Source organism: Paenibacillus sp. Soil766 (assembly GCF_001428105.1).
In the GTDB taxonomy this organism is placed as follows: domain Bacteria; phylum Bacillota; class Bacilli; order Paenibacillales; family NBRC-103111; genus Paenibacillus_E.
Map to the genome: position 1 here is coordinate 1 of NZ_LMSJ01000001.1, position 57,671 is coordinate 57,671.

36 protein-coding genes and 1 pseudogene (1 of these 37 running past the window's edge) are annotated in these 57,671 nt (G+C 48.9%); 4 read left to right on the plus strand and 33 right to left on the minus strand.

Annotation, left to right across the window (positions count from 1 at the left end):
* From ASG89_RS00005 to ASG89_RS00030, 6 genes are all read right to left on the minus strand, one after another.
* On the minus strand, positions 1-813 hold an 813-nt coding region (locus ASG89_RS00005), incomplete at its 3' end, for an enolase C-terminal domain-like protein (protein WP_057308267.1).
* 111 nt (positions 814-924) lie between these two features.
* Positions 925-2,202 (minus strand): enolase C-terminal domain-like protein, encoded by a 1,278-nt coding sequence (locus tag ASG89_RS00010; protein ID WP_057308268.1) that lies wholly within the window; start codon positions 2,200-2,202, stop codon positions 925-927.
* Between the two features lies 1 nt (position 2,203).
* Complete coding sequence (locus tag ASG89_RS00015) at positions 2,204-3,127, minus strand: Gfo/Idh/MocA family protein (RefSeq protein ID WP_057308269.1); 924 nt, start codon at positions 3,125-3,127, stop codon at positions 2,204-2,206.
* A gap of 69 nt (positions 3,128-3,196) precedes the next feature.
* Positions 3,197-4,162 (minus strand): PLP-dependent cysteine synthase family protein, encoded by a 966-nt coding sequence (locus tag ASG89_RS00020; protein WP_057308270.1) that lies wholly within the window; start codon positions 4,160-4,162, stop codon positions 3,197-3,199.
* A gap of 28 nt (positions 4,163-4,190) precedes the next feature.
* A complete protein-coding gene (locus ASG89_RS00025; RefSeq protein ID WP_057308271.1) occupies positions 4,191-5,141 on the minus strand; it encodes a carbon-nitrogen hydrolase family protein in 951 nt (316 codons plus the stop codon).
* A 108-nt stretch (positions 5,142-5,249) separates the two neighbouring features.
* The gene (locus tag ASG89_RS00030; protein WP_162259657.1) at positions 5,250-7,133 is read right to left on the minus strand and encodes a glycoside hydrolase family 36 protein; all 1,884 of its coding nucleotides are present in this window, start codon (positions 7,131-7,133) and stop codon (positions 5,250-5,252) included.
* 259 nt (positions 7,134-7,392) lie between these two features.
* Between ASG89_RS00030 and ASG89_RS00035 the strand changes: the two genes are divergently transcribed.
* Complete coding sequence (locus tag ASG89_RS00035) at positions 7,393-11,508, plus strand: OmpL47-type beta-barrel domain-containing protein (RefSeq protein ID WP_057308273.1); 4,116 nt, start codon at positions 7,393-7,395, stop codon at positions 11,506-11,508.
* A 403-nt stretch (positions 11,509-11,911) separates the two neighbouring features.
* Here the strand turns inward: ASG89_RS00035 and ASG89_RS00040 are convergent, their stop codons facing one another.
* The 8 genes from ASG89_RS00040 to ASG89_RS00075 all read right to left on the minus strand — a co-directional run bounded on the left by ASG89_RS00040 (position 11,912) and on the right by ASG89_RS00075 (position 23,970).
* A complete protein-coding gene (locus tag ASG89_RS00040; protein WP_057308274.1) occupies positions 11,912-13,213 on the minus strand; it encodes a Gfo/Idh/MocA family protein in 1,302 nt (433 codons plus the stop codon).
* Positions 13,203-14,891 (minus strand): DUF4091 domain-containing protein, encoded by a 1,689-nt coding sequence (locus ASG89_RS00045; RefSeq protein WP_057308275.1) that lies wholly within the window; start codon positions 14,889-14,891, stop codon positions 13,203-13,205. The genes ASG89_RS00040 and ASG89_RS00045 overlap by 11 nt, the downstream gene beginning before the upstream one ends.
* Positions 14,892-15,033: 142 nt before the next feature.
* A complete protein-coding gene (locus ASG89_RS00050) occupies positions 15,034-17,385 on the minus strand; it encodes an AraC family transcriptional regulator (protein WP_057308276.1) in 2,352 nt (783 codons plus the stop codon).
* 201 nt (positions 17,386-17,586) lie between these two features.
* Positions 17,587-18,573 (minus strand): hydroxyacid dehydrogenase, encoded by a 987-nt coding sequence (locus ASG89_RS00055; protein ID WP_162259658.1) that lies wholly within the window; start codon positions 18,571-18,573, stop codon positions 17,587-17,589.
* 151 nt (positions 18,574-18,724) lie between these two features.
* The gene (locus ASG89_RS00060) at positions 18,725-20,248 is read right to left on the minus strand and encodes an ABC transporter substrate-binding protein (RefSeq protein ID WP_057308278.1); all 1,524 of its coding nucleotides are present in this window, start codon (positions 20,246-20,248) and stop codon (positions 18,725-18,727) included.
* 118 nt (positions 20,249-20,366) lie between these two features.
* Complete coding sequence (locus ASG89_RS00065; protein WP_321166453.1) at positions 20,367-21,269, minus strand: carbohydrate ABC transporter permease; 903 nt, start codon at positions 21,267-21,269, stop codon at positions 20,367-20,369.
* Positions 21,270-21,283: 14 nt separating this feature from the next.
* Positions 21,284-22,201, minus strand: coding sequence for an ABC transporter permease (locus tag ASG89_RS00070; RefSeq protein ID WP_057308279.1), 918 nt, complete (start codon positions 22,199-22,201; stop codon positions 21,284-21,286).
* Between the two features lie 272 nt (positions 22,202-22,473).
* Complete coding sequence (locus ASG89_RS00075; protein ID WP_057308280.1) at positions 22,474-23,970, minus strand: ABC transporter substrate-binding protein; 1,497 nt, start codon at positions 23,968-23,970, stop codon at positions 22,474-22,476.
* A gap of 305 nt (positions 23,971-24,275) precedes the next feature.
* Here ASG89_RS00075 and ASG89_RS00080 point away from each other — a divergent pair, with 305 nt between their 5' ends.
* From ASG89_RS00080 to ASG89_RS00090, 3 genes are read left to right on the plus strand one after another with little or no spacing between them, the layout of a single operon-like run.
* Positions 24,276-24,704 carry a chemotaxis protein CheW gene (locus tag ASG89_RS00080; RefSeq protein WP_057308281.1) on the plus strand — a complete coding sequence of 143 codons (429 nt, stop codon included), beginning with the start codon at positions 24,276-24,278 and terminating at the stop codon, positions 24,702-24,704.
* A gap of 16 nt (positions 24,705-24,720) precedes the next feature.
* Positions 24,721-26,733, plus strand: a complete 2,013-nt coding sequence (locus ASG89_RS00085) for a chemotaxis protein CheA (RefSeq protein ID WP_063867609.1) — start codon at positions 24,721-24,723, stop codon at positions 26,731-26,733.
* A 31-nt stretch (positions 26,734-26,764) separates the two neighbouring features.
* A complete protein-coding gene (locus ASG89_RS00090) occupies positions 26,765-28,351 on the plus strand; it encodes a methyl-accepting chemotaxis protein (protein ID WP_057308283.1) in 1,587 nt (528 codons plus the stop codon).
* A gap of 148 nt (positions 28,352-28,499) precedes the next feature.
* On the opposite strand, the gene ASG89_RS00095 is transcribed toward ASG89_RS00090, so the two are convergent.
* The 19 genes and pseudogenes from ASG89_RS00095 to ASG89_RS00185 all read right to left on the minus strand — a co-directional run.
* Positions 28,500-29,924, minus strand: coding sequence for a four-carbon acid sugar kinase family protein (locus ASG89_RS00095; protein ID WP_235549525.1), 1,425 nt, complete (start codon positions 29,922-29,924; stop codon positions 28,500-28,502).
* A complete protein-coding gene (locus ASG89_RS00100) occupies positions 29,924-31,219 on the minus strand; it encodes a ribulose-bisphosphate carboxylase large subunit family protein (RefSeq protein WP_321166454.1) in 1,296 nt (431 codons plus the stop codon). Before ASG89_RS00100 ends, ASG89_RS00095 begins: the two co-directional genes overlap by 1 nt.
* A 1-nt stretch (position 31,220) precedes the next feature.
* Positions 31,221-31,901: an aspartate/glutamate racemase family protein gene (locus ASG89_RS00105; protein WP_057308284.1), complete on the minus strand. Its 681-nt coding sequence runs from the start codon at positions 31,899-31,901 to the stop codon at positions 31,221-31,223.
* 56 nt (positions 31,902-31,957) lie between these two features.
* Positions 31,958-33,682, minus strand: a complete 1,725-nt coding sequence (locus ASG89_RS00110) for a hypothetical protein (RefSeq protein WP_057308285.1) — start codon at positions 33,680-33,682, stop codon at positions 31,958-31,960.
* Positions 33,667-35,265 (minus strand): response regulator, encoded by a 1,599-nt coding sequence (locus ASG89_RS00115; RefSeq protein ID WP_057308286.1) that lies wholly within the window; start codon positions 35,263-35,265, stop codon positions 33,667-33,669. Before ASG89_RS00115 ends, ASG89_RS00110 begins: the two co-directional genes overlap by 16 nt.
* A 37-nt stretch (positions 35,266-35,302) precedes the next feature.
* Complete coding sequence (locus ASG89_RS00120) at positions 35,303-36,121, minus strand: carbohydrate ABC transporter permease (protein ID WP_057308287.1); 819 nt, start codon at positions 36,119-36,121, stop codon at positions 35,303-35,305.
* A complete protein-coding gene (locus ASG89_RS00125) occupies positions 36,121-36,990 on the minus strand; it encodes a carbohydrate ABC transporter permease (protein WP_057308288.1) in 870 nt (289 codons plus the stop codon). The genes ASG89_RS00120 and ASG89_RS00125 overlap by 1 nt, the downstream gene beginning before the upstream one ends.
* Before the next feature lie 78 nt (positions 36,991-37,068).
* Entirely contained in the window at positions 37,069-38,430 is a 1,362-nt protein-coding gene (locus ASG89_RS00130) for an ABC transporter substrate-binding protein (RefSeq protein WP_057308289.1), read from the minus strand.
* 114 nt (positions 38,431-38,544) lie between these two features.
* Entirely contained in the window at positions 38,545-40,359 is a 1,815-nt protein-coding gene (locus ASG89_RS00135; protein ID WP_057308290.1) for a sensor histidine kinase, read from the minus strand.
* A 108-nt stretch (positions 40,360-40,467) separates the two neighbouring features.
* On the minus strand, positions 40,468-43,074 hold the full coding sequence (locus ASG89_RS00140; RefSeq protein ID WP_057308291.1) for a glycoside hydrolase family 78 protein: 2,607 nt from the start codon (positions 43,072-43,074) through the stop codon (positions 40,468-40,470).
* Between the two features lie 198 nt (positions 43,075-43,272).
* A complete protein-coding gene (locus ASG89_RS00145) occupies positions 43,273-45,672 on the minus strand; it encodes a glycosyl hydrolase family 95 catalytic domain-containing protein (protein WP_057308292.1) in 2,400 nt (799 codons plus the stop codon).
* A 45-nt stretch (positions 45,673-45,717) separates the two neighbouring features.
* Complete coding sequence (locus tag ASG89_RS00150) at positions 45,718-47,766, minus strand: beta-galactosidase (RefSeq protein ID WP_057308293.1); 2,049 nt, start codon at positions 47,764-47,766, stop codon at positions 45,718-45,720.
* A gap of 160 nt (positions 47,767-47,926) precedes the next feature.
* Positions 47,927-48,580: an SGNH/GDSL hydrolase family protein gene (locus ASG89_RS00155; protein WP_082592581.1), complete on the minus strand. Its 654-nt coding sequence runs from the start codon at positions 48,578-48,580 to the stop codon at positions 47,927-47,929.
* A 197-nt stretch (positions 48,581-48,777) separates the two neighbouring features.
* On the minus strand, positions 48,778-49,149 hold the full coding sequence (locus ASG89_RS38495; RefSeq protein ID WP_414813232.1) for a putative collagen-binding domain-containing protein: 372 nt from the start codon (positions 49,147-49,149) through the stop codon (positions 48,778-48,780).
* Positions 49,123-50,145 (minus strand): annotated as a pseudogene (locus tag ASG89_RS35995) (DUF4038 domain-containing protein); the annotation flags it as partial. The gene ASG89_RS38495 and the pseudogene ASG89_RS35995, both read right to left, overlap by 27 nt.
* A gap of 168 nt (positions 50,146-50,313) precedes the next feature.
* On the minus strand, positions 50,314-51,090 hold the full coding sequence (locus ASG89_RS00170) for a response regulator transcription factor (protein ID WP_057308296.1): 777 nt from the start codon (positions 51,088-51,090) through the stop codon (positions 50,314-50,316).
* A gap of 123 nt (positions 51,091-51,213) precedes the next feature.
* Positions 51,214-55,068 carry a hypothetical protein gene (locus tag ASG89_RS00175; RefSeq protein WP_057308297.1) on the minus strand — a complete coding sequence of 1,285 codons (3,855 nt, stop codon included), beginning with the start codon at positions 55,066-55,068 and terminating at the stop codon, positions 51,214-51,216.
* A gap of 171 nt (positions 55,069-55,239) precedes the next feature.
* On the minus strand, positions 55,240-56,802 hold the full coding sequence (locus ASG89_RS00180; protein WP_057308298.1) for an extracellular solute-binding protein: 1,563 nt from the start codon (positions 56,800-56,802) through the stop codon (positions 55,240-55,242).
* A 118-nt stretch (positions 56,803-56,920) separates the two neighbouring features.
* Positions 56,921-57,671, minus strand: partial view of a carbohydrate ABC transporter permease gene (locus tag ASG89_RS00185; protein WP_057308299.1) — the 3' portion only. Its footprint extends 131 nt past the window's final position; 751 of the gene's 882 nt are visible here — the last part of the coding sequence; its start codon lies beyond the right edge, outside the window; the stop codon is at positions 56,921-56,923.

The window sequence follows — 57,671 nt, forward strand, 5'->3', positions numbered from 1 at the left end:
TTTGGCCCAGTCCATCAGCCTTGGATCGGCCTGTCCTTCACCGTCGGCAATTTTGACGGACAACCCGTTCTTCTGCATCCATTCCTTCAGATTTTCGTACAGCACGTTGTCTTCATGGAATACTTCTTCAATCCAGTACAGCCGGCTTTCCGCCGTTGCGAGCAGCACTTCCTTAGTCAGATTCAGGTTGTAACCGTTATTGGCGTCAATCATAATGCGCCCTTCCGGTCCTGCTACCTCTCTGACCGCTTTAATAATGGCGATATCGCGGCTCATGCCTTCCCGCAGCTCCATCCAGCGAGCCCCACGGCCTGTCTTGATCTTGAAATTGCGGTGTCCCCTCTCGTAGCCTTCTTCAGCCTCCTGCTTGATGAATGCGACGGCTTCCGCTTCGCTGCGAATAGGCAGATCATCGAAATATAGCGTCGTATCGTAGCAAGGTACTTGAAGACTACCTGCTGCAGCCGCTTCATCTGTGGCAAACAACCGGTAGACTGGTTTTCCTGCGACTTTACCTAGCCAATCAAGAAGTGGGAACTCCAGACCGCGAAATTTCGGTGCTACAGCTCCGGACGGCTCGAATATATCCGCTACCGAAGCTCCCAGCAGCTCACCCGCCAGTTCCTTGCCGATTCTGCTGATGCCGAATCCGGTAATACCACCGATCTCCACCTTCGCGATTCGAACCTCAGGAAATTTGCCGTGCACCCCTAAGCGTGCGTTGCATCCTGCTTCACGCGGACGTTCGCCTGGCAGCATCGCCCATTCGATTCGATCGATCAACCAATCCTTTTGTAAGAAATTCAAGTTCATCGCCATTTCCTCCTAAACATNACGCGGACGTTCGCCTGGCAGCATCGCCCATTCGATTCGATCGATCAACCAATCCTTTTGTAAGAAATTCAAGTTCATCGCCATTTCCTCCTAAACATGATAACCACTCCGACTGAATACGCCACCACTATGCTCATAGAATTCAGGGAGCAGTTGGAATTGCCCATCAATGGTCTGTATCCAGCTACCTTTAGGCATTGGATGCTTTCCTTGCATAACTTCCCAGTTGGTATAGTTTTGCTTGCCATTGGATTCGATCAAGCCCATGGAGAGTCCCGGCACAGGCAGCAGATGCGCTGCAAGATTCTTATTCCAATCAACCATAATCGGATTCGCAGTCAAGTCAGCACAGAAGCAAGGAATGCCATGTTCACCAGCTAGCTTCGCCACTCGCAAGCTCATGCTCATCGTCTTGGCTACCGGCTTTAGGGCAAAGGCCCCGTACCCCATTTGGATTCTCTCCAAAGCATCCTTTTCATCATGTACACTTTCATCGCCTGTCACCCTTACTGGAATATCGGAAACATCCACATGAATATGCTCCGGAAACGGCTCTTCCACCAATAAAATGTGATCTAGTGCCCCTATTCGCTCTGCAGCGTCCAGTAATCTCCAAAGAAGCTCCTTGCTTTCATACCGCCCGTTGATGTCTAAGTAATAAGCAATTTTTCCGTTTGCTGTGTGATGGCAGACACGGTTCCCTGCAATACGGTGTATCTCTTTCAACCTTTGTATATCCCATTCTAACATTTTTTGGGGATCTCCGTCCTGGTTTGGATCCGAGCCCAATTTAATTTTCAGTACAAAATAACCTTCGTCAAGCAACGCGACAACATCCGCCTCTGTCATCCCATAAGAAACGACCGGTGTACATGCAAGCCGTTCATGCCGAGTCGCCACCATAGAACTGTACTCTTCTGGAATCAGCTCTGTAAAACGGGCTCCTGGTTTTTTATGGCTCAGCAGCATCCAAGCTGCATGATCGACAGGAACTAATGCATTCAGCGCAAAGGTAACTCTGAGCGGGTTCCCATTCCAAACGCGGGAGGCATGTTCATAGGCCTGCTCCACCAGAGGATCCAGAATATCCATTGGGGTTTCGAATGTTGTATGCTGAGCGGCTAACAACACATGTTTGGTGATCTCATTCATGAATACATTGCCTCGTTCATTGCCCCACCCCGTATAGACCTGTGGATCAGACCAAAGAATGCTCTGAACACCGAGTCCCACACCGATATCCCCCTCCGAATCCTCCAAGGAAACGAGAGACTGCCAGAGCTCACTCACATAGCCGCCTTTGAAGCCGAATGGAGCGAGTAACGGTTCACGTTCAACAATCAGATTCGTTTTTTTAATCTTTATCATCCTAGTGTCCCTTCACTTTCAATCGATATTGTGCAGCGAAAGCGGCCCCTTCGTAACCTTGATCTTCGTCTGATAATTGCTTTAAGGCTATGTGTTGGCCACCCGACAAGAACGATTTTCTAGCGGCCAGCGCAGCGAGTTCCGCCTCAAGCAATTGACTTAATGGAGCGAAAGTTTCCGACTCCCCAGCTAAGTAAGGCAAGCTCGCTTCCAAGAAAGAACGATATAATCGGCTGCTATCCACCTGCAAATGCTTAACGGTCTTCTCGGTTACAATCGTCGCATAAAAGGGTAAATATCCTTGTGTCGCTCCGACACTTAGAAACCCCTTGCGCCCATCCTGCCAGATGAGTTCCATTTGATGCTGTAGATGTAGACCAGTGGAACGTACGCTTTCGATTCCCGGTCCCATGATGGCTTGCAGCAAATAAAAAGCATGTATGCCGTAATTAAAATCATCAACAGAACAGCCCGCCAACATAGTCACAATTGGGTCGTTCAGATCATGCTGCTGATGCCATTCTTTGGCCTCTACGCACACACTTAACGAAGAACCGCCTGTCATGCGAATACCAGTTCGTTCCCACTCCAAGAGTTGCCGGATGTCACGCATGTTCCCTGCCATTGGCTTATCAATGAATATAGCTTTACCCGCATGGATAAAAGGACGTGCACGCTCAACATGCAAGTCCCAGTTCACACTGTGGATAATTACCGCATCTACGAGGTGCACCATGTCTTCTAACGATTCACAAACAGTCTTGATTTCGTGTCTCTCGGCAAATTGTGAGGCATATCCTTCCTCATGGACGGTTCCCCCATCGAATACGGCAACAACCTGATGTCCTAATTCCTTGATGATAGGCACCCAATTGCCCGGATGTGATGTGTCTAAATCTACAATTCCAATTCGTAGCGTTTGCATTCTTAATGCCTCCTATATAAAGCTCTATTCCCCAAGCGTCGCTCATATGTTTGTACCGACGTTATTCGTTTACGGGTACAGATCGGTGCTTAAATATTTCAATCCTGAATCGTTAATGGTCAATACGATCCGTGCACCCTTCTCTCGAGACTTCAGCAGTTGCAAGGCTGCAGCAATGTTAGCCCCAGAAGAAAAACCCGCAAATATTCCCTCTTCGCGCGCTAATCTTCTACAAGCTTCAATCGCTTCTTCATCGGTAACCGTCAAGAAATCAGAGATCAAGCTTCGATCAACCAATGGCAGCGCCATACGATAACCGCCGCCTTGCAGCCTGTGGTTCGGATTGGTCTGCGCTCCACCGGCCAGATAAGGTGCCCCTTCCGGCTCGACCAAATAACTGCGAATGTCAAGATTATAGGCATTCAACTTTTTGGCACAGCCAGCAAACGTTCCACCACTTCCTGCAAAGTCAAGAAACACATCGAATTCGCCACTCGTTTGCTCCCATATCTCTTCTGCTGTATGTAACTCATGAGCGAGTAAACTCCCTCGATGATGGAATTGATCCGCACGGAATGCGCCTCGCTCTTGCACGATTTGGAGAGTTTCGGCATCTACCAGCGCAAGATCCTCGCCAGACACTTGTCCGGGCATGGAGCCAGCTGCTTGTTCGACCAGTACGACCTCAGCGCCCAGCGCACGCATCATTCGCGCTCTCTCCATCGAATTCCCTTTCGACATAACCGCAACAAACGGGTACCCTTTCACCGCGCAGACGATAGCAAGCCCAGTTCCGGTATTGCCGCTAGTCAGCTCCACGACGGTCTGACCTGGCGTAAGCGCGCCATCCAGCTCTGCTTCTTCAATGATTTGAAGCGCAATGCGATCTTTCTTGCTAAAACCAGGATTGAAGTATTCGAGCTTGGCATAAATTTCTCCGTCTAATTCCTTGGTTAACCGGCTCAATCTAACCATTGGTGTGTTTCCAATCGCTTGATGAGCGCCATCCAGAATGGTTCTACGATAGTCGACCATTTGCCCCACTCCTTCTAACAATCCCAATTCAAGGTTCTATTCGCCCAGGCATGCACCTGGACTCTCCAGCACGACGGAAATAATCATCCATCAGCTCTAGACCAAACTCTGCAATAATATCTTTCACAGTCAAGTCCTCAGTTTCGCAAGTCAACAGTACACAGCCTAGAAAACCAGGGTCATGAATCTTGACTTTCGTCCCATATTTCTGTTTGATTTTAAGAAAATGTGCCCCATTCTCATCAATATGAATGACGGCGTAATCCAAATTAATCTTGGTTGTAATAAATGAATAGTAATTCGTGCTCTGTGCAGCCACCTCTCCCAATGGCGTTACAACTGTACAAGGCAATCCCGATATCGAGCCGGCAAAATAAGATCTGCAGGAATAAGCCCAATAGTTTTGCATAATCCCTCCATGATACATGGAAGGAAATACGATCAAATCGGGCTTTGCTTTCGCATACTGCTGCCGAAGCTCATCAAAGTTCAAATCAAAGCATATCGCTGCTGCAACTCTCCCGAAATCACATTCAAAGATGGGGGCTTCCTTCCCATAAAGAATCTGATTCTTGTTATATTCATCGGGAACCAGATGGTTTTTATGGTATGCCCCCATCACTTGACCATCGCGATCAATTAACTGCATCGCATTGCGCCAGCTGCCGTCCTCCGCTTCTATATGTGCTGGATACGTGATATAACAACGGTTCATCTTGGCAACGCCTGCCAGAAAATCGCGGATTTGATTCTTTCGAACCCGATAATAAGCTAGTTTTTGTTCTTGCGGGTATTTCCTTTGATCCGGCCTGTCACAGGCTTCATGCAGGACAATCAAATCTGGACGATCCGGCAGCACCTGGTCCAGCTGACTCTGCCAATGCTGGATCATCAGCTCAACCGCCTCTTGAGCTGGGATATGTGCATCGATCACCAACGGTCTAGGACCCAAACAACTTATCGTTACATAATTTGCCATGGATGTTCTCCACCTTAAATGAAATGTACGCTCATTGAATTGAATATATCTAACACGTTCTCACCTCTGGTTCTCATGTTCCGAATATCTCTTCCGGTTCTATGAGAGTTATGCCTCGGAAACCCACCAAGCCTGCGCTGTATGAGGTTCCATAATGATTTCTTCAGCTGCTAAAATAGTGATTGGTTTCCGGCTCCAAAATTCTTCGTGTGGTCCCTTCAAGCCAGCAAATGGCTGAGGCAGCTTCCTCGGCCTATAATCATCGCTAAGATTGAATATAGCCAGAAGTTTGCGCCCCTCCCCCTGTGCAACGACAATCGGCAAATCATCTCCATCATAATCGAAAAGATTGATCGGCACTCCGCGTTTAATCGGTTCCTGAAGAACTGTGGAAAGGATAGCCAAACCAGCTTCATTTAAATGTTGCAGCGCATCCCCGAGAACCATATCTCCGCCGGTTAAATAGCAAGCAAGCAGCAGTGTCTGCGCTTCAGCCAGATTCATCTCTCGTCCGGCATACCAGTTGGCACCCGAATGCCAAGGCTTTTTGGGCAAGCGCCGACTCAAAAGGACATCATCCGTGGTGCGATCACACCTGACAATAGCGAAATCAGGATCAGTGTTTCCTACCGTACCTTGCATCCACCAACGTGCAAACATAGACCTTATATTTTGCCGGATATGGCTCCAGTAATGGTGAATATCTCCCGTCGTTCTGTGTGAATCGGCAAATCCGATAACCGCCTCGTAAGGGGCGCCGCATGCAAGCAAGTAGGCATCCTCCCCAATAGATTCGCGTATAAGACTGAATAGTTCACGAAGCATGCTAGCTGGTGTTATATCATCACGCGAGAAGCGGGAAGCGCCTAGCAGCATCTGCGTAAAATCGCATTTAAAATATGTAAATCCTGCCTGCCGTAACTGGGTGTATACCGTACATAGATGCTCCCGCACTTCAGGATGAGTGATGTCGAGTTGAGCCATGGAGCCGTATCCTATACTTACATGGTAGGGATTACCGGCTTTATCGTCGACAAACCAATCCGGATGCTCCCTATATAAGGAGGTAGAACAATTCACCATGAGCGGTGCCGTCCAAATCCCTGGCTCGAAGCCGTCCGCACGAATCGTTTCACAAAGCGCCTTAAGCCCGTTGGGAAATTTCCAACCCGCTTCCCAAATCCCCCACTGGGATTGATATCCTTCGTCGATCACGATATAGCGAATCGAGTCTGCAAATTGTTCTTGTGATGTGCGAGTATTTTCAACAATATCGCGTTCTGAAACAGCCCCAGCATAATAATCCCATGAATTCCAGCCGGTTACACGCTTACTCTGCAAAGATTGAGGAAGACGATTTCGAATGAGCTCCGCATATTGTTCTAACAATAGATTCCCTTCCTTGCCGTGAAGAATGATCAAGTGGGCCAGCACCTCCTCTGAATTCGAACTCATCCGGCGAGGCGAGGCTAATTGAACGCTTAAGCCGAAAGCGCCGTCTCGATGCGCACTTTCGTGCAGAATTGGGAAGCTAACGAAACAATCTTCATATGGCGGCAAAGCGCCTAACAGCAACGCTTCGCCAGGCAGTCTGCGAGATATCACGGTAACCATGGAAGAGGCTTCAGCCGGATCCGACCAATCGTTAGGACGATGAACAGGACGTACACCTGCAAGTTTTTCGAAACATTGGGAATGATGAAGCTGCACATAGCTTCTAGCATCCAAATACGGAGAAACATCCATCGGTTTCCATTCCAAGCCGATATTGCGCATGTGAATATCATGAACGCCATGATTATGAAACGTAATACTTCTGACGGCCTGATCTTGACTACAGCTAATAGAGACAGCCAAAACATCCCATCGCCATGTCCGTTGGCCGCTGTCCACATCTTCCTCAATAAGCGCGTCGCCGCATTCGAATGTTCGATCGGAGCACTCGATCCGCAAAGAAGCCCGATCCCATTGAAACTGATTGAATAACTGCAATTCCATGCCCCCCATTCATACACTCATCCAACATAAACTGGAATACAAACAAAAGAAAAGTGCAAGATCTGTACTTTTCTCTCTTATGAAACTGCACGTTTTATATTTTTAAGGTTGAATTGCCGTGGTTCACAAAAATATAAATGTTTCAACTTGATTCAGGAGAAAAGTACGGATATTTGACTTTTTATTATTTGGCCAATTGGTAAGTTAGAAGTATGGATATTATCCATAACAACTTATCAAGGAGGACTGTATAATGCGAAAAAAAACAATGCTTGGTTATGGCTTGGCGTTAACGATGACGCTAGGTTTTGTCGGCGGGTTACTGCCCGTACCAAGCGCATTTGCGGCTGCAACGACCTACTACGTGGCTCCGAACGGAAATGACGCCGCAGCTGTGAACACAGAGGCGACCCCCTTCAAAACCATCAATAAATGTGCGCAAGTAATGCTGGCCGGGGACACTTGCATCATCGCATCAGGTACGTATCGTGAGACGGTTACTCCAACTGCGTCTGGAACTAGCGGCCAGCCCATTACCTTTAAGCCAGCCCCAGGCGCAACCGTAATTGTAAGCGGTACCGAGCCGATCAGTGGCTGGACACAACACACAGGACAGATTTATAAAGCCGATCTGACTTGGAGCTTAGGGAAAGAAAATCAGCTTTTTGTAAATAACGGCTCGGCTGTTGCTCCTCTTTGGGAAGCGCGTTGGCCAAATATAAGCGAATACACTCTGCCAGGCTTAAAAGCGGGTGTTGCGACTGCAGATGCTGGGTCAGCGACGTCAATTGTTGATTCGGATCTGACGCAGCCTACTGACTTTTGGAAGAACGCGTTGGTTTGGGAAAGAGGTGGGAACGCCTACCAAGGCATGACCAGCAAGGTAACAGGTTACAATAGTGCGACCCACACCCTGACGTACGAACCGATTACGGGTGACTATCTGGAACTGTATCCTCGGCTCGGCAGCACGTATTTCCTCAGCGGGGTTTTAGGCGCATTGGACGCTCCAAACGAATGGTATGTGGATGAGGCTGCTCAAAAGGTATACTTATGGGCGCCTGATGGGGGGGTACCTTCCAACGTTGAGGTTAAAAAACGCAAGACCGCATTCAATTTGAACGGAAAATCCTTCATCCAAATGAAGGGGATTCGCACCTTCGCTGCCAACATCACGATGAACGGTTCCAGCAATAATGTTTTAGATAGCATACAGGCTGATTATGTGTATTTCTCGAACTTTTCACAGAATACGACGAATGCCGATCAGCTTAATGGCGGAATCAGCATTGTTGGAGACAACAACGAAATTAAAAACAGTAAGATAGCCTACTCCTCGGGAACGTTGATTAATATTGAGGGGAACAGTAACCGCATTGTGAACAACGTTATTCGTGATGGCAGTTATATGGCCTCCTACGATCCTCTCGTCAAGCTTTCAAGCGGGACCAGCAACCTGATCAATCACAACGATATTCGGAATTCGGGAAGATTCAATATCTATTGGAGATCGGGCAGCGGAGAAATCTCTTATAACGACATTTCGAATGGGATGTGGCTATCCCGAGACGGCGCACTGCTCTATAGTTGGGGAGCCGATATGGGCAACAGCAACATTCACCACAATCTGATTCACGACAGCAAAGGCTCTGATATGAGCGTCGGCCTCTACTTTGACAATTATGCTAACAATGTCGTGGCGCATCATAATGTTATCTACAACAACGACGTGGGGATTCAGCTTAATACGCCGGGCAATTACCGACTCATCTATAACAACACGGTCGTGAATAATAAAACGAGCAGCGTCGGCTTTTGGGGATCTCCACCATATAACCAGGAGTTATTTGGATCGAGGGTGTATAACAACATTTTTACGAACAGTGTCTCCTTAACGACTGATACGGCAAACGGTTATAATACAACGTCGAGCACCGGCGTGAATTTTGTTAATCCCTCTTCAAACGACTACCGGTTAAACCCGGGTTCAACAGCCATTAACGCAGGTGCGGTTATTAAGGGGATCACGGAAGGTTACGTAGGTCCAGCCCCAGATGCAGGTGCTTTCGAGTTCAGCGGGGCCGATTGGCAGGCAGGGCCAGATTTCGTCAATCCGCCGAGCGTGACCTATGTTCCGATCGATACGCCTTATATGAACCTCATTCTGAACAGCGGCTTTTACGGCAATACGGATAAATGGCTGAAATGGACGACAAACGGGACCACGGATGTTCAATCCGTACCCGCGTCTCCCGACTGGCAGGTCAGAGGAAGACAATTCCGTTTGAAGTTGGGGCCAGGTGGAGCCGGTGTGGAACAAAAAATCACGGGTCTTAAACCGGACACCGAATATAAATTTGTAGCTTGGGTGTACAATGAGCCTGGGGAATCCATCGTTCTCGGCGTGTTTAATTATGGCGGAAACGCGATTGATATAACTGCGAAGGAAACTCAATTTGTTCGCAAAGAGATTACGTTCCGAACAGGCCCTACGAATACGGATGCCAGAGTGCGCATCTATAAGCCTGGATCAGCGGTTGGCCTTTCATACGCGGACGATACCGGTCTGATTGAGAATACGCCTTTCGATTCTGGCGTAAGCCAAAGCCTGTTGAAAGACGTGCAGTTTGCAACACCGACTAATCTTTTCACTGTGGGACAGCAAGGTACGCTGAATATTAACGGAACGCTGCAAAACGGCTTGCCAGCGGACCTCTCCACGGCTGATGTTCAACTTGTTTCCAGTGACCCTCAGGTCCTTCGTATCAATAGCGCAAGCAATGGTTCCGCATCCGTGACAGCCCTCTCGGAAGGTCAAGTCACCATATCGGCAACGGTTTCCAAGGATGGGATTACCAAAGCAGCTACGCAGATTTCCACTGTCTTCCCTACGGGTGGTTCGGATACGGGAGCGACAGGTTGGACGTTAAAACAATACGGCACCCACAGCAAGGGCTTCGTCACAGTCGGTACCGATGGCAGCTACTCACTTGTAGGCGTTGGGGACAATGTATGGGACAAAACGGATGACTTTGTCTACCTAAGTAAAAACGTACATCTATCCGACCCTAACATTAAAGTTACGGTGACAGCTACAATTGACACCTTCGATTTTCCGGATCCAGCATCGGTCGGTTTGATGTTACGCGCCCAAGACACGGCGGACTCGAAGCATGTTCAGTTCCGAACGGACGGAACTGGCAAGGTACTCCGATATGTATTCCGCAATAGCGAGAGTATTCTGGATTCGCAAAATCCGCCTGCCCAGCAAAAATACTGGGGTTCGTCGACAGGCCTGCTGCTGGACTATGCGGGCAAAAGCATCAACTCCCCGTTCCAGATGAAGCTGGTCAAAGAAGGCAACCAAGTTACTGGATATTACTATAAAGATTCACAATGGCTATCCATCGGTTCCACGACTGTGGAGTTTGAAGGAACCGACTTCCTTGCAGGGATCGGGATGTTCTCAGGAAGCGGAAAGCCGCCGGTTAAGGCAGTCATCTCGCAGCTGGACGTACATGTGGAAGAAGTCCTTTCTTCCGTTTCGATGACTGCGGACAGCATGTATGTAGGTGCAGGAAACTCGGCGGCATTAACAGTGACCGGTACGGTATCCGATGGGAATCGAGCAGATCTGAGCCAGGCAACGATCGTGTTCAAAAGCGACAATCCCGCCGTTGCGAGCGTTGATGGCAATGGACAAGTGACCGCAACTGGAGAAGGCATCACTTCGGTACATGCATCCGTTACGCTCGGAGGCGTAACCAAGGAAGCGAACGTAGGGCTCTTAGCTGATCTCAGTGCACCAACCACGGTAGCTGAATCGGTCTATGGAGCACAGACAGTGGTAGCCCTCTCGGCAACCGACAATCTCTCCGGCGTCGCAAGAACCGAATATCGAATCGGTGCCAACGGAACTTGGAACACGTATACGGGACTTATTATAATCGCGCAAGGTGGCACAAATACGGTCCAGTATCGTTCTGTCGATAAAGCGGGCAATGCAGAAGCAATCAAAACCATTATCATAGGCAGCTTGGACGTCACTGCTCCTACTTTGTCCGTAACATTAGACAAAACAGTAATATGGCCGCCAAACAAAAAGATAATCGCCATTAAAGCCACTGTGAACGCTAGCGATGCGGATTCTGGCTTGGCATCGGTCATATTGACCTCTATCACCTGCAGCGATCCAACCAGCAGCCCAAGCGACATTCAAGCAGCAATCGGTACTTCAGCTACGACGTTCAGTCTGCGAGCAGAAAAGGATCGTACCTATACGATCACCTACGTAGCTACCGACAACGCAGGCAATAAAACGGTTGTTACCAGCGATGTCACCGTTCCTCGTAATATGGCCGGGAACTAAACAGTAGGAAATACCAAAAGGAGCTAAGCGATTTACAGGCTTAGCTCCTTTTGGTATTCACATTGCAGACTGCGCCGCCCCTTTTCGGTACGTTATGGTGGAATGGACACTGAGATTCGTTCAATTCCAAATAAGAGTCTGCCATAACGTAATTTACTCCACATGGTTGTTCTACATAAAAATAGCGTTACGAAATAACGTAATTTCGACTAAAACGACTGGATTCGGCTATTTAGCCTCAAATAACGCTGTGTCATAACGCTATTCTTCCGTTTTCTCTACCAGACGAGCAAATAAGATGGCTTCATAACGCTATCTTTGCGAGCGAGCTTCAACCCCGTTAATACGGGATGATTTGTGGTGAATCTAATCTGTCCCATTGCCTCACTGTTTTCTTCCAGTCTCACTTTAGCAGCAAGCTGTTCCAATCAATTTGCAACGATTTTCCGGATACCATGGAAGCATCCGCTCGAAACCCGACAAGGTGTCCGACGATGCTATGCGCCAAAGACGTGGAAAATTGGGCGGATGCATCTCCTCGTACGACGCGCACAAAATCCTCGACGAGCCGATGATCGCCGCCGCCATGCATATCCCGGCTAACTGGAATATCGACACGGTGCTCGCTATAAACGCCGCCTTCCCGCAGATGCGGGTAACGCACCACGAAGAAGCCATCCTCGAGCTCTCCGTAGATCTCTCCCTTCGTTCCCGTAATATGTACGGTACGACAGGCCTTCGCTGCCCCGCCCACCAGATTGTGAACAGCAGTGCTTCCGTTCTCAAATTCCATCATCACCGCCTGGTGATCGACAATATCGTTATCACACCTCCATACGCAGCGGCCGAAAGGGTTGTCTGTGCGCAGGCTCTCTAGCTTCTCTTCGTCGCTGAGCCGCACGCCGTCCAGGTAACGTGGCCACACGTAAACCGGCCACAGCGGTTGATCCACGTACAGCTTCTTCGCCGAGTAGATGCAGTTCTCTTCGATTGCGCAGTCGGCCAGACAACGGGTACCCGATCCTTGAGGAGCCCGCGACTCGCGGAAATACGAGCGACCGCCGTAGCTGCTCACTTTGACTGGCCGCACCTTCGATTGGAACCAGGTGATGAGGTCGAGGTCATGGCAGCATTTTTGCATAAGGAAGGACGAACCTCCCCTCTTCTTATTCGCGAATTTGCCGCGAACGAAGGCCGTCGCCATGTGGTGAAAGTCCACATTTTCCTCGGTTTGAATGTGGAGGATATCTCCGATTGTCCCCTGCTCCAGCTCACGCTTCAACTCCACATAGAACGGAGCATAACGCAGCACATGGCAGATCATGACCTTGCGTCCGTAAGCTTGTGCTGTGCGATGCAGCTCCAGCACCTCGTCCTCCGCAATCCCGATCGGCTTCTCCAGCAGCAAGTCGTAGCCTTGCTGCAGCAGCGGCAGACTCGTCGATACGTGCTGCGCGTCCAAGGTCCCGTTAATCGCCGCATCTGCCAGCTTCGGCCGTGCTACAAGCGCCTCCACATCCGCGAACACCATGTCCTCCGCTAATCCATAACGTTCAGCCGTATGCGCGCGCCGAAGCGGATTCGGGTCCACCACCCCAACTATCCGCATCTGCTCCGGATGCTTCAGCGCGTAGCTCGCGTAGTTCATATTACGGCTTCCTGCTCCAACGATGATGACCTCTATCGGTTTATTCTCAACTTTCATGGCTCTCTCCCCTTCTGGTTGACTCCGATGCAACACGTATCGCCCGATTGGCCCTTTCCCGAAGCCCGAGCAGCCATTCCGCATCTGACGGATACCGGCTAAAGCTCAAAGGCTCTGTAAGCCCCTCTTCAATTAATGCCAGCACACGGTCACGTCCGACCAAACTTTCCAGCAGCTGCAGCGCCCTAAGGTCCTGCAAGCCCTCATAGAACACTTCCATGCGGATCGACTCTACTGGTCCATCTTCTCCTGGATAGACCAGAAAGGCATCGCCGGATGGGAAGCTGCGGCCAGCGTCCGTCACGCGATACGGATCGATCGCTTGCAATGAATACTGCGTATTCCAGAAGTTGTAGCCCCAATGCAAGAAGCCAGCAATCTGGAACTTATACAGCTGGACGCCGATCACTCGATTGCGGGCAGACGGCATGTTGAAGAACCGATTAGATACTTGCCGATACTGCACGCAGCAGTAGTACGTCCACAACTCCGGCACTTGTCGCTCGAGGAAAGGTTCGATGTGGTCGTTCGCCGGAATCGGCCCTTTCACAAGCCCCTGCTCATAGTACTCAACATTGGTCAGCGCATCGATAGTCGGAAAATTCCCCAAGTGCGCCTGCATCAGCTCGCTTGCGCTGCGATACCAGGGCATATGCTCAAGCAAAGGCTCATCCGAGATATGGAAATAGCACCGATTCTCAAGCCCTCGCTCTCGAAGTAACGCCGTCAGCGTGGGCAGGTATTGAGACAGGAAGGACTTATACGCCTCCCCAGTCGCATCTGTTTCCCAACCGAAAATACGACGTACCTCTCCCCGTTCCTCTGCCACCACCTTCGGAGCGTGCTTGGCGCCCCATTGCGTGAACAGATGCGAGAATTCAAAATAATGAATCCCGACCCGATCGCACAGCTCGATCCATCGAACCAGTCGGCCGAAGCCGAATTCGTACGTGCCGTCCGCCTCCTTCCGCACATCCACTAGCTGAACCGTCGGGCGTTCACCGCCCACCTGAGTATCCAGCGGAGGCGTGAAGTGCGGCGTGAGCACCATGTTCATACCGTGCCGCACAGCGGTTTGCAGGTATTGCTCAATTAGCTCCCAGTGTGCTTCACTAAAAACCTCAACCTCGTAGTAATTTGCCAAGCAGTCGGCATGAAACCACTCCGTGTGAATCAACGTCTGTGGGGGCAGCATGGCGGGAATGACTTCCAAGTGAAAGAGCTCCTCACCAAGCAACTCCCCCGTCATCGCTGCAAACTGTACCGTCACGTCATATTCGCCAGCCGGCGTCTTCTCGTCAAGCTCCAGTGTGACCCATACGGATCTCCACTGATAATGGAATCCCACGACGCCCCGCTCACCGACAATAGGGTACAACGGATCTGGATAAAGGCCTGGCGTGACTCGCAGTACATTATCATCATGGCGGCGCTGACAAGGGAGCTCCGACGGCGCCAAGCCGACCTCCCGCAAGGTAATGGCTGCTTGTAAGGTGGAAATGACACTCACCTGAATTGGCTTGGTCAAAGCAGGCGCCCGATAGGCGACTTGAAAATTAAACGTTTCTCCGCGCAAGACGGAGCCCTTCGTGTAAGACTCGGCTCTAAGTTCCTCGTCCGGAAACACTTTTACTAAGGAATGGAGACAGCGTGTCTCGAATTCGAATACATCCTGCATATGAATTCCCCTTTGTTCTCTCGACCTAGAATCAGCGTAACCCCCTGAAAAAGCAAAAGAAAGTGCAAGATTCGCACTTTCTTTGACCAAATGGATGAACAATTTGAACTTTTATGCACGATGACGCTTTGAAGCGGTCTGCCTACAAGGACAACGATTTCTTGATGCGGTAATCCTTTGGCGTCGTACCAAAGCGCTTCTTGAACAGCTTGAAGAAGTAGCTCGGTGAGCTGAATCCAACCTTCTCAGAGATCTCGTTTACCGGCAAATTATTGTTCTCGAGCAGCATGACCGATTTCAACAGTCGAATTTCATTGATGTAATCCGCCACAGAGATCGTCTCCTGCTTCTTGAAGATACGGCCAACATACGCAGATGACATCCGGAGCATATCAGCGATTTCCTGCAGGCTCAGATTGGGATTGGCGTAATTCGCCTGAATCACATCTTTAATCGTATCGATGATAAAATGGTCCTTCGACTCCGTCCCGCGTTTCTGGTCTTCGAAAATCGCACTGAGAATGGCGCCGAACTCCGCAAAGATTTCGTCCAGCGTCTCTTTCTCGAATACGAGGCGATCGATGGAGCGAAGATCGATGAGCAGCGGTGACAGCTTATTCTGGTTGATTTCACGGACCGTCTGTTTGATCAGAATTCCGAGCTGAATCACCGACTGCACGACGGCGTCAGAGCTCATCCCGGCGATCAGCTGGCGCAAGTGCTCCAGCTCCTGGAAGACGCTTTCCGGATGGCTCGCCTTGATCGCCTCCGCAAATTTCCGTTCGAGCTCAAGCGGGATGTGCGCCTCGAGATTCGCGAGATTGCCCTGCACCATCTTTGGCGTGATCACGGAGCCGTGGCCAAAATTCATTTTATACAGATGGTAATCCAATGCTTTCTCGTAGCGGGCCGTCAGCTCATGATAATGGGACGCGACATCGCCAAGCGCTGCCGTGAAGGTGATGTGGTAGTAATCACCAATGATTCGCTGCGCTTGCTGCAGCAGCTTAGTAATGGCTGTGTAGCTTTCCTCTTGGCGCGCGCCAGCTTCAAAGACCAATACCAGATGCTCCCCGCGAATATCGACAACCTCCCCGCGCAGCTCCTCTGTAACAAACTCTCGAATGATATTGGAGACGGCAAAATTCAGCAGATTCACATCCACACCGAGCATTTTTTCTTTCAATTCTTCGTAACGATCAAGTTTAAGAACACCTACGATGCACGCTTTTTCCAAATTGACGTTCATATATCCGCCCCGTACACACTCGGCCCATTCCTCCGAGGTGAAGGCACGGCTGTCTGTCACTAGCTTACGCAAATAGTACGAACGCACGATTGCTTCATTACTATCGTGCTTCGTCTGCTCGGTCATGAGCTTCTCGATCAGATGATTGTAGATATGCGAGATGTAGCTGATCTCGTCCCCCTCGTTCGTGCGGTCCGGCTCGCCGCCAGGCAGCCGCTTCGTCTGTTTGAGAAGCCCATTAATCGGCGAGTATAGGCGGTTAGAGATAACCAAGGAGGCGAAGACGGCAAGAACGAGACAAATGGCGGCGACCGTGATGAAGACGATCTTTAACTGATCGACCGCAGCGAGCACGCCTACATACGGTTCGACATCGATAATCACCCAATTGACGGAACTGTTCACGATGTAGTTGACGATTTGCTTTTCGCCTTGAGCCATATATGTAAATTGGGAAACCTGCCGTTGGGAGGAAGCGATCTGCCGATACACTTCTTCCTTCAGATCCCCCAGATCTTGGTTGTCTTGAATGTCTGGACTGTACATCTCTTTATTCTGGTCTAGGACGAAAATTCTGTTGGACCGTTTCGAGGACTGCCGGTTCGTCAGCTCCAGCTTCTCAAACAGCCATTCTGGCTTGACATTGATGATCAGTGCGCTCTCCTTCTTCGTAAATGCGTCCAGTGAGTCGTACATGAACAAGGAAAATACCTGCTGCGTACGTTCTGGATGTTTGAGGTCCGGGACGTAGCGGAGCGGCATCATCTGCATTTTAAAAATCGGCTTGCCGCCGCTCAGAAACTCACCGATCCTATTCATTAGATTGCTGGTTGAGCTCGTGATCGCGTCGTCACCGCTCGTGAAGAACATGTCTCGTTTGCTATTGTAGAAGACGATCGAGTGAATAAAGGAGTTATATGCGATTGTCTTACTTAACTTGTTTATGCGGTCGGTATCTTCAAAGGTGTCCTGTTCGCCGCTGAATAACAAATGGGCCATATCGGTATCGTAGAACATAGAGATGGCGAAGTTTTTCACCGTATCATTCATGTAAGTGATGTTGTAGTTGAGCTGAGAAAGCACCTTCTCATTGGCTTCTTGCTGCGAATCCAAGCTAATCTTCTTGGAATACAGGAAAGCGGACAGCAAGGAGGCCAGCATAACGGATATAATAAGCAGATTAATCGACAGAATGATACGCATGAAATATTTCCGTTCCCGATATTTGCGCAAGTAGTTATTCATCGATGGATCCCCCTTATCTCCGACTTCTTTTACAGTTCCAATCGCCCCGGCATCCAGTTCACGGATTGCCTGACCAATACATATATTTCAACATGGAACGCATACTTTCCTTTTCGTAGATAGACACCCCTCGGTCTTCCGAAGGGTATACGCTGATTTGGGGGGACCTGCACTTTGAGCTACCGTCACAGATGATCAACCTCATGCCAGCAAATGCATCTGCTCTGCCCGAACTTCTCCACTCAGAGGGCGGCCGTCGAGATAAGCCCGCAGGTCGTTCACCACCGCCTTCGCGATGCGGCCCATGCCATTATTAACGGCTCCTGCGATATGCGGGGTCAGAATCACGTTCGGCAGCGCGCGCAGCGGATGGTCCTCTTGCGGGGGCTCTGGATCCGTGACGTCGAGACACGCGAATAATCGCCCCTTGCTCAATTCGGCTACGAGCGCCACCTCGTCGATGACCGAACCGCGGGCTGTATTGATCAGCACACAGGCGTCTTTCATCATCGCCAGCCGCTCGGCGTTAAACATGTGATACGTCTCCGGCAACGACGGCAAGTGAATGGATACGACGTCGCTCACTCGCAGCAGGTCTTCCAGCTCTAGCTTCTGCGCGCCCATCTCCCTAGCTCGCTCCTCGCTGACGAACGGGTCATAGAGTACGGTCCTAACGTCGAACTGTTGGAGCAGCTTAATGTAGTGGGAGCCCGCACGCCCTGCTCCGACCACTCCGATCGTAAGACCGTACACTTCGCGCACCCGCGAGCCGTCGCCCCAGCCTCCAGCCACTGTCTCCCGGCTAAGCCGCCACATGTCCTTGAGCGACACGATAGTAAAACCGAGCGCCGTCTCCGCCACTCCTTGGCCAAGCGCTTCAGTCGCGTTGGATACGCGAACCCCGCGCTGCCACAGAGCCTCCGTCACGATCGGCTTAACAGTTCCTGCCGCATGCAGGACGAGCTTCAAATTCGGTGCGCTCTCCAGCACCCGCTCCGTTAGCGCACAGCAGCCCCATGATGTGATTGCCACATCCGCATCAGCAATCAGTGCGCGCGCATGCTCTTCTGACGGTTTTCCGCTTTCCTCATTGAGCGTAACTTCACCAAGTTCGCAGAGCTGAGCCAGATGCTCCGGCCCGAATATCCGCTCCCGCATGTCTTTTCCTTGCAGTAAGGCAATCTTCACTTGAAGTCCTCCCTCATTCTCTTGTTTCATCACATGATCGGCACTTCACTGCCGCTATAGGGCAAAGCCCATGGAAAGCCTGTGCTATTCCAGAAATACATTTCTGTATTAAGGAGATAGACCAGATAATCCATGGGTTCGTTCGCCAGATTTACTTCTTGCCGTTCGCTTTTAACCACGCATCGAGCTGTTTCTGACGCTCAGCTACGATCACATCGGCGCCAGCTTTCTTCAGCTTCTCTTCATAGATAGGCAAGTATTTCTCCGTTTCGAGCGTACCCGTTGCAAGAGCGGCATAGTACTCGTCGTTAACCGCCTTGACGTTCGCCGTTTCCGTCTTCACAGGATCCGTATTGAAGACAAATCCAGTGAGTGGGGAAACTTCGCCTTCAGCGTTAACTTTCGCCGTCTGCTCCAACTTGTCAGCCGGTGAGCCCTCCGGCAAATATTCGTTGATGATGCTGCCAAAGATCCAGTCCGTGTTGGTGAAATACCCAGCATCCTGATTAATTTTGATGAAATTGCCGGTCGTCTTCGTGTAATGCTTGCCTTCGATACCGTAAACGAGCGTGTTATACAACTGCTTATCGGTGTTAACCAGTTCCAAGAACATCATGGCTCTCTCCGGATTTTTGGAAGTCCGGGAGATCGCATTCAGGGTGCTGGCCGCACCGCTAAAGACTGCCTTAGCAAGTGGAACGAGCACAACATCGTTGCCAGCGTTAGCCGCCTTGAACTCAACCTCGGAGCCCGGCTTGCCAGTAAAGTCGAACCAGACTGCTGTGGTGCCCTTGTTATAAGCGTCTGCCGCATTTTTCAACGTAGCAGCGTCTTTATTAATGTAGCCCTTTGTATACCAGGAGTTAGCAAGCTTAAAGTTGGTTCTCATTTCATTCGTCACATCCGGAAGAACTTTGAAGGTCGAGTCACTCTTGTAAACCGGCCCTTTCGGATCAATGTTATAAAGGAATCCTGTGTAGAAACCGCGCGTGGTGCCGAACGGGACAATCCCCGGTTCGTTATCTTTGATCTGCTTCAGGAACGGCTCGATGTCTTCCATTTTCTTGATGCTGGCGGGGTCTAGTTTATACTTATCTGCAAAGCGCTTCTGAACGACCAGACCTACTCGGGTAGCCGAGATTTGATAGTTCGGTACCGCATAGATTTTGCCGTCCATCTTCGCATCGTTCCAAAATTTCTCCTGCATCGTCTGGTAAAGCTTCTGATTTTGGTTCTTTAGCAGATCGTCAATCGGCTGGAACACACCTTTTTTCTGGTTCTGATCGAACTTGAACAGCCAGTTCGACGTCCAGATAATGTCTGTCACTTCGTTAGCAGCCACGATGGTGTTCATCTTCTGCTCATAAGTACCGAAGTCGATTGGCATCAACTTAATCGTTGCGTTGATTTTCTCTTGTGTAATCTTGTTCACAGCATCATTCACCACTTGCAGGTCCGGATTAGCCTTGTTCTGCGGGTAGTACCAAGTCAACTCGACAGGGTCAAGCTTCTTAGGCGCCGCCGAAGTGGATGGAGCTGGAGCCGCACTGTTGGCTGGTGAAGGAGTGCTCGAGGAGTCTGAACTGCTGCCGCAGCCGGTTACAGCAATGGCGAGTGCGGAGCTAACTGCGAGCGTGGACATCCACTGAAAACGTGATTTTATGATCTTTTTCAATGTAGAAACCTCCCTTAATATCGTTATCAAGCTTACATATGAAAGCGGATGTGATAAGCCATTTCCTACTTCCCCTTCGTTCCTCTCCTTCCCGGCTTTGCCCATCCGCTGCTTGCAACTATCCTTTAATGGCGCCTATGGTTAGTCCCTTAACGAAAAACCGTTGAAAGAACGGGAATACCAGCAGCATCGGACCAGCCGATAGAACGGCAACAGCAAATTTAGCCGACGTTTTCGGAAAATCCCCCATATCGACATTGAGCGAAATCATAGCCGTAGCGAACTCGGGACGGGACGTGATGAAGTCAAGTGTATTCATGGTCCTCACGAGCAGCAGCTGAAGCGGAACCAGTTTCTCGTTGTTGATAAACAGAAGCGCGTTAAACCATTCGTTCCAATAGTTAAAGAGAATAAACAATCCCAGCGTAGCCAACGCCGGCTTCGAGAGCGGAAGAATCAACTTCGTGTAAATCCGCCACTCGCGGGCTCCCTCCACCTTCGCCGACTCTATAATCTCGGTCGGGATTTTCGCCATGAAGCCTTTCATAATTAACACGTAGAAGGGGCTGAGCAATCCCGGTACGATGAGTGCCCATATTGAATTTTTCAAGTGCAATAGCTGGGTTATCAGAATGTAGAACGGCACAAGACCGCCATTGAATAGCATCGTGAAGAACACGTAGAATGACGTCAACCGCTGCAACCCGTAATCCTTCCTCGACAGCACGTAACCCATCGTGGAGGTCAGAGTTAGAGAGATGCAGGTGCCAATAACAGCGACGATCATCGTCACACCGTAGGCGCGAAGGATGGTCTCCGGCGTTTTCAGAAAGTAGTGATACGCTGCGCTACTAAATTGATCCGGAATAAGGCGAAAGCCATTATGTAGGATCGACTGTTCGTCAGAGAGCGAGATGACGACCACGAGGGTGAACGGAACGAGCATGGCAATCGTGATCAAGATGAAAATGGCATGAATGATCAGCTGACTCCATACCGCTTTGGACTGATGGACTATCACTGAATGTTCCCTCCTTAGAACAGAGAATTGTCCTCGTTAATTCGTCTTACGATTAAATTGGCGGTTACAACAAGAACGAAGCCGACGAACGATTGGTACAAGCCGACTGCCGAAGCCATACTAACGTCAGCAATCTCGCTTAACGCCCGGTAGATGTAAGTATCGATAATATCCGTCGTCGCGTACGTCATTCCGTTGTTGTTCGGGATAAAATAATGCAAGCCGAAGTCGCCTCGGAACATGTTCCCGATACTGAGGATAAGCAAAATGATAATGAGCGGCGTCAGCTGCGGTATCGTAATATTCGTCACCATCTGCATCCGCTTTGCTCCGTCAATTCGGGCCGCTTCATACAACTCTCCGTCAATCCCGAGAATGCCAGCGTAGTACACCATCGCTGAGAAGCCGATCGCTTTCCACAAATGCACGATGTTTAGAATGCAAGGCCAATAATCGGCTTCGAAATACCATGAAATTTTTTCCATGCCGGCAGATGCCAGCCAACTGTTGATAAAGCCGTTGTCATGATCAAGGAACGCCAGTGTGATGTAACTCATGACGACCCACGAAAGGAAAAAGGGCAGAATCAACGCGGTCTGATAAATCTTGAGCCACTTTTTCGCAATTTCATTGAGGAGAATGGCTACGGTGAGCGCTGCGATTGTCGTTAACAGCATGTACCCCAGGTTATACAGCACGGTGTTGCGGGTAATACGGAATGCGGTTTCACTTTTAAACAGAAACTCGAAGTTTTTGAAACCAATCCATTCACTGCCCAGAATGCCCTTGTCATACCTATAATTTTTAAAAGCGATGATGACCCCAAACATCGGAATGTACGACATGATGAAAATATAGATGACTGCGGGGAACGAGAGCGTAAACAGTTCGATGTTCCTCCCGAAAAACCGGAATGCCTTCTTGCGCCTCATAGGATGTCTTCCTCCTTGCCTGTAACGATTTGCTTGGCTTGCTGCCTGAGATCAATTTAGCTGAAATATAAGCTATAAAACAGTGCAAAAACTGTACTTTTGTCGCCACTTTGAGTAAACGATCTGTATTTTACTAACTGAAGTCTAAGCTAGCCGCAGATTGCCGCGAAGGCTCGTGCATGGAGACCTTTGGCGGAAACGCCAAAAAGGCCAAGAACCGCACGGTGCGATTTGCACCGTCGTTCTCAGCCTTTACTTATGTAGACTTGGGGTCACTTCTTCCCCTTCGCCTTCAGCCAGTCGTCCAGCTGCCTCTGCTTCTCAGATCTTATCGTTTCGCTGCCAGCTTTATTCAACTTCTCTTCGTAGATCGGCAGATACTTTGCCGGATCGACCGTTCCGGTAGCAAGTGCTGCATAATACTCGTCGTTCACCACTTTCACATTGGCGAGTTCCGCCTTCAAGTCGTCGGTTCGGAACACGAAGTCGTAGTAAGGGGATACCTCCGCCTCTTCGTTGATGCGAACGGTCTGTTCAATCTTGTCAGCTGGGGATCCCTCTGGCAAAAATTCGTTGCGGATGTTGCCGAATACCCAATCCGTGTTTGTAAAATACCCCGAGTCCAACTTCAGCTTGATGTAGTTTCCGTCACCGCGCGAATAGTGCTTTCCTTCAATCCCATAGACGAGCGTATTGTACAACTGCTTATCGGTGTTCACCAGCTCGAGCAGCTGCATCGCTTTGTCCGGATGCTTCGATGTCCGGCTGATCGCGTTCATTGAGCTGACTGCACCGTTGAACGACGGTTTCGCCAGCGGGACTAGCACGACGTCGAAACCACCATCGCCGGCCTTAAACTCCGCTTCGGAGCCCGGTTTACCTGTAAAATCGAACCAAACAGCCGTGTTTCCCTTATTGTAGACGTCCGCTGCGTTCTTCAGCGTAGCAGCGTCCTGATTAATATATCCTTTGTCGTACCAAGAGTGAACCAAAGCAAAATTCTGTCTCATTTCCGGCGTGACATCGGGTAGAACTCGGTGGTTCGCATCGCCTTGATAAATGGACACACGCCAGTCGATGCCGTAAATGTGGTTCATAAAGAAACCTCTTGTCGTGCCGAACGGGACAATGCCCGGCTCCCCTTCCTTCAGCTGCTTCAAGAAAGGCTCAATATCGTCGATCTTGCGGATTGCACTTAGATCGAGCTTGTATTTATCGACGAACCGCTTCTGGATGACCAAGCTCGGGCGCATAGCGGCAATTTGGTAGTTCGGCACCGCCATCTGCTTGCCGTCTAGCTTGCCGTCGTTCCAGAATCGCTGCGACATTGACGCCCGCAGCTTCTGTCCGTACCGCTCGAGCAACTCGTCCAGCGGCTGGAACACTCCCTTTCTGGCATTGGCGTCCCACGAGAACAGCCAGTTCGAGGTCCAGACAATATCCATCGGATCGCTTGCCGCCACGAGCGTATTCAATTTCTGCTCGTAGTGCGCGAAATCGACGGGTTGCAGCTTGACCTTCGCATGAATTTTATCAGCGATCAACCTGTTGACTTCGGCATTCACCATTTGTAAGTCGGCATTTGCCTTGTTCTGTGGATAATACCAGATCAACTCGTCCTCCTCGGTGCCGCCACCGTCCGCCTGCTGCGAGCTCGTGCATCCGCTCATGACGAACATCAAGATCGCCACGATGCTCAGAATCGCAAACTTCATGAAACGATGCTCAGGAACCTTGCCCCCGTTTTTCCTTACGTTTAGTTTGCTCAAGTCCATTCCCCCCTCTCCGATCTCACGTGCACTACTTCTATTATAACCGGATCTCTACTTAGTGGACACATCATGACTCTAATCACAACTTGATCCCTATCAGGTATGCAATACTACACAGCACTTACCGTGACACTTACATAAGCCAATCCAGCGCCATGAAATAGTTATTTTTTGGTATATGTCGAAATTTGTAGGAATATGTCATGTACCCATAGAAACTCGAAGGAGAAGCGAATCAGAACTAGAACGTAAAACCAACATTAATCGTACATTTTATCTAATTGGCAAAAGGAGCAGCTCATATGCAGAGGACTGAACAAGAGCAATATGTGGAATTAGGCATAGGGAATGAAACCTATGCAATTCGAATACAAGATATCCACGAAATCATCAAAATGCAAGATGTTACACAAATTCCAAATGCTTTGGGTTATTTAAAAGGTGTCATCAATCTTCGCGGCAGGATTATTCCGGTCATTTCCTTACGAAATATGTTTGGCTTGATGGAAGAAGAGAATACGAAGTTCACCCGGATTGTAGTCGTTAACCATGTTGAGGATACCGTTGGCGTTATTGTGGATCGGGTTAATAAAGTTACGAATCTCTCTGACATTCAACCGCCACCGGATCGTGTTGGAGGCATAAGCGGCAATTACTTCGCGGGAATTGGGATAACAGACCATGGATTGGTTGGTATTTTAAAGCTCGAAGAAGTTTTGCTTCGTAACTGATTAGGAGTTGACATCCATGTCTTTAACAGAATACAAACAAGTTTTTCTAGAAGAATTGGAAGAACAGTTAGAGCTTATCGATGATTGTATATTGAAACTGGAGCAAGACGGGAAAACCGATCGAGTTATACAAAACCTTTTCCGAGCCGCACATACACTTAAAGGATCTTCCGCGACAATGGGATTCGAGTCCATGAAGGAATTGACTCATGAGATGGAACATCTCTTGGATCTTGTGCGACATGATCGGATGGAAGTTTCGATAGGTCTTATTAATTTATTGTTTAAATCCTTGGATTTACTGAAAGAACTGAAAAAAGAAATTGAAAGCACCGATCAGACGATGTCCAATATTTTACCATTGCTCGCTGAACTCCAAGCCTTTGCGGCTGAGAAAACCAACGAACACGTGGTTCAGGACACAAAGAAGACGAAGCATGCGTTAAGCCTTTATATGGAAACTAAAATTGAGGAGGCACAGGAAAAGGGAGCTATTGTCAGCTGGGTTCGTGTAACCATTTCCAAAGATAGCTTAATTAAAGGCGCGCGAGCCCATGTTGTGTTCAAAAACTTACATGATTGGGGCGAGGTGTTATTCGCTGACCCATCCCCCGACATGATCGAAGAAGGTAAGAACGAGTCATTAGAGATCAGCTATGTGTTCTCCGGCAACCAAACAGCAGATGAAATTAAAAACTACGTCAATTCAATGATAGATGTTGTAGGGGTTGAGGTTGATTTCCTACAACGTAAATCTTCACTCGAAGAAGATATCGTACCTGCCCCTGTAATTGCGGCTGAATTGTCACCGGAAAAAAGCAACGAAACACACGGCAATAAAAACCAGACGATACGAGTGAGTGTAGAACGTTTGGAAGATTTAATGAATCTTGTTGGAGAGTTAGTTATTGACCAAACCCGGATTAGTCAAGTGGAGCGAAACTTGCTCCGGCAAAGTGCGTCATTCAGCGAATCTATGGAAGAGCTGGGCCAGATCTCGGATCATTTGTCGCGAGTGATTAGTGAATTACAGGGCAGTGTCATGAAGGCAAGAATGCTGCCAATTGAACAATTATTCAATCGGTTCCCAAGAATGGTGCGCGACCTTGCTCTCAAACTAAATAAAGATGTGGAACTGGTCATTGAGGGCAAAGATACGGAGCTGGACCGGACCTTAATTGAAGAAATTGCAGACCCATTAATTCATCTTATTCGCAATGCGCTTGACCATGGAATTGAATCAGCCGCAGATCGCATCGCGAAGGGAAAGAGCCCGAAAGGCACGATAAAAATCCGCGCAGCTCATGAAGATAACCAAGTTATTATTTATGTGGAAGACGATGGTGCGGGAATCGATGCGTCCAAAATTTTACAATCCGCCATCCAAAAAGGACTTCTCGCAGAAGCGGACGCTGGAACGTGTACGGAGAAAGAAGCCATCCACTTTATTTTCCATTCTGGTTTCTCAACAGCTTCTAGTGTAAGTGACGTCTCGGGACGCGGAGTAGGTATGGATATCGTAAAGAGCCATATTGAAAAATTAAATGGACTTATTGATATCCATACGGAGATTGGGAAAGGCACTCAATTCAAAATCCGACTTCCACTCACTTTAGCCATTATTACAGGGTTACTTGTAAAATTGAATGAACAAACTTTCATCATACCGATGAGCAATATCGCCGAAATCATTAGAGTAACCCCACAAGAGATTCAGTCTATGCGTGGCGAGTCTGTCATTGTGTTAAGAAATCAAATCATACCTATCGTATGGCTGCATGAACAATTTCAAATCGAAAAGAAACTGAGTAATGGGAATCATACACAATTAGTCATCGTCGGCACGGCAGAGAAGCGTATCGCGCTTGCTGTGGATGAGCTTTTGGGAAATCAAGAGGTGGTCATCAAATCATTAGGCTCGTATATTGGTAAAGTCGATTGCCTATCCGGCGCCACTATTCTGGGGAACGGAAAAGTCGCGTTGATCCTTGAAATTTCTGCAGTAATCAAAAAACTTATTGGCAAATAGCACAACCAACTAACAACATGAGGTGAATGTTATGAAATGGTACTTAAATTTGAAAACATCTGTTAAATTAATCTCTTCATTTTTGATTGTTTCTCTGATATTGGCTTTTGTAGGCATTTACGCAATCTCGAATCTGCAAACGATGAACCTAATTGCGCAAAACCTGTATGACAATAATTTAATGCCTGTCAAGGACTTATCTGCGGCTCAAATTGATTATGAAAAATCAAAAGTCCGTCTTCGCGATATCAGTCTATCCCAATCCAAGCAAGAGATGGATAAATACAACCAAGAAATTAACGATTTTAGAAAAGATCTTATCAATCAAATAAATATGTACCGAGATACACAGCTTACAAAACCGGAACTTGAGTTAGTTAAAGTATTGGATGATGCAACATCAGAATACTTCAAACAATTCGATGCAGCCATAAAACTGGCTTATCAAGATGATCCAACAGAGTTCACTGCTTTTAAAAATGGTCCGCTTAACATAGCTGAGTCCAAGTTTAGAGAGAGTCTGGAGAATCTGATCAGCTTGAACATTAAGATTGCCGGAGATACGAATGAGAGCGCCGATACGGTTTATGCTTCTGCTCGCACAACCACGATCGTCATTATTATCGTGGCGGCGGTTCTTAGCCTTATATTTGGTATTGTTATTTCCCAAATCATTGTAAAACCGCTTAGGAAGATCGTAAGTTTAGTTGCGTTAGTTGCAGAAGGAGATTTACGTCAGAAATCAGATATCGATACGAAGGATGAAATTGGTCAGCTTTCCACTTCTATTAATCATATGGTGGGTAACCTGCAAAATTTGATAGGAGGCATCATTCAATCTTCACAAAGTGTTGCTGCTGCTTCTGAACAAATCTCCGCAAGCACAGAGGAAATCGCAAGTGGCAGTACGACTCAATCACGTGACGCGCAAATTATCACGGAATTATTCAAAGAATTGTCCGATGCGATTAGTACTGTAGCTGTAAGCGCGGAGGGTGCCGCAGAATTGTCATCGCAAGCGGTTCGCACAGCGACGGCTGGAAGTAAAGTCTTAGAAGCGTCAATAGAAGGAATGGAAGTAGTCAATAAGAAAGTCACGCTGCTGGAAAGCGATTCCAGCAAAATCGGAGAGATCATTGAAGTTATCGATGATATCGCTCAACAAACGAATTTGCTAGCCTTGAATGCCGCTATTGAAGCAGCAAGAGCCGGCGAGCAAGGAAGAGGCTTCGCGGTCGTTGCGGATGAAGTTAGAAAACTCGCGGAGCGAAGCGGGGAAGCAACCAAACAGATCACTTCGATTATTAAAACCATGCAGGAAAATACCAAGGCAAGTGTCCAAGCCGTACTAGATAGCGTCGCTCAGACGCAACAAACGGGTACAGCTTTCCGAGAAATTGTCGAGAAAGTAAATAACACTTCCAATATGGTAAATGAGATAGCTGCCGCTAGCGAAGAGCAAGCTGCGCAATCAGCGGAAGTCATTAATTCTGCGCAATCTATTGCGGCGGCAAGCGAAGAAGCCGCTGCTGCTGCCGAAGAGACGGCTGCGACAAGTCAATCTCTAGCGGAGCAAGCTGATTCCTTGAACAGATCAGTCTCACAGTTTAAAATTTAGTCAAGCACAGTATGTTCTTGTCCAAGTACACAGCTCCATCCCATGACTTTATGCAGCACAACCCAAAAACCATCCCGCAATGTAGCCATTGTGCGATGGTTTTTGGGTTGTTCGTGCAACGAAGACGTTAACTGAGCTTAGTATTACATTATCTATAACTAGCAACCTTTTCAAAAAAATTCGCGGTACCGACCTGTCCGCCCTTGAGTACTAGTTCAAGACCCTCAAACTGAGGGTCTTTCGCATATGCACGGCAGAGCGGCCCTCCCGGATCGAGTGCAGCTATACATTCTATAGCATACACACCTAGCTCCCTCGTCACATACCCTGAGGTGTCTCCTCCTGCAATCAACATACGTTGAATTCCAAGTTGTCCTACTAGTTCTTTAGCTATAGAACCAAGAGCCGTGCCGAGCAATCGGCTGCTGTCTTCTGACCTAATTCCCTCAGCGGCCATTACCTTGCGTGTAGCTTCGATGCTCTCATCACTTAAACCCCTTGCCGAATAAATCACAACATGTTTCCCTTGGGACAGCCACTCTTGTGCTTCTAGCTGCATCTTTACGCGGGCTGCCTCTCGCGTTTCTGACATGATCAGTTCGATAATGGGTACACGAATACCCACAAATCCCGCTTGCAAGGCATGTTCAATCTGTTCCTCTGTGACCGGCGAACAGCTTCCTGAAATAACAAGTAGGGGGGATTGAGAGACTTCCCTCTTCTCTCTTATTGGTGGTTCGGCCCACTCCCCCGCCGATGTCCTTAAGGCTTTGCGCCAAACTTCTCCGAGTGCATACTCGACCCCGGAAGAGCCAATGACAAATAACCCTTCTTGCTCCTCTGCTTCTTCCCAAATAACTCTCCCCGCTGCTTCCAATCGCCGCTCATCCAAGACATCAAATAGAAGCAGATCAGGCTTTTCTTCACGGATGACCTTCTCAAGGCACTCTCGTACCTCATCATCAGAACCGTCTAGAGCCAAAATATCCAACAGTGCTGTTCTCAGAGCAGTCTGCTGCGCCAAATGCTTTCGCAGATCTGATTCCGCCATTGGCGTAACAGGATGCTTGGACATCGTCGGATGGTGATCTAGCCGATGTACCTTCCCTCCACCTTTTGCAAAATGGTTGCCAAACAAGGTATAACGACCCAAATAAGGCACACCGACCAGCAGTGGAATGAATCGGCTGCCGAATATATCCCGCCCAATTTCCGCTGCTTTGCCGATATTGCCTGTACCAGGCGAAGAGTCAAAGGTTGAACAAACTTTATAATGCACGATAGCAGCTCCAACTGCTTTTAACGTTGTTAAAATCGGACGAAGCTCCGTTTCCATTTCTTCTGGCGTTAAGGAACGTCCTACCCCGGCCACGCCGAAGCACGCAACATCTTGAAATCCCTCCAGCGCCTCAGGTGAGGGAGGTTCTAGGAATAAGACTGTTCTCAGTCCGTTATGAAATAACGATTCGAGTACATCCGTTGAACCGGTAAAATCATCACCATAATAACAGAGCAGCCGTCTAGACACTGATCTTACGGCTTCGTGACCTATTACTACAGGGAATTCGTCCACTAGCCCTCACCCTTCCCGTATTTCTCAATCGCCCTTTGCAAAGTAGGATGCTGAGCGGCATATCTATCTAGGGGTATGCCCTGAACTGCTGCTTCCCAACCTAGCTTCATACTCTCAAATCCGGCTGCGGGACCGTCCGGATGCGCCAACATGCCTCCGCCAGCCAAGTGCATGACATCCATCGTTCCCGTTGCTGCATAGGTGGCCGGAGCAGTCCCTGCCCACTGAGCTGAGGATACGACTGGCATCGAACTGTAACCGCCAAAGAGCGGGGAAGTACAAGCTTTTATAGAGCGAACTACCGATTCGTTACTCTCGTAAAACTTACTATTTAGACCATTCACGTGCAACTGATCTGCTCCGGCTAACCGGCATAGCTTCTGAAAGGCCGCAAATTCGATACCTAGCAGCGGCGAACGAGTCAGCATTCCCCATTGATTGCGATGCCCATGGATCGGAACTTCGCTGAACTGGTTCACAAACGCAAGCCCAGACAACCCGATGCTAAGGATGCTAACCATCACGCAGGTACCACCTGCTTTTACAACCAAATCATGATTTCTTTGAAGCTCATCATAATCACCTGTAATGTTAAATGCGTACATGAGCTTTTTGCCTGTGGCATCTGCCGCCCTTTCGACAGCTTCCATAACCGCTTTAACTTTATCAGCTAAAGGTGCACAAGGGGGATTCGCATTCAACTCATCATCCTTAATGAAATCCATGCCAGCTCTCGCCAGTTTCCCTACTAATGTTGATAATTCGCTTGTCGTTAATCCGATGCTCGGCTTCACAATCGTCCCAAGAATCGGGCGATCATAGACGCCAGTCAGCTTCCTTGTTCCGTCGATCCCGAACTTCGGACCCGGATATCGTGTCATAAAGGCGTCAGGCAGCTCCAGATCCAGTAATCTAAGTCCTGACAACTCCTGTAGCTCGAATAAATTACCAGCAACAGCAGACATTAAATTAGGAATGGAGGGTCCGAAATTATGGAGAGGAAACGATACCGTCACACGTCCACGCCGATAGAGACCGTCATGATTCAGAGGCGTCTTTGCCCCTGGAAGTGAAGGGGTGTTCACTTCCTCAAGCACTTCAATTCCCTCTACTTTTGCCCCATATAGCTCCTTGAGCACCAACGTCTCTCCCGGGACAGCCGTGAACGTACCCGTTGACTGTTCGCCAGCGATACAAGCTGCTGCCCGTTCCAATGTGTACGCTGTTTCTACCAAATAAACAGCAGTTACCCGATCTTGCCTCATGCTCTTGTCCCCTTCTCTGATCCAAGCCATATTAAGAACCTTCTTTCGCCTCCAAGGCAGCATCAAGCAGCGCCTTCACCTGCTCGACACCCGATCTAGGCGAGGAAAGAACTGGCTTGCTAGTCGCCTCCTCCAGCGCTTGCTCCATACGAGCCATAGAACCTTGTGCCAATACCAACACATCGGCCGTTTCTGCAACCCGCTTTGCAGTTTCCAGCAATAGACGGTCATGCTCTTCCGGCTTACCGCTGATCAAAGCATCGAAGGCCCCCTCTGCGAGTCCGCTCACGAGCTGCACCTGAGTTCCAGCTTCATCCGCTTTACATTGAATAAGACGTAATGTGGGTTCCAAGGTTGACGGCAGCGTTGCCAACACGCCAATCCGCGCATAGCTGGCAACCGCTTTGGCAGCCATCCATTCATCAATTCGAACAATCGGTATCCCGATGGCTGAACGCGCATCCTCTGCTACATCCCCAACAGAGGAACACGTATTGAGAATAATGTCTGCTCCAAGCTCCTCTGCATGCCGATAATACTGAATCAGATGGCGAGACACGTGATCGGGAATGTGTCCTGCACGATTAACATCACCGATTAAGCTATCATCAATAATCGAAATCAGGCGAATATCCGGCAGCAGCTCTTGAAATACCTTTTTCAAAGGGTCTGCTAATCCCTGACCTGTGTAGACTGCAACTACGGTTTGCATCGTACTCCTCCTTGTGCAATCCGCTCAGAGAGCGAATTAACGAATGATTCCATGCCTTACCAGACAAATTCCTTCTCTAATCGGCGATAATCCCCAGTTCGCATTGGCGCCTCTTCAAACACTTGCCGCCCGCTGTACAACGGCTTTTTCTTGCCTTGTGGCGTTATATTTACGACATCGTCCCCGCGCCATTCGGTTTCAAAGGTTTGGCCAACCGCATTCTCTATCGTTTTGCGTAAGCTCAGCGGGAAGGTCACCGTGATTTTCTCCCCTGCGACTGCGGAACCAAGCAAGAGGAAATGCTTGTTCACCCAGCTGCTCTCTTCGCTGCCCTTCCCCTCGGTCACTTCACCATCACGTTCACGCACATACTTGATTTTCGTAAAGCCAGCCCACTCTGGAATTCGAATTTGCAGCCGTGCAATATCCGTGTGAATATCGAGGACGACCTTCCCTTCATGAGGCAGGTAGGAGCTGACATCAAGCCATTTCGAACCACGGTTTAAAAGGAAATTGACGCTGATCGTGCCTTTTTTCTCCGTGATCGTGTGACTCCAACCCATGAAGAGGCCGCGCGTTCCAGAGCCTAGACAACAGATCTGTAGATCGTTCGTATGACCGCGCCCTTCGTTCACATCGCACACAAAGTCGTTAGGCGCCGAGTAACCTGCAAAGGAGCCTCGCGTGCGCTCCGCTACTTTATAGAAGCTTTTGTTCGCAGGAATGTCATCGGACTTATCGGCTGTTTCCTCTACCCAATCCAGATCTAGCAGTTGGGATTCTGCCAGATGGTTGCGCAAGAACCGCTCCACGGTTCCCCAATATTCCACATAACCGTTTTGCGCTAAGGTTATCCCCGTAGCAATCAAATCAACCAGCGAGCATGTTTCATGTTCATACGCTTGTTCATGCAAGTCTCCTGGTGTCCACCCAAAAGTTGTACATTTGGTTAACACCCAATCGTAGCTTTTCTTGACCCAAGCCAGCATGGCGGCGTCGCCTGTAAATACACCAAATCTCGCGATCGCATCAAGCGTACCAATGCGTGTATGGAAATGTCCGCTCCGATACGCAAGAGAATCGTTGAAGCTGCCGTCTTGATTAAACACGCCGCTTCGTTCTATGATCAGCGCTGTGAAAAATTGGCACAGTTCAAAAGCATCCTGATTGCCCGTCAACTCATGATATTTCAATAAAGGCATCACCAATCGACCGCAAAATGCTGCCGGATCGGGCGCTAAACGCAGCTGTATCGCGTTACGCGAAGGCCAACCCGTTTCTTTATATTCCGAAGCCGGATAATACCAAACATCGCGCTCTTTAATCGCAATACGTTTTAATGCCGCCACATGGCGGTCAGCCACTTCTTTCACCTTCGGGTCGCCGGATTCCATATACCATGATGTCAAAGATAAAATGACAGCCCGCTGATCAATCAGATTTGCATTGGGCTCCCAATCACGCGTTGGGTTAATCTGTCTATAACTCAAGCCGTCTTCCTTAAAAAAAGACAGCAGATTCGCACGATAGTACTCTTCAACCTCCTTGCCGAACTCCTCTCCTGACATATGACGAGCAAGGATGAGACCGTCGATCATTCGTCCATGTGATGAACCGTAATCCCAATCGCCATGTGTCATAAAGGCAGGTTTATGCATCAAATCAGCAGCAAAAAACGGAATATAGTTATGATCGCGATCCGCCATGCCAATCATGGCATTGATGGCGTGGCCCGCACGTTCCTCCAGCATAAGTGTATCGGGAATTAAACGTTTCGACATACATTTATCGCTCCTTGTAGGTCCGCCTGGCCGATTGCTTTGCGATATTCACCGATGGTCATGCCTTCTTTTCTTTTAAAAATCTGGCTGAAATACCGGTAATCCTCATAGCCAACCTTTTGTGCGACCTCATAATTTTTATAGTTCGATTTAGCCATCAGTTCTTTAGCTTTTAGCATGCGAATGTCCGTTACATAGTCAACGAAGTTCTTGCCCGTCATCCTTTTGAATATCCGACTCAAATAGTCAGGATTCAAATAGTAACTACTAGCAATTTGATGTAAAGATAGGGACTGGTCGTAATTGATCTCTATCCACTTCTTCAGTTCAATGACGACCTTCTCTCCCTGCTTTTCTCCAGATTGACTGTAGAAGAGGAGCACAGCCGGGAGCAATTCATCTTTGAAAATCTTTTTCACCGCTGCCACATCATTGCGCCCATGAATCCATTCTGAGACCATCAAAGCATTTCTGCCGCAAATTTCCTCCATTGTAACTTCCTTCGCTTGCAATTGCTTCTCCACGGCATGCAGGAGTATATCGGTACTCCAATGCAATTGCCCAACGGTCACTGCGTCACTCTTAAACACGGCAAAAAATCGCTCTAAGTCTTCTTCCACCGTCATCTTGTTCCCCGTTTGCAGCCCCCACAAGATGGAATTCTCTATGTCCTGCGGATAAATCCCAGATCCATGTCCTATGTTCTTAACAGAACAAATCAAAGCACTAACGGCAGTTATCGGCTTGCATAATAATGCTTTTCTCGCTTCGATGCACGACTCTTCAAGCTTCAGAATCGAGCCCTTCCTCGTGCTCAGACCGAAGCTAAAACTACCGCAGCCCACTTGCTTCAAGACTGAAAGTACACTCTCATGCAGCCTGCTTACATCTTTGGACTCCAGCTGAAGCCCACAGAGTGCAACCACTATTTCACGGCTGCTTTCTTGCAGCAAGATCACTTCAAACTCCCATTGTCCACCGAAAAGAAAGGGCTTCATCCGATCTAATTGTTCGTGAAGAGCGGGCAGCATTCGAAACAGATCACGCTGCTCATCGAAGGTATCCATGCGCCCTAGCAAGATAGCATATTCACCCGATTGCCAACTGGAAGGAACGAAGACTTCCTCTCGTTCCTCGGAATGAAGCAACAGCTGACGCAGCCAATCCTCGCCTTGCGCGCGAGAAGCTTTGCGCTTTTCTGCTTCGCGTCGCTCAAACACGAGTTGCGCCTTTTCCACCACAGCTGCAAGTTCTTCCTTTTTAACCGGCTTTAGCAGGTAGTCAAAGGCTTTATGGCGAATCGCTTCTTTCGTATATTCGAAGTCCGAATACCCGCTGATCACAATCGTCTGGAGGTCTGGCAACTCTTGGCTCAACAAGCCGAGCAGTTGTTTGCCATCGAGACCCGGCATTCGCATATCGAGGAATAGCAGATCTGGCTTTTTATCCAAAGCCATTTCATAGCCTTCTCTCCCGTCACTTGCTTCGCCTACAAGTTCCAAGCCCCATTCGTTCCAGGAAATGGACTGAATCAACCCTCTACGAATCCACTTTTCATCATCAACAATGATGACTCTTCGCATTTCCTATCCCTCCTAAAAGCACTCGATGATGTTCTGATCAACCTTTCATAGAACCTGCTGTCAGCCCATCAATAATATAGCGTTGGAGCAGCAAGTAAATAATGAGAATCGGTGAGATGACAAGTATCATGAAAGCAAACACGACACCCCAATTCGTACTGTACATCGTTACAAAATTGAAGATTTGCAGGACAATTGTCCATTTTGTGCTGTCTGTCATCAAATAAAACGGCCCAAAGAAATCGTTCCAGACCGATACCATCACGACGATCGATACCGTCACTAGCACTGTGAGCAATAGCGGCAAAATGATTTGCCAATATAGCCGGAAATAACTGCATCCTTCTAACAGCGCCGCTTCATCCAATTCTCTCGGTATTGACTTCATAAAACCTACAAGTAAAAACACGGCAAAAGGCAGCAGTACCGCTGTATAGTACATAATCAAACTGAAATATGTACCTCGAATATGCAAATCGCCGAGCAGCTTAATCGTTGGTACGATGGACACCGGTACAATTAAGCCCATGATGAACATGTAGTAAGCCCCTTGCAAGAACCTGTTATCTCTGCGTTGAATGATAAAAGCAGCCATTGAGGCAAATACATTTACACTGAAGACAACCAAAACTGAAATCAAGATACTATTCTTGAATCCTCGCCAAATATTGGCTTGCTGAAAGACCTCCTTATAATTAGAGAACTGCCAACTCGACGGAAGGGAAAGGCCGAATAGCGCTGATTCCCTAATATCTTTAAATGAATTAAACAATATCATCAGAAACGGAATGATAATAAGACAGGCTAAGCAAATAGCGACGATTTCCAGAATCCAGAGTGTCCACTTTTTCTGCATCACATTTCGACCTCTCTCTTCTTCATCGCGACAAGCACAGGGATGCCTACGATGCTCACAAGAATGAACAAAACAACGTTAACTGCTGTCGCATAACCGAATAAACCCGTACTGAACATTCCGCGAATATAGGTATAGAAGACTTCAGTGGTGTATCCAGGACCCCCTTCTGTCAGAACCATAACCATTTCGAACACCTTCATTGACCCAATCATGGAAAGTAGCACATTCACAGTTAGTGCTGGAGCTAGCAACGGGAAAATAATGGATCGAAAACGTTGCCAATATTTCGCCCCGTCCATGGCGGAACTTTCAATTAAATCCTTCGGAATAAATTGCAATCCGGCCAAATACACAACCATGGAGAATCCAGCAACACGCCACAGATCGGTAACGATGATCGAGAATAACGCATACCTAGGATCATTTAACCAATCATGTACCAGAAATTGAAGACCTGCTTTGTCCAAAATGGTATTGACAATGCCGTGCTCAGGGTGATAAATCGCTCGAAAAATATAGCCTATTACAATCGGCGCAATCACATAAGGCATAAAGAAGATCATGCGCAGTAAATTTCGCAGTTTAAGTGCTTCATTTAAGATTAAGGCCAAACCTAATCCCAAAAAATTTTGCATCAAGGTGACGACCGCCGCAAAAATAAGTGTATTCAACAGTGCCGTTTTCAACCGTGGTTCTTTGAAAAGCTCGATATAGTTATCTATGCCATTAAAGCGAATTTGCTCTGCATTTATGTTCCAATCCGTGAAGCTGTAATAAAACCCAATGAGCGTTGGGGTAATAAAAAACAATAGAAATATCGCGAGAGCCGGGAATGAAAAATAAAGCGGATATCTCATTTTTCCCATCTCTTCTTCCCTCCTTTACGCTAATGTTCCGGTCGGAAGCAAGTACCGACCGGATCTACTTCTTGGATTTACAACAGCTTACTTAAAGCCGTCCAGCAGTTTAGCTTTCCCGTCTTTCTCATAGTTCGCCGAGAATTCCTTTAGCGCTTTATCCACATCGCCATCGATGAAGAAGGTTTGCAATGTTTTTTGGAAATCAGCAAAGGTTGGTGTCAAACGGTTTTGTACGTTAATTTTCGCTTTATTCGCATCTATCAAATCTTTCACTGTTTGCTGTACGGGATACAAACTGCTCTTAGCGCCTTGGAAAATCGGGATACCTGGGCTCGTTGCGTAGTAAAGATCAACCATCTCCGGCGAAATCATGAATTTGACTAGATCTGCCGCCACATCCGCATTTTTGGCTTTGGTTGGAATCATCAGTTGATTCGGCGGTGTAATCATCGCTGTGCCCGCATCCGTTGCGGAAGGGAATGGGAAGAATCCGATTTTATTCGTTACAAAATCTTTGCCAAATTTTTTCTCTAATTGCGGTATAATCCCATCTAGCATAAACGCCATGCCAACTTTGCCTTCGCCCATCAAATTTTGCAGCTCATCAAATGTGCCGGCAAGTGGGTTCGGCTGCAACAGTCCGAGATCTTTAAGTTCCTTTTGTTTGGCAAAAAGGTCTTTTAGTGCCGGAATATCGGCTAGCTTGAGCGCATTCTTCTCTATATTTTGTACGCCTGCGTCCCCGATTGCCGGATCCACATTCGATACCCATCCTGTAAAGTAGAATACTTGCGGCGGCCAGCCGTCTTTGACTCCTTCATAGAATGGCGTGACTCCTGCTGCCTTGATTTTCTTAGCGCTTTCGATCATGTCCGCATAGTTTTTCGGAGGCTGAACGCCCACCTTGGCAAATACGTCTTTGTTATAATAAATGCCCATCATCCCAGTAGCACCGAAAGGGACACCATATATTTTCTTACTCGTATCGGATTGAAAATCTTTCATCGTCGGAATAATGCGATCCCATACCGTTTTGTCACCCGACCACTCGCGAAGCGTTTCAGATGCTCTCAGTTTAACGTATTGCTTAGGTCCAGGCTGCATGAGGAATAGATCTGGAAAGTCTCCAGTAGAAAAGCGCGTTTTCATCATGTTGTCGAAATCGCCGCCAGGCAGTGCCTGCAACTCGACCTTATTGCCCGTTTTCACTTCAAACTCCTTAAAAATCTTAGTAAAAGGTGTTGCATCAACTGTATTTGCAATCGCAAATGTCAGTGTGACAGGATCTTTCTTCGTGGGAGCAGGTGTTGATGCGGCTGCTGTTGTTGCTGGTGTCGTAGCTGCTGGCGTGCTGCTCGCCGTGCTTGCGCTTTCACTTCCGCAGGCCGTTAATGTCATTACTGCCGCTATTGATGCAGACAATGTTACCGTTTTCATATTCCTCATTTTCTGTAACCCTCCTTTAGTACTGCTTACAGATTTGATTATATTGCAAACGCTTACTTCAGCTCCATGCACGATAACGACTTTATATGTTGAAAATTCCTACATCCCTACTTCCTAACCTAATTGAGAGGCTAGCTTCAAGGTTACGCCAGTCCCTTCGCCTTTCTTACTTTCAATGCCAAATTGAAACTGTTCGCCATATCGTATCGTATACCTCGCATACACATTCTGAATACCGATACCGCCGCTTGCGGCAGACAGCTTGTAATCCTCCTGATAGAGCGGCTGACTTAGAGAAGCCAGGATTTGTGCTAGACGTTTCTCAGAGATACCTACGCCATCGTCGTTGACTTGGATATAGACCCATTCGGCTTCCTTCCAAGCCTTAAGTTGAATCGTACTTTTCCCTCTTTTACGTTCGATACCGTGAAATACAGCATTTTCTACTAACGGCTGTAAGGTCATTTTTAACATGGGATAGTTGTACAAGTCTTCTTCGATTTCTACGCGATAGTCAATTTTACCGTCAAATCGAATGCTTTGGATATTGATATACGCATCGATCTGAACCAGTTCTTCTTGGAGTGTGACGATTTCGTCCGAATTCTTCGTGTTATAGCGAAACATATCGGCTAAGGACTGCGACATTTGGCCAATTTCCTCAACATCATAATAATCTGCCATTGCTTTAATGCTATCGAGTGTGTTGTACAGAAAATGCGGATTAATCTGGGAGTAAAGCATAGCAAGCTCCATCTGCTGCAGTTTAATTTGATATACATACTTGGTTTCAATCTGTTTCTGCAATTCATCCTGCATGTCATTGAAATTCATCGCGATTCGGCCGATCTCATCTTTTCTTTGAATATCGACCCTCACGGAGAAATCGCCGCGTTTTATATGATTGACGGTTTTGTATAGATGAAGAATCGGATTCGTTATGCTTCTACCGAACAGTACAGATAAGATCGCCGTCACGAAAAAAGCAGCCAACGCTGTCCAAATAGCTGTCGTCTTTATCGAATTTAGCGAGCTGAATATTTCTTTTTTAGGCATGATAAGCACGGTTTTCCAGTTGGAGTAGGAAGATCGCGTGTATGAAACCAGCTGGGTCCGATCCCCGCCACCTGTCCAAAATTTTCCCCCGGCCTCCTTCATCTGGGATAATGTGTCCACATCGATGGCGGCTTCATGACCTTCTGCCGAGTCATAAATCGGAATATTAAGCTCATTCAAAATAAGAAAACGACTGTTCTTCGTCAGGTCAGAACGCTGACCGATCCCTTTAAACAGGCCAAAATTATAATCAGCACGCACGACGATAAAACCGATCGGATTGGAAAAATCGCGAATTAGCATCGAGGTGGAATAGGCAGTTGAATTCTCCTCCTGTCCGTTTAAGGAAGAAGAGCTGAAAAAGTTCACAAGACCATCTTTCGCAACCGTCTGCTTAAACCATTCCGAACTTAATACCTGATTAGGACTTCCGAATGAGGTATTGTCGGAGGAATTGAGCAGTTCGCCGTTGCTGTAAAAAATTTGAAACCGTATAAAATCCGGAATCGGCGTAATGTTAAAGCTTTTTAAAAATAAATCCCCTAACTTTTGCCGAAATAGAAATTTATTCTGATTCTCCATTGCTGGATAAGCATTAATGTTGTCAATGTATTCCTGATTATAATAAGGTGCAAGGAGCAGATTTCGTTTATTATGAAAATCATTATCCATATTGAACTCTATTTGCCGGACGATTTGGGAACTGGCGGTTTCCACGCGTTCCGCCATGGAATTATAAGAAATGTAAAATGAAACCGTACCGATTAATGTAATGCAGAAGAGAATGATAATAAAATAACTCAATAACAGCATCGTCCGAATTCTCGGAAATAGGTTCTCTAGCTTCTTTCTAAACCTTTCTATCCCATGCATTATGATGACCCGCCTCCACTTTCTATGCGAAAACAGCCGGAATCAGATGGAAGGCAGCAGCACTCACACCTTCTTACTAATTCCGGTCAGTCCAAAAGAATCTCGCCCTTATTTTAACATGGAAGCGTTCGCAAACATATAACTTCCTGATCCGATCCTATGTGTCGTCTCTGTTTGACCAGGAATATGGATCGTTGCTGTCGTATTGGCAGGAATATCGACATGTAGATGGTAGTCCCCTTCATCCGATAGATGCCACTCCACTTTGATGCATCCGTATAACGATTCATAACTTGCCTTTACCCAGCTTAAGTTCCCACCAGGCTTAGGCCTTATGATCACATGCTGAAATCCAGGTAACTCAGAATCCGCTTCAATGCCAGCCATATATCGGAACATCCACTCACCAACGGAGCCAAGAGAGTAATGATTGAATGAATTCATCGAAGGGGTCTGAAAGCCCTGCTCCTCCGTCCACCCATCCCAGCGTTCCCAGATCGTGGTTGCACCGTGTTTAATCGAATACATCCAAGATGGGAACGCTTCTTGCGTAAGCAATTTATAAGCGACGTCCAGACTGCCGTTATCCGTCAGCGTTGGCAATAAGTAGCCTACTCCAAGAAATCCCGTCGACAATCGGTCCCCACGCCGCTGGATGTCAGTTACAAGACGCTCCAGCGCTTGTTTCCGCTGATCTTCCGTTAAGAGTCCGAATTGTAGCGCTAAGACATAAACCGTTTGTGTATCGCCGTGAATTTGACCATCATCCGCGACAAAAGCTTTGCGGAAAGCGCTAGCTATATCTTCATATAAGGTCTGGTATTGGTCCGCATCGTGGGTTTTCCCCAATACACCTGCAATTTGTGCAATCAGCTTCGTGCTGTAGGCAAAGTAAGCGGTAGCCAACACTTCGTTCGGCGTGTCAGCACCTATCGATAGCCAGTCGGCATAATTAGCATAACCAGGGCGTACCAGCTCATCGGTTGTGTTTTTTAAATAGTTCACCCATTTGACCATGGCCTCGTAATGCGTTTCAAGGATCCGTTTATCTCCATACATTACATAGAGCGTCCATGGAATAATGACGCCGGCATCTCCCCAACCGGAGTTGTCCGGTGCGAACCAATTCAGCCTCGTACTCCAGTTCTTATAGCGGATCCAGCCAGCATCTGGAGCCACATCGGTAAAAGCACCTGACGGCTGCTGACAATCCACCATATCCCAGACATATTTACTGAAAAACCGGGATACATCCATATTGTAAGCTGCTGTACGGGCAAAAATTTGTGCATCACCCGTCCAACCTAGCCGCTCATCCCGTTGCGGACAATCCGTCGGTACGGATAAGAAATTACCGCGTTGCCCCCAAGTGATGTTGGAATACAACTGATTCACCATCGGGTCTGATGTCTCCAGCTTCCCCGTGACTGGCGTATCAGAATGAACAACCTTCCCTTCGATCGTATCCAGATTAGGCTCTCCTGGATATCCAATCAACTCCACATAACGAAAGCCGTGGAACGTAAAGTGAGGCTCATAGCTCTCTAAACCGTTTCCATTCAAAATGTAATGATCCTGCTGGCGAGCTTCGCGCAAGTTCTCTACATACAAAGTGCCGTCCGGATTCAACATCTCTGCATGACTTAGCATCAGTGCGGTTCCGCGTTCACCTTGCACCTTCACTGCCGTCCAACCGACCATATTCTGGCCCATATCATAAATGTAGGTACCTGCAGCTGTCTTGTTGATGCTGATCGGTTTTATCGTTTGTGTTATGCGGATTGGAGGTTCAATTGCAGCCACAAGTAGCCCGTTATATCCGGCACGTACATCCGGCATTTCCCAAGACGAATCATCATAGCCAGGCTCATGCCATCCGATTAACTCCTCTCTGGCATCGTAAGCTTCCCCTTTGATCATATCGGAATATTGAATAGGTCCTCTGTTCGTCATCCACGTATGATCCGTTAAGATCCTTTCCATTGTTCCATCTTCATAATCAATGGTTACCTGCATGAGGAAAAAAGGTCTTTCTCCATATACTTTATCTCCGAGAAAACCAACAGTTCCGGCATACCAACCGTCCCCCAAAATAACGCCAAAAACATTATCGCCAACTCTTATTTTATCTGTCATATCTACGGCTTGAACTTGTACGCGGATGTTATAATCTGTCCATCCTGGAGCAAATCGATCGCCGATCCGCTCACCATTCAAATTCAACTCATATACACCTAATGCTGTAGCGTAAGCGATAGCCCTGCGCACCTTTTTCTTGACTTCAAACGATTTTCTAAAAAAGGGGGAGGGCTGCATGAGTATGCCATGCTCGGACCTGCGTCCGATCCATTGCGCCTTCCATTCACCGCGTGATAAAATCCCCATCATCCAATACGCCGTCTTGCTCCATTCAGATCGCTCATCCGCTCCGTCCCAGATGCGAACCTGCCAATAATACGCTCCTTCAGATTGAAGTGGTTTACCCTCATATTGCACATGAGTAGAAGCGTTCGAGCTAACTTTGCCACTATCCCACATGTCTGCTTGGTTATGCTCAAGCTTATCAGGTGAAGTAGCAACCCTAATTTGATAAGCGCTCTGCACCACCCCACTTTGAGCAGCGTGCAATTGCCAGAATAGCCGGGGTTTAAGGACATCGAGGCCAATGGGATTATGTGTATATTCGGTTTTACAATTTGAAACGCGTATCGTCATTAGGTACCCCTCCACTTACGGTGTCGTTGCGTATGACTCGTTATGCTTTTTCGCCTCTAACATCTATCCTTTTAAGGATAGTCTACGAATAGGAGTGATGACCATTCAAAAATCCGACTACTTTTGTTATCAAATCTGTGCTTAAACACGCCAGAATTTTCTACAGTCCTTTGCGCCTTATTCTTTGGCAAGGACGATCTATTTGGAGCTAGTGTGTGCAACGTTAGCAGTGATCGTGTAGCTTCGGCCAGCTTCGGCCGTGAACGCGATCACACCATCTTCTACCTGCTCCCAATCTGCGACTTCTACCGCAATTGGCACTGCTGTGCGCACTTGGCAGCGTCCAGACTGTGAAGTTCGGATAGCTGCGCTCCGCAGCTTCCCATCCGCCCAGTCCAGATCGAGCTCGTAACCGCCACGGGCGCGTATCCCGCTAATCCGGCCAGTAGGCCAAGCTTTCGGGAGCGCAGGCAGCAAATGCAATTCGCCAGCATGGCTCTGCATGAGCAGCTCGGCGATGCCTGCCGAAGCGGCGAAATTGGCTTCGATTGTGAGCGGATAGAATGTGATTTTGGGATGGCGGTGCGCATTGAACAGGTTCGGAAATGGATTGCCCAGCAGCTTTGTCAAATATGAATGTGCCATCTCCGCATCCTCCAAACGCGCATACATGCTAATATTCCACGAATAGCACCAGCCGATCGTATCCTCGCCTTCGTGTACACGACGGCGATCTAGGCTGACACGGGCGGCCTTTGCCAGTTCAGGCGTACCGCGAACCGTAATCAGATTTCCCGGATGCAACGGGTACAGATGGGCGGTATGTCGATGGCCCGGCTCTGCTTCTTCAAAGTCGCGATACCATTCCTGCAATTGGCCGTGCTGACCGATTCGCAGCGGAAGCAGCCGCTCCAGAGCATCCTGCAATGATTGTCTGAACTCCGTATCCGTTTTCAAAACACGCGCAGCTTCGATACAGTTCGTGAACAGCTCACGCATAAGTGCGATGTCCATCGTGGAGCTCATACTTACCGCAGCCCGTTGTCCATCAGGTGCAAGGAATGTATTCTCCGGTGACGTCGACGGCACCGAGACGAGATTCCCTTCACCATCCTCCACCAAGTAGTCGAGACAGAACAGTGCCGCTTCCTTCATAATCGGATAAGCCTTATTCCGAAGGAAATCCTGATCAACGCCGTAAGCGTAATGCTCCCACAAATGCTGGCACAGCCATACGCCGCCCATCGGCCAGAACGCCCAGCTTGCCGATCCTTGGGAAGGACTCGTATTACGCCACAGATCGACGTTGTGGTGCGAAGCCCAGCCCCGACAGTTATAATAAGCCTTTGCCATACGCGCTCCGGCGATTCGCAAATCTTCCAGCAAATCGAACAGCGGTTCGTGGAACTCCGCGAGATTGCAGACCTCAGCCGGCCAATAGTTCATCTGAGTATTAATATTCGTCGTATAGTTGCAAGACCATGGCGGCTTCGTCATATTATTCCAGATGCCCTGCAGCGTCGTCGCCTGCGTGCCAGGACGCGAAGCACTTATCATCAGGTAGCGGCCGAACTGGAAGAATAACTCAGTAAGCCGCTCATCCGCTTGACCTGCCAGTACGGCCGCGATCCGTTCATCGGTCGGGATGTCATCACGGCTTGGCGCGTCAAGCTCCAGTATCACGCGATCGAAGTACTGTGTGGTGTCCGTTATATGGCGTTCCCGCAGCTCGGTGTAGCTCAGCTTCGCCGCATCATTCAGCCATGCGTCACAACGCGGTCGCGGGTCCACCCCTTCGAGAGCGGGATCGCGGTCGAACCCGTTAAAACTGGTCGCTGCGGTTAACAGCAGCGTTACTGCATCCGCTCCTTTTACGACTAGTCTTCCGCCATGCGTCTCGACATTTCCACCTTCAAGGATTGCCTGAAGATGAACCTGAAACTTGATGCCTTTATTTTCCTCATAAACGACTGTATCTTCCGATAGTTCTTTCTCGTGATCCAGCAGGCTAGGCGCTGCACCAGTCAAGATGATGCGGTCGACTCCAAATTTCCGGGCGCCGTAATTAAGCCGGCTTGTGAGCGCCGCCTCCAGCCCGATTGCCCCTGTACGGTCGGCTTCGAGCCGCACCGCTATCACCTGATCGACTGCTGACGCGAACACCTCCCGCTTTATCCGCACTCCGCTCGACAACACATATTCGGTCCGGCATAAACCGGTGCGCAGATCAAGCTCACGCCGATAATCTTCCACCGAGGAAGGATGGTTCATAACGATCTCCAGATCGCCAATTGCCTGGAACGCATTGCCCACCGGCCCCAGCATATGCTCTTCAATCACTGCTTGAGCATCGCTGTAGCGGCCTGCGAAGATGAGCCTGCGGCTCTCCTCTAAGTAGCGCAACAGTTCCTCGCGCTCTACCTCCCGCTTCGTACCAGACCACAATGTATCCTCGTTGAGCGCAATCTGCTCGCGTTTGATACCGCCATAGACCATGCCGCCCAAGCGGCCGTTGCCGACAGGCAGCGCCTCGACCCACTCCTCAGCCGGTTGGCGGTACCACAGTTTCATGTGCTTGCAGCCTGTATCGTCTTTCATTGGTTCAGCTCCCCTGTAGTTGTGTATGGTCTAACACTGCGTGTCTTACGCATGAACGAGCGCCATAATCCGGACATCCAACCCAGCAAGCAGCACCGTGCCTCCGTGTGAAGTACCGCTTAATAAATCAACATAGGTGCCCGCACCGATCTGAACCTCAGTCGAAGCTTCGTTATGATTAAGCAAGAACAGGAATGCTTTTCCGTCTTTGACACGGACGGACACCTCCACGCCAGAAGGCGTATCCAGCAATGGCTGTATGCCGCACGTTTCACACAAATGCCCGATCAGTCCGCTCAGCATAGATGGCTCCGGCGAGGTCGCTATGTACCACGCCTCGCCCGATCCGCGTCGGTTGCGCGTAATGGCAGGGAAGCCTTGGTAGAAGTCGCGCTCGAATACAGCAAACGGCTCTGCGCCCTCGGCATGAACGACATCACACAACACGCCGCAATCGTATGAGCCTTCCAGCTCGCCAAGCTGCGATGTCATGACGACGCGATTTCTCTGATGTTCCATCGGTGCATCGATCTCCTCCACCCATATACCGAGCAGCTCGCGAAGCTCGCCTGGGTAACCGCCAGGCGTAACCAGATCGCTCTCGCCCACGATGCCGCTAAACGTTGTGGTAACGAGCGTGCCGCCTTGCTCCACGAAATGTTCCAAACGTGCGGCATAGCCCGAATGAAGCAAATACAACACCGGAGCAACCACAATCTCATAATCAGTCAGAGCCGTTTCCACGCTGATCATATCAACCGGTATGTTCCGGCTGTAGAAGGCGTCATAATACTTCTCGACTTCTATGACATAGCGCAGATCCACGGTTAGTCCACTGGAATGCTCTATCGCCCACCAGTTATCCCAATCGAACACGATCGCCGCCCGAGCATCAGAGCGAGCGCCAAGCAAAGTATCGCCTAGCTTCTGAAGCTCACTGCCGATCCGGGCACATTCCCGGAATACCCGGGTATTCTCATGGCCGGCATGATCGATCATGGCCCCGTGGAATTTCTCGAAAGCTCCGAGCGAGCGACGCAGTTGGAAGTACATAACCGCATCCGCACCGCGGGCGATTGCATGATAACTCCATAGTCGATTTATGCCAGGACGCTTCAGTGCATTGCGGGGGCGCCAGTTCAGCTGGGTCGGGCACGATTCCATCAGCATGAATGGGTCTCCGCCCTTCAATCCTCGCATCAGATCATAGCGCATCGCCATCTGGCTCGGGGTCATGTCGTCTGCGGGATACATATCGAGCGCAATGACATCCAGTTCCTTCGCCCATTTGAAATAATTAAGTGGCTTATACGTGCCGTTGCTTTGAAAGTTCGTCGTCACAACCGCATCCGGATTTACGTCCTTGATGGCGTCCCGTTCCAGCTTGTAACAGGCCAGAATGGCATCCGAATTAAAGCGGTCATAATCGAGCGAAATGCCTTGGAAGGCGGTATCATCTGGATTGCTCGAGCTTAGGTGCTCACTAAGCGCGCTCGGCAGCACAATTTCGTTCCAATCATAGAACGTATGGCCCCAGAATCGGGTATACCAGGCGCGATTCAGCTCCTCGAGCGTGCCGTACCGTTCGCGAAGCCATACACGAAACGCCACCTCGCAGTTGTCACAATAACATCTCAAACCGTATTCATTATTGACATGCCACAGCAGTAATGCAGGATGATCCATATAGCGCTCCGCAAGCTTGCGTGCCATCCGCTCCGAATATAGCCGGAAGGTTGGGCTGTTCGGGCAAGAATTGTGCCGGCGTCCGAATTTTCGCTTGCGGCCGTCATGCTCAACCAGCGTGACATCGGGATATCGCATCGCCATCCATGCAGGATGAGCCGCTGTCGACGTACCAAGGCAAACCTTAATTCCCTGTGCATGAAGCTTATCCATCATCTCGTCCAGCCAGTCAAAGCGATACGTGTTCTCATCCGGCTGATTAAGCGCCCACGAGAAAACGTTGAGCGTGACAATATCAACGCCGGCGATCTGGAACAGCCGCATGTCCTCATCCCAAATTTCGCGTGGCCATTGTTCCGGGTTATAGTCTCCTCCGTACATTACCTTCGGTAAGTTCTCCGTAAACATCAGCTATTCGTCCCCTTAGCTTCAAAGAATCTTTTGAGCTATTACGTGTAGGTAAGCGCTATCTTTTCTTATAATTGTAATCGGAAAAGGCAAATACGATTGAGTATAAGCCCCAGTCGTACCGATCTCATTCCCGGCGGTAAAACAATTGTGATACCCTTCAATGGATGCGAAGACCGCTTTGTTGAACGACAGATAGCCATTGTTTAGCGATCAAACCGTGTCCCGCCGCCGTCGGGTGAACCCCATCCCATATCCAGTACGACGGTTCTGCCAACATGCAAGCCTCATTAAAAGTGGACTGCAGCGGAACGAAGACGGCTCCGAATTCGTCGGCAAGCTTCCTCACGATATCTTGATAGCGCACGATCCGTTCCTGCCAGATTTCCCATCTATCCGAGACTGGAGGAAGTTTGAGTATAAACGGCTCGCACAGCACGATACCTGCTGCCGGAAGCACTTCAGACGTCTCCTCCAACAGATGTCGATAAGCCCTCTCGAACCGGTCCGATGCACCACCGTGTCCTCCGTTGACGATCCGCCCGGCGTCATTGACTCCGACCAGGATGCTTATCACATCGGGCCGGAGACTAATGGCGTCCTCGTTCCACCGGGCGTACAAATCGAAAACGCGGTCTCCGCTGACACCCCGGTTGATAAACAAGGGCTGCTTCTCGGCCAGCTCAAGCCCCAGCTTGCTGGCTATAATGTAAGCATAGCCATGTCCTAGTATATGGTTAAGATCATCGTTGCGTCCCCTGCCACCGTCAGTAATGGAATCGCCTTGGAACAGAATCGTCTTGTATTGCGGCATATTCTTCAGCACCACTCTATCTTCTCCTCTATAAATAATTCGGCTCCGTAAACATCAGCTATTCGTCCCCTTAGCTTCAAAGAATCTTTTGAGCTATTACGTGCAGGTAAGCACTATCTATTCTTTTAATTGTAATCGCAGAATTGCAGTAATACAGCGTTCATTATTAATGAATTTGCTGTAGATTTGGTACATAATTAGCGTAAAAGAGGGAGACCTGGCGCCGCAAATCCTTGATCGACATCGTCAAGCACCAGCACCCAGTCGTTGCCTGGTACGCATACAGTTGGAGGAACGAACTCTTGCGTTCCCTCGTTGTCCACTACACCAGCAGATTCACTTTCACCTGTTCGCGGATTGAACCACCAAACCGCAGCACGCTTGCCGGAGAATAGACCAAGCCGCAGGGTGATCGTCCGGCCCGTATAGGTGTACGCCATCAAATAACTTTTTCCCAAGTTCACGAATAAACGATCGTATCGGTAACCTGGATCGCCGCAAATCGCCGTTTCGTCTGGCGTCCGCTCATTATGAGGTCTAGATAGGAACAGGTTCTTCAAATGGACCATCTGCTTCGCGCCGTCATCATTAAGCGCATCGATCCAGCTCCGCGTACAGCCGTATGCGCCGACTCCCCGCTCCTCTGTGTGGAACTGCATGACCGCATTGTGTCCGTATGTATGTCCGAATGCGCCTGCGAACACTGCCCAATAGGCATAACGCCTTACGTCGTCTGCCTTCCATCTTGGAGCTTCCAAGTTATGCAAGCCATGTGGAATATCCTCATAAGACGGCTCGCCATCTATCGTCGGCTTCGCTGGTACTTTGGCCCAATCCATGTGCACAAATCGTCAGTTGTCTTCGCCAACTAACGTGTCGGGATTGTCCTCATCCATCTGTTCATAGCTGCGATGCCCTGACTGAAACATATTGAAGTCGAGCCAATCCTCGCTATGGAACCACGTCGAGGACTGTGTCCGCCCATACGGATGGAACGTCATCAGGTGATCTGGAGCAGCCTTCCGTATCGCACGTCCCATATTGAGCCATACATCCATATTATCGCTGCCACGGATATCGCCTCCATTCATCCAGATCACGTTAGGACGATCCTTGTAGCGATTACCGACCCATTCGCCGTAACGCTCTGCTGTCCCGGCATTGGTTGAATAATGCTCAACAACGCTGCCCCATACGGGGACAAGCGCGACATACAGCCCTTCACGCTCTGCCATGCCGATCACCTCATCCGCATATGACCAATAACTTGTAAACGCTGCAGATTGTTCCGCATCGGGATAGTCCAAATCGAGATCTCGGAAAGGCAATCTTCCGTAAGCGTTCTCAGAATTCAGATCATGCACAAGCATGATCTGGATGACATTGTAGCCCTTGATTTTCCGATCAAGCAGATAGGTTAGCGCCTGCTCCCTCGTCGTCCGCTTTAAGAGCAGCCATGCCGTATCTCCCAGCCAAAAAAACGGAGTACCGTTAGCATGCTGCAAATAGCGTCCGTTTTCCGTAACAATTAGTCTGCCGTTATCCCATAATTTATGATTATTCATTTCAATTACCTCCTAGTTCAACTGCGATATACAATGAGAGCTTGATGCGTAATTACGCTCAAGCTCTCATTGTTTGGGATTACTGATCATCTCTCTGCCTGATTCCCCAACCAACGCAAGTATCCGCCGTTCCAGCAGTTTCAGACCATTTACAACATTTTGTATTGACTAGTGCATTTTGTAGTGCTGCCGATATTCGCTCGGCGTGAGACCGCAATATTTTTTGAAAACGCTGAAGAAGTGTCGGACGCTCTCGTACCCAACTTGCTCGGATATACGGTGTAAGGAATCCATCGAATCGCCCAGCATCAGTAACTTCGCCTTCTTAATGCGGTACAGATGTAAATAATTGATCAGCGTCAGCCCAGTCTCTTTTCGAAAGAGCGAAGATATATAATTAGGATGTAAGTATACATGCTCAGCAATTTGATCAAGTGAAATATTTTCCTTATAATGCGTCTCGATATGACGGATAATTTTTTTGACGTTTTTGGACATTTGATCGTAGTCAACGCCTGGGACACTTTCTTCCCAATCTAACGAAGCTTGAGAGGTAACCTCATCTTCACTTTCCAGTAGCTCAAGCGACAGGTTCGACATCACATCATAAAGCTCTGCCTTATTAATCGGCTTTAACAGATAATCAATCACTTTACAACGTATTGCTTGGTGCAAATAGGTGGGATCATCGTATCCGGTCAAAATTATGAAGCGATTGCACAGGCCTCGCTCACGTACTTTTCGTATCAGTTCTAGTCCGTTCATTTCCGGCATTTGAATATCCGTAATAATCAAATCGGGACGGAAGTTCTCCAGCTTTTCAAGCGCATCAAATCCATCATACGCACTGACGATCTGCGAGCATGGTGTCTGCCCTTTCTCAATGATATTCATCAGCCCCTTTAACATAAAGGGCTCGTCATCTACGATCATCAGGTTAAGCATGCTATCCCTCCTCGTACTTTGAGCTGTACTATGATCATCGTGCGGTTGCTGACATTGTATAGCCCTTGAATTTGACTTACCATTATTGGAATTTTATTCTATCGATTCCATTCGCGCAAGTTGTTATTTCGTTGCGTACAGGCGAACGGGGCCGTACAGGCCGCCGGCTGCAAACGCCTTTTCCCAATGCTCAGGCATTGACTCAGGCTGCCAGTAGGATACCTTCGGATTCGTGGATCCACCGACATTGCTTGACGGGCGGCCGATTTCATAATGGGTCCCCAACGTGTTCGTCACCCGAATACGCAGATGATGCGTTCCCGGGCCGAAATCAAGCTTGAATCGATATGGGCCCCATGCGCGTACACCGAGCGGGCTGCCATTCAGCCATACCTCTGCCGTGCCGCGAACATGCCCCAGCTCAAGTACCGCACCATTGTCTTCTTTCCATTCGACCATCGATTCATACTCAACCACGCCACTATGATGCGGCAGGCACAGCGCCGATCTCCAATCGCCTAGTTCTCCTTGCACAGGCGCAACTTCGAACCGAATCGGCGCGAGCAGCACGTCCGTCTCTGTACTCATATCACTTGGCACGATGCGAAGCGCAGCCATTGTATTTGCCGATTGTGCTTCGAATAGTGCCTTGCCGTCACGCATTACCTTCCGCTCGCCGTCTATCCAACATTCACACGCTCCGGCGCAGATGACCTGAAGCGCCGTGGCGCCCGCCGGGAGTGGGAAGCGCAGCCAGATCGGTTTCCCAAGCTGAGATGTGTCGCGGACGAACGGCAGCGGCTGAGACATCGGTTTGGCATCCGGCATCAGCCAGCTGACATTCGGCAACGGATGTGCACGGACCGGAAGCCACATCGTCTCCGTCTCGGCAAACTGCAGCACTGCTTCATGCAAAACCTCTGCAGGCTGTCCCTGTTCATTTAGCCACGATGACCCAGTGCAGAACATTTGGCCCCTTCCATCCACACGCTCGATCACGCCGTCTACCATTGCCACACCTTGACCCTCTGGCATGACAAGCTCGATGGTATTGTCGCCACCTTGCCAATACCTCGTCAAATCAATCTCTTCTTGACCCTGCCGGATATACGGATTGAAATCGCCATGCTCGGTTATATGCTTGCCGTTCACATAGAGCGCAACGCGCTCCTTAGCACAGAAGATGGCGCGTACCCGACTGACACCACTGTTCTCCGGCTCGGAAATCGTGTACGACAACCGAGTTTTCGAATTAGGGCTAGAAGAATAAATCCACTTTGGCAGCGGCTCTTGCTCTTCCGCGCACAAGGTAACCCCTGCGCGAATCAGCCCACCCGCCAGCGCCTCCGCACACAGCAGTAACGAATTGGCTCCGTGCTTCAGGTTCACGGCAGCTGTCTGCTCCTCAGGACCGCCGCTGCATGTGATCCTTTCTCCATTCACCCATAGGGCTATTGCCGCATTGCTCTCTGTGCGCAGCCAGTACGTCCCAGCACTCGGCGCTACTACATTCGTCCTCGCCCATACCTGATCACCAAGATCCGCCATTCCCAAATTTAAGAATTTGCGGGGAACCCGGCCCATCCGCCCCGCCCATGTCCGGAACGACAGGTCCCCCAGCGTATTGCTGTAGACGACCCGCCATATGCTGCCTGCATCAAAGCTCTGATCCCGAGATGCTTCCCAGTAAGCAGCCTCGCTCCACAGCCGCTTCATCCAAACTGAATCGTCAAGAGTGCTCACATGCCAGTTAGCTGCCATGCCGTCTGCTTCGCTCTCCTCGCACGCGACAAGCACCTCGCGGCGTTCGATCGGCGCAAAAGCAGTTTGACCGCCATGTAAATCAAAATCCCCATAACGATTATCAAGCGTTGGTACAGCCAGTACCTGCCAGTCATGCAGCTCTGCCACCGGTTCCTTCTCTGCAGGAAGTGCCGGTACTTCCGCCGGCAACGCCATTCTGTCCGATGGGGGCGTGGAATGACCCAACACTCCAGCCTCCGTTGGAACCCATGGGCATACGACGAATGCCGCTGGCCAGCTGTCGAACACCACTTCCAGCTCAACCCATTCACCGTCCCTGCTGAATGAAAGCGGGGATACCTTCCCACTAACCGGATCCCACAGCTGCGGGTGGCCTACAGTGCGCAGACGATAACGCGCGCTCCGCGGAGGAGGCACCCCCTCTCCAGATGGTTCGTGCATCGGCAGCAGCTCTCCCGTTTCTGGCAGCAAAAGGAATATATCTGCGTCCGCTATCCTGCGCATCAACGGCATATTCGGCCCTTTTGCGCGACCCAGTGACTTCGATTCAAGGATTTCTAACGCTTCTTGGACGGAGCTGACATACATAGCACCCTCCAGCACCGGATCATCCTCTCCGCACTGTACAGCAATAACTAGACCGCCGGTTTCAAGCCATGCGTTCACCTTCGCTAGGGCAGCATCATCCATAATCGTGGTGCCGCATAGCAATAGTGCAGAGAACGATTCGTCGCCAATTCGGAGCTTATTATCCGACAACTTCGCAATCTCCAAAGCGGAATCGTCCGTCACATCAAAGTCGATGCATGCGGAGCGAAGCGCACCTGGTTTATTGCGCTCCTTGCGATTCCAGCGGCCTGTCAGCGATTGGTAGACCTCTTGAACATGCCCGATCCGCTTATGCGGCATCATGTTGGCGACAGCCATCGGATGCTGGAGCGGCCCTCCGTCTGACAGCGACATCCAGCCGCATGCCGCGTGCGAAGGATAATGAACCGCGACATCGGCAACATGCGTTCCTTGCGTTAACAGCCAACACGCGCGGCTGACTGTATCGGCAAACACGCCATAATGTTCATAATACGGCTGACGCCATCCCGTATCGGGCGGCGCCCACTCCCACCATCCGCCACGCGTACTGTAATAGACAGAGTGCGGACTGTAAAGCGTCACACCAGACTGCAGCCAAGGCACTAGCCAGTGCATCGTCTCCTCCATCGTTCCGCCCCAACCGCTCGTATGGAAAGACTCCAGAAACACGCGTTTGCCCCCGTGCAAATGAACCATCGAAGCATGCGGCTTAATCTCGCCGTCCATATCGCTGCCAGCTGCATTATACCAGCGATGCGTGCGCATATAATCCAGATAAAGCCGCTGCGCACCATGCAGATCGGCGCGGCGCGCAGGCCCGGCCTGGTCGCAGCACTGCAGCATATTATGGCGCTTGTGCCACTCATATTGCAGCTTGAACACCGCTTCCTCCGCCAACTCGGTCGCTAGTTCGTAAACTCGCCTGCGTATAAGCGAGGCTCCCTCTATATCCTCGAACAGGGCCGGCAAGGCTGCAATCAAGTCCTCGCCATAGCGTTCGACATATAGCTTGGGAAGGCTCTCTGTCCATAACGGCATCGATGGAAGCTCATCCTGGAAGCTGCCGCCAATCGTCAGGCCTAGCTCACTCGGAAAACGCCGCTCGAATTCGCCATAAATCCGATCATACAACTGCTCTGTCGCGTGCTTGTCAAGCCAGTTAAATCCTTGCCGAACCGTTATGTAACGGTAGCCGCCGCTCTCAGTTAGCAACTCTGCACCTTCAGACAACTCCTCGCCATGTGCAAGTCTGCGTAGCTGGTAGCCAGCCAATTCCGGATGCTCCGCGACAAGGTGAGCTGGGAAGTTCGATCCCGAGAAGCCGATTTGGTCGTAGAAGAAAATACGCATACCTAGCCTCTGCGCTTCCCGCACAGCCACTTCGAACATAGACCACCAGCGTTCGCTAAAGTATGGCGGATCGTCGGCAACGCTGCCGTATTGCGGACCCGTCGGCGCAATATTGATGATGCCGATATTGCGCAAGCCTCCGCTGCGGAATTTCTGTAATTGCCATCGTACGCGTTCCGCTGTTACTTCCTCCGCACTCCACCACCAAAACGGCACTGGACCGTAGTCCGGATCTGGCGAAGCAAACCCCTCTCGCAGATTCTTGTAATTCATGTAAGGTTCCTCCTGAAAATGAGAAAAACTTCTATCGAAGCCTTTCGATGATGAGCGACCGCGTTTCTAATGTGGTCAAAAATAAATGGCTCGACTCAATGGCCGAAATATTTACGCATTTCGGCCATATCGGCAAGCATCCAATTTTGTAGTGTCTACATCAAGCTACGATTAAAAGTTTTTCTGATATTCTTTGTACTTCGCAGTAGCCCAAGTTTCTAGCTTCGCCAGTCCAAGACTTTCAGCCTTCTTCAGTAATGCGTCGTATTGAGCTTTGGCTTCTGCTTCGGAAGCAGCCAAATAGATTTTCAATTCCTCGGTCGTAACCATGTTTTGGATTTGAGCTTCAATCACTTGCTCTTCTGTATCCGGTTCTGTAGCAACTAGACCCAGTGCAGGGTTGAACTTAAGAGCGGCCCTATTAGCAAGACCCCATTTCGTCATTTGAGAAGTCGGGCTATAACGTTGTAGTGCTTCGTTAACGCCGCTGCTGCCAATCAGCCCCCACCAAACAACACCCATTTTCTTTTGAATTTCAGCGTTGTTGAAATCATATTTCATAACCGGATATTTCTCTGCTTCGTTATATTCCCAATCTTCGCCCTTAATACCGTAAAGTCCAAGCTTTTGTCCTTCTTCACTGTACATGAACTGCAGGAATTTAATTGAAGCTTCTGGGTTTTTGTTCTTTTTCGTAATATACATGCCTGCCCAGCCGGATCCACCCATCGGAACACCCGCTTGGTCGCTAAGCAGCTTCGTCACTTGCGTCATTTTGAATGCTGCCCCAAGTTTTTCCAATTGCGGGTTGGTCGTATCCGCATTACCGTGGCCATGGGCAAAGGCTTTACCGTTCAATACCAATTGATCATCTTGCTGAGCGTCCTTAAAGGTGAAGTTCTCAGCCGTCATATATCCTTTGCGGTACAGATTGTTCATGTACAGGTAGTAATTCAAATAGTTTTTATCTTTCAGGTAGTATTTCGCAGCACCATCTATGTCCACGAAGCCTTTGGCTTTCTTCAATCCGAAGTTGATACGTAGATTTTGACCGATTTGATCTTTATCCCACACGAGCGGCGTCATATCCGGAAACTGAGCTTTCACTTTGCCCAGAACCGCGGTAAGATCATCCAAGTTATTCAGTGAAGGATTACCAATTTTTTCCATAATGTCTTGGCGGAAGGTCATACCGCTCGTGCCTGGTATTGCTTTTGGATTATCTTTCCATTCTTGCTCCGTAGAGTATGCATTTCGTATCGTATAGAAGTTGCCGTCTGGCATCGTGTTGACGCCCATACGTTCTTTACTAATTTTGAAATCCGGCGCATACTTCTTGATTAAGTCCCCCAATGGATAGGATACATTACTGACGGCCATGCGCGTCAGATCAGTAGCTGTATATACCAAATCAGGTAAATCGCCTGAAGCGATCAAAAGCGGAAGCTGTTTATCATCCGTAGCAACCTGAACGTTCAGCTTAATTCCGGTTTTCTTAGTAATTTCTTCCGGAACCTTGCCGCTCCAGTCTTTCAGAGACCACCATGGCATATTGACGAATACCGTAAGCTCTACAGGTTTTTGGTCAGCTTTCTTGGCTTCTTGCGTGGCAGCTGGTGCGGTACTCTCTTTGCTAGGTTCCGGACTGCTGCCGCTGTTGCCGCTTGAACAGGCTGTAAGTAACATCATCCCTGCAAGCGCTATCAACCCTGTCGATTTAAAAACCTTCTTCATTGAATTGCCTCCTTTTTATATCTACCTTATATATGAAACGGAATAAAACCTATTTTTTATTTGTGGTTTTATTCCGCGTTCCACCAACGTCATACACTAGAAATCAAACGAATGCTGCTTAACCCTTTACAGAACCGATCATAATTCCTTGTACAAAGTACTTTTGTAAAAAAGGATAGACAAGAAGGATCGGTATAACCGCAATAACCATCGCTGTCACCTGGATCGAGAAGGTTGTCACACCCGTAACGGCCGCAGCGTAATCCGCAGAAGCCATATCCGTTGGAATCATACCCTGATTGATAACTTCCATCATACGGTAGGTTAATGGCCGGAGCGAATCCTTATTGACAAAATAGGCCGAATCCATCCATGAGTTCCATTGGCCAACGCCTATAAACAATCCCATTGCAGCAATTAGCGGTTTGGAGACGGGTAGGATTATTTTCAAAAAAATAGTTAAATCCGAAGCCCCATCTATTCGCGCCGATTCCTCCATCTCCGCAGGGATCTCACGGAAGAATGAGACTGCAATAATGAGGAAGAAGATTGTCACTGCACCTGGAACAATATAAACCCAAAATGTATTGAGTAATCCTATGCTGCGCAGTACAACGTAATAGGGGATCAGTCCGCCTGAGGTGTACATGGCAATGATGAAGAATGAAAAGTAGAACTTCTGAAACACCAGATTACGATACGCCAGACCATACGCTGTCAAACACGTAAAGAAGATCGTGACGGCCGCTCCGATACCTGTCCTTATCACGGAGACTCCAAAAGACTTAATCCACTTCGGATCGCTGAGAAACTTGTCATAATTGTTTAGGGTAAAATCCCTTGGCCAAAAATAGATGCCGCCCAGCGTG

Coding starts and splice junctions, on each gene's coding strand:
- ASG89_RS00025 (WP_057308271.1), bottom strand. CDS start 5,141: ATGGCAAATTATGTAACGATAAGTTGTTTGGGTCCTAGACCGTTGGTG.
- ASG89_RS00100 (WP_321166454.1), bottom strand. CDS start 31,219: ATGGCTTGGATCAGAGAAGGGGACAAGAGCATGAGGCAAGATCGGGTA.
- ASG89_RS38495 (WP_414813232.1), bottom strand. CDS start 49,149: ATGGTCCATTTGAAGAACCTGTTCCTATCTAGACCTCATAATGAGCGG.
- ASG89_RS00155 (WP_082592581.1), bottom strand. CDS start 48,580: ATGCCGCAATACAAGACGATTCTGTTCCAAGGCGATTCCATTACTGAC.
- ASG89_RS00080 (WP_057308281.1), top strand. CDS start 24,276: ATGCAGAGGACTGAACAAGAGCAATATGTGGAATTAGGCATAGGGAAT.
- ASG89_RS00125 (WP_057308288.1), bottom strand. CDS start 36,990: ATGGGAAAAATGAGATATCCGCTTTATTTTTCATTCCCGGCTCTCGCG.
- ASG89_RS00040 (WP_057308274.1), bottom strand. CDS start 13,213: ATGAAAGTTGAGAATAAACCGATAGAGGTCATCATCGTTGGAGCAGGA.
- ASG89_RS00010 (WP_057308268.1), bottom strand. CDS start 2,202: ATGATAAAGATTAAAAAAACGAATCTGATTGTTGAACGTGAACCGTTA.
- ASG89_RS00035 (WP_057308273.1), top strand. CDS start 7,393: ATGCGAAAAAAAACAATGCTTGGTTATGGCTTGGCGTTAACGATGACG.
- ASG89_RS00150 (WP_057308293.1), bottom strand. CDS start 47,766: ATGTTTACGGAGAACTTACCGAAGGTAATGTACGGAGGAGACTATAAC.
- ASG89_RS00050 (WP_057308276.1), bottom strand. CDS start 17,385: ATGAATAACTACTTGCGCAAATATCGGGAACGGAAATATTTCATGCGT.
- ASG89_RS00120 (WP_057308287.1), bottom strand. CDS start 36,121: ATGCAGAAAAAGTGGACACTCTGGATTCTGGAAATCGTCGCTATTTGC.
- ASG89_RS00145 (WP_057308292.1), bottom strand. CDS start 45,672: ATGAAAGACGATACAGGCTGCAAGCACATGAAACTGTGGTACCGCCAA.
- ASG89_RS00045 (WP_057308275.1), bottom strand. CDS start 14,891: ATGCAGGATGTATTCGAATTCGAGACACGCTGTCTCCATTCCTTAGTA.
- ASG89_RS00070 (WP_057308279.1), bottom strand. CDS start 22,201: ATGAGGCGCAAGAAGGCATTCCGGTTTTTCGGGAGGAACATCGAACTG.
- ASG89_RS00170 (WP_057308296.1), bottom strand. CDS start 51,090: ATGCTTAACCTGATGATCGTAGATGACGAGCCCTTTATGTTAAAGGGG.
- ASG89_RS00175 (WP_057308297.1), bottom strand. CDS start 55,068: ATGAATTACAAGAATCTGCGAGAGGGGTTTGCTTCGCCAGATCCGGAC.
- ASG89_RS00015 (WP_057308269.1), bottom strand. CDS start 3,127: ATGCAAACGCTACGAATTGGAATTGTAGATTTAGACACATCACATCCG.
- ASG89_RS00130 (WP_057308289.1), bottom strand. CDS start 38,430: ATGAGGAATATGAAAACGGTAACATTGTCTGCATCAATAGCGGCAGTA.
- ASG89_RS00135 (WP_057308290.1), bottom strand. CDS start 40,359: ATGCATGGGATAGAAAGGTTTAGAAAGAAGCTAGAGAACCTATTTCCG.
- ASG89_RS00115 (WP_057308286.1), bottom strand. CDS start 35,265: ATGCGAAGAGTCATCATTGTTGATGATGAAAAGTGGATTCGTAGAGGG.
- ASG89_RS00180 (WP_057308298.1), bottom strand. CDS start 56,802: ATGAAGAAGGTTTTTAAATCGACAGGGTTGATAGCGCTTGCAGGGATG.
- ASG89_RS00105 (WP_057308284.1), bottom strand. CDS start 31,901: ATGCAAACCGTAGTTGCAGTCTACACAGGTCAGGGATTAGCAGACCCT.
- ASG89_RS00140 (WP_057308291.1), bottom strand. CDS start 43,074: ATGACGATACGCGTTTCAAATTGTAAAACCGAATATACACATAATCCC.
- ASG89_RS00085 (WP_063867609.1), top strand. CDS start 24,721: ATGTCTTTAACAGAATACAAACAAGTTTTTCTAGAAGAATTGGAAGAA.
- ASG89_RS00110 (WP_057308285.1), bottom strand. CDS start 33,682: ATGTCGAAACGTTTAATTCCCGATACACTTATGCTGGAGGAACGTGCG.
- ASG89_RS00090 (WP_057308283.1), top strand. CDS start 26,765: ATGAAATGGTACTTAAATTTGAAAACATCTGTTAAATTAATCTCTTCA.
- ASG89_RS00020 (WP_057308270.1), bottom strand. CDS start 4,162: ATGGTCGACTATCGTAGAACCATTCTGGATGGCGCTCATCAAGCGATT.